Genomic DNA, 56,479 nt, shown 5'->3' with positions numbered 1-56,479 from the left:
GCTTATAGGTGGCGACGATCTCTACATCAGCCAACAAAAAAGTTGGGTCGAGTCTCGCGTTTGCGATGCGTGTTTTCACATCGCCGCCGGTGACGCCGATCTTATGCAGCACGTCGCGATGCTGTTCCACGACTAGGTTCTCCGACTTGCTGCGCAAAACGTAAATTGTGCCGCTGGCGTGGTCGCCTTCCTCGCCCTTTGCCGCGAACAATGGACCAGCCGCTGGGTCGGTGATGCGCCTACCGGCTTCATCCTTGTAAAGCGCCCGCTGCAGTGACCGACGGAGCAAGTTGCTCTGTGTTTCGTTGGAATAGACCACGCGCAGGCGCGCGTCGTATTCCCCATTCGGTGCTTTGAAGAGTTCTCCGACTTCGGCGACATAGGCAATCTGCCCGCCGATTATGAAGAACTGTCCTTTCGTGATGTCCGCTTTTAGGAAGCCGGCATCTTTTACGAACGGACGGGTCGTTCTGGCACCCGTGTCAAGTTCGCGCTGAACGTCGGCAAACAACGGTTTGAACTTAAGAAAATCCGGACATGGTTCGCGATTTGCGATTTCCTCGGCCGCGCGCTTGTCGGCGCTGGTGCGGACATGCCGAAGCTCGGTGATGTCGGCCGCGCCTGCCGCGCCTTCCAACTCTGCAAGTAACTCGTCGTCGTCCATCGCCTCTACAGGCGCGGCAGAGACAACCTCCGCTCCTGCCAGAAGTCCCTGACGGTCGAGCGGCGCAAGCAGCGAGCGGCTTTCCTCAAGCGCGCGCAACCGGTCGAGGCGCACGGCATAGAGTCGCTCGAAAATGTCGCGGTCTTCCCCATGCTGCGGAGCGTGGCCATGTTGCTCTACGAACCGCTGTATCTCGTCGAATCCTGCGAGGATGCGTTCCTCTCGCGCGGAGCGCCCGCCCTTCTTCTCCGGCTGCGCGAAGTCGTCGAGTTCGGAACGCAGTTCGTCGAGGTCAAGGTCACTCATAGCGGCCCTCGTCCTTGAAGCGGACAAAGGCCGCTGCGCCTTCGGCCATCCGCTTCTCCCAGGGGTCCGTAGAACTGATCGACGGCAGCCGTCCCCGCTCTTTCTTGAATCTGACGGCCCGCACGGCCAAGTCCTTGGCTTCCTCCGGCGTCAGGTTCGTACGTTTGGCGGCAATGGCCGCCGCCACCTGTTTCAGGCTCTCCTCGCTCATGGTCTTGGCGAGGATGGCGTAGGCTTCGCCGAACGGGTTTATCCGGTCGATAAGGTCGATGTCGAGTTCACGCACGTCCATTGCGAATTTGCGCACGCCGTCGATCAACGCCGTGTTTCCACTCTGCTCGCCGTCGCCAACTCCGACGCCGCCAAGCGAAATCTGCTTGGCCTGCTGCGTCAGCGTAAGGGCGGCAATGGCGTGCTGGCGTACCGCCTCCTGATCTTCTTCGTCGAGTTCAGGATACTTGTCCTTGATGATCTTGCCGAGGCGGACCTGGGTCAGTTCCTCGGGGATCAGTTCCTCGTCAAAGATGCCGCGTTCGATTGTCGTCTTGTCCTGAACGAAGGCTGCGATCACCTCGTTCAGGTCCTCGGTGCAGATGCGCGCGGCTTCCTTGCTCCTGGGTTCCGCAAGGCCTTTGATCTCGATCTGGAACTGGCCCGTTTCCTCATTGAAGCCGACATTGGTTCTTTTGGGGTCGTAACCACCCTCGCCATAGTTGAAGCCTTCGACCGGTCCGCTGTTCGGATTCTTCGGGGTGAAGTTAAAGCGGGGGGCTAGCACCTGCTCCATGAGAAGGCTGGCAGCGATTGCTTTTAGCGTGTCGTTCACGGCTTCGGTGACAGACTCTTCTGAAGCATCCGGCTCGGCGATCAGATTGGTGAAGCGGGCGCGTGTCTTGCCCGGCGCGTCGCGGGTGGCGCGACCGATGATTTGCACGATCTCGGTCAGGCTGGACCGATAGCCGACCGTCAGCGCATGTTCGCACCAAATCCAATCAAAGCCTTCCTTCGCCATGCCCAGCGCAATGATGATGTCCACATGGTCCCGGTTGTTCTTCTGCGCCGGGTCTTTCAGCGCGGCCGAAACGCGGTCGCGCCTGGACGCATCATCATCGACCAGATCAGCAATCCTGATCACGCGGCCGTCCGGCACTTTGACCAATTGGAATCCCGTAGTAGGGTCGATCCCCTGCCACTCGCCCAATTCCTCGATGATGTGCTCAACTTCCCTGACTTTGTCCTTGGTGCTTTCGCGCGAGTTGACGCTCGGGATATGGACGATGGTTTTTTCGGCAGGGTCCAACACCTTCAGGATGTCATCAGAATACGGCCCGGAGTAGAAGAAATATCCGATGTCGAGTTGCTTCAGATATTCATAGCCGTTTAGCTGCTCATAATAGGTGTAGGTGACAGTGTCGAACTTCGCCTCATCCTGCGGCGCTAGCACTGGCATGGCATCACCGCGAAAATAAGAGCCGGTCATGGCGACGATATGCGCGCTCTCGCGCGCAATGATCTGGCCGAGATGCTGACCGAGCTTGCTGTCGGGATCAGCCGAAACGTGGTGGAATTCGTCCACGGCAATCAGCCGGTTGTCGAACCTCTCCATGCCGAATCTCTCCACGGCGAAACGGAAAGTCGCATGGGTGCATACCAGCACCTTGTCGTTGCTTTCAAGGAAAGCGCCGACGGAATTGACCTTGCCACCATCCTCCCCCGGCGCGTTGCAGAGGTTCCATCTCGGCTGGACAGTCCAGTCAGCCCAGAAACCATACTTGGTCAGCGGCTCGTCGTTGAAACTCGCGCCGATGGATTTCTCCGGCACGACGATGATGGCCTGCTTGACCTCTTGATTATGTAGTTTGTCGAGCGCGACGAACATAAGGGCCCGGCTCTTGCCCGAGGCGGGCGGTGACTTAATGAGAAGATACTGCTCGCCGCGCCGCTCATAGACGCGTTCCTGCATCGGTCGCATGCCAAGCGCATTGGCCTTGGTCGAGTTGCCGTTATGAGCGTAGGAAACTGAGACGGAAGGAACATTGTTCATCGTCATGGGCCTAAATCTTATAGGTTTCGAGAAGATCGGCCGCCCAACCGGGAAGGCTCGACCAAGAATAATTTCCTCGCTCCGCCCAGGAAACCGTTTCGCCAAACCTTCCACGCCTTTCGGCCACAGCTAAAACATCGTCGTGCGGATAGATGTAACAAGCGTCGGCCGTCAGGAACGCGATGTGGAGCCCCCGGCCGTGGTATTTCGCATCAAGGGAAAACCGACCTTTAAGCTGAATTCTCAGGACGGCAGTGCCATCGATATGCACCGCCAGAAAGTCCGCTCCATGCCAATCGTCGTTCAAGCGAAGGCAATTGTATCCGTAGTCGGCAAGGCGTCCTGCTACCTTTTGGAAATTGTAATTTTCCTTCTGTCGCGCATTCAACTGGCTGTAGTCGATTCTATTAAACATCAGGCCGTCATCCCCGCCTTCCGCTTCTTCGCAGTTCCCACCGATGCGGTGATCTTGGTGTAAAGCTCGAACAGCTTTTCCAGCCGCTCCGTGTCATTGCGGAAGCGGCGACCGATGTAGATGCGCTCAAGCACCTCGTCGTTGCGCTCATGCGCCTCGCGCAGATCAGCCGGCATGGCGCCGGGATCGTAGAGATCGGCAATGGTCGCCGGAAAATGTGCCTCGCGTGTTATCAGGATGTCCCGAGCGCATCGAGACAGGTCGGCCTTATTCTTCTCAGTGAGTATGGGGACAGGGAAGGTATTCCAACCGAGAGTGTTCGTGTACGAATAGCGGAGCTCTAGTTTGCCGCAGACTGCTCCTACCCAAACAATATGTAATGTAGAAGCTAAAAGAGCAAAATGGTGAAGGTCACCGTCGAATATTCCGTAAGCTCGATTCGTTATCACATGGCCCGGTGGAAGCAATTCAACCGGCAAATATAGTCGTGCCTCGGACGAGACCGCCGGCATCGCAATAGTCCATCTCTGGCCATCATTCATCTCACGGAACCGATGTGGCGTCGCCGCTAGCGCCACCACGTTTTGGTCCGCGTTTCTAAATCTTAAGTCTCGGACCTGTTCGAGCCGCTCCTGGATTGCCAAGATTGAACTAGCTTCTGCCAGATCGATATCATTGATCCACAGGCAATACTTTGGCTTGCCGTCTATGATTTCAGCGGAGCCGCTTATTCGTCTCACGAATTTCTTCGCCGCCGGAGCGCGAGCGACTATAACCTCCTTATCTAATGCCGACAGCAAGAGATGACCGCCTTCGTACGGCATGTTGCCTCTAACCATTTCGGCTAGCGACGAAACCGGCCGATTGTGTTTCAGCACGAGCGTGTCGACATTGGGAACTAGGTATGGCCCGATTTTGTCAACCTTTCGGACTACTGATTTGCCATCCGGGTCTTCCGCATAGAGGGCCGCACTCGGCAGAGGCTCCGGTGCCAACCCGATAATTACCACTGTTACGCCAGCATTGTTGGACGCAAGATTCCTCCATTTAAACGGCTCGTGTGCAAAGGCAATGCGATGATGGTGCGCATATATGATCGGCCAAAAAATGGCCGCGTGCTGGCCCTGGCAGACTGTGTTGATCGCAACAAACGCGCCGCGGCATTCGCAAGCTGAGCCATACTCCGCGAGTTTTAGAAACCATCCGGAAATGTAGTTTAGCGCACGCCATGACGTTGTATGGGCTGCAAATAGAGCCTTGAGGTCTAACTTTTGTTCAGGCGTCTGGTCATTGGTCCAGACATAAGGCGGATTGCCGCAAAGATAGGTTTCCCCTCCTTCATTTTCGAACTCGATCTGCGCCTGGTCGAGCGGCGTGTGAAACAGGTCTTCCGCGCGATGATTCACGCCGGTCCCGTTCGGCGGGCAGATGCTCAGCCAGTCAAGCCGCAGGGCATTGCCGCAGGTGATCCAGTTTCGAGCGTCGAGCGGGAGAAATTCCGCCAGCGCCTCTTTCTGCCCCCGATAGAGCACGTCGCACTGAAACTCCGCAATGATGAGCGCAAGCCGCGCGACCTCGGCCGGAAAGTCGCGCAACTCGATGCCCCGAAAATTTGTAAGCGGAATTTCGCTACGCCGGTCAGGCTCGCCGCGCCGCTTGTTGATCTCGGCCTCGATTTCCCGCATCTCCTTATAGGCGATTACAAGGAAGTTGCCCGAGCCACAGGCCGGGTCAAAGACCCTGATCTTAGCCATACGCTTGCGAAGGTTGAGCAGCGACCGGGCATTGCCGCCGGCTTCGTCAAGCCGCTCCCGCAGATCATCGAGGAACAGCGGATTGAGCACTTTCAAGATGTTAGGCACGCTGGTGTAGTGCATGCCGAGCGCGCCGCGCTCTTCGTCGTCGGCGACAGCCTGAATCATCGAGCCAAAGATGTCCGGGTTGATCTTCGTCCAGTCGAGATTGCCGATATGGATTAGATAAGACCGAGCGATCTTGCTGAAACGTGGCACATCCACGCTGCCGGAGAACAACTCTCCGTTCACATAGGGAAAGGCATCAGCCCATCGCGGTAGCGACGCGCGCGTCCGGTCGGCGATCTTCGTGTTCATTGCTCGGAACAACGTACTGATGACCTCGTGCGTGTTCGACGAATCCCGCGCGCTCATCTGCTCGACGGTGTCGGTGAAGAGGCCGATGCCATTGAAGATGTCGGTGTCCTCGGCAAAAAAGCAGAAGATCAGCCGAGCCATGAAATGGTTCATTTCTGGGCGGCGTTTGGCGGCATCCCAATCAGGGTTTTCTTCCAGAAGCGTTCGATACAGCCGGTTCAGACGGCCTGTAGCCCGGATATCGAAGGAGCTCTCACGGATTTGCTTGACGGTTGTGATACCAGCAAGCTGGAGGAAGAAGCCGAAATGGTTCGGAAAGTCGGCATAAGCGCAGGCGACCGTTTCGCCGTTCGTCAGGTCCTCGGCCTCGAAAGTATCGCCATCCGTCGCAAGAACAAATTTTGCCTTGGCCCTGGCCGTCGCCGGGCTGGCTTTGAGGGCGGCGAGGGTGGCCATGACTTCGCCAGGAGCGGCGACAGCGATATGGATGTTGCTGGTCTGAAGCACGCCTCCCAGATCAGATTTGTTCGACGCGCCCGCCCGGAGCTTCTTGATCGTCGTTGCCTTGTTGCCAAACGCTTGCAGAAAAGCAAACGGGAATTCGCTGCCATCGAACGGCTGGTCGGCAAGGACCGATATGGCTTCTTCAATTTCGACGGCGTTCATGGGGCACCTCTGCCGAAAACGTTTCGGCTACGCTGCCTGGTTTCGCCTAACCGGGACCAAAGGTAAATGGCAGCGTTTTTTCATGGTCGGCTGTCCCGATGAAGTGATTCTTCAAGCGGCAGCCGGCCGGGCTATGCAGTTTGGCATGCCAGTCGCACCAGAGTTAATTGAGAACCCTGTTCCGACGGACTGCTGACGAGCAGGGCGCCGGAGGACAGTCTTGCTTTTATGACCCTTTTTGGGATCCGTGCACTCCGCCAACTGCCATCTGTGTAAGACTGATATCGCGGAGTAATTCGGCAATCTTAGCCCGGAAGTCAGGCGCGAGCCTTTCCGACAAAGCAGCATATGCGCGAGGGTTAGCAATCCACGATGAAAGGCGAGCCACGTCCGTATCCAACAATGATCCAGGGTAGGAGGCCTCCAGCGCTACCATGCGGCGCTCAAGGTCCCGTAAATGAAGGTACGCAGATGCGGGTTCCTCGGGAGGTGCTCCATAGATGATTGCCGACGAGCTCACCTGACGCGCCTTAGGTGGGAAGTGGTATTGCTTGAGCATTGCCAAGGCACGATCAATCGCCTTCAGAACCAGCCGACCGTTCTCGGCCTCACCCGCACGATACAGGCATTTGAAAAACCGCAACCTTCCGAGTTCTTGGGACGCACCTTTCGAAATGAGACGTTGGTCCTCGAGCGCGTACAATATCGCAGAGTACGAATATCGGTGGATCCCAAGCTGAGCTAGAAGGAGCACGCCGTGATTGCGAACGGCAACAAAGAGTATGTCTGCGGCGAGTAGGGCGCCACGCGATCCTGGCGAAACTTCCGCTGCTAATGCAGCAAGCCGGGCGTTTTGGATTAGCTCCGCGCCGTAGTCAGTTCGCGGCTCAAAAGACCGCAGAATTGCTGCCAGCCGGCCGTCACGGTCCGAGATTATAGTGGCCTCAATCTTGAGGTGTTGAATGAAAAGCGCACCAGCCCCAGCGATCGCTTCGAGCTTAGCGAAAGTGTAACTAGCAACCGACCATCCCTCTCGGCTGAGTATTTCCGACCGACAATGAAGTACTTGGGGATTGTCATCGACAATCAAAATGTCCCTGTCACTCAACGAATCGGTATCGCCACGCGAAGTAGAACCAAAAATTGCTTCCGCCGAAGCCTCGCCCATCAGTCTAGGTTGTTCGGTCAACGGAGAAACCTCTTCACAAGGACTGAGGTAAAGATGCCTAACCAACCGATTGCCGCCAGTGCTTCGAATACGGTTAGAATTTTTGAGAATCCGTCGATTGGCAAAACTGATGAAAAGCCGAGAACTGTCAGGACGGAAAATGTATAAAACATCGTGTCGGTGAATGATGGGAGCGGCAGAATGGAGCCGTTCACGATGAGCCCTTGCCCGATTATCTTATAGTTGATCCAAGAGACGAGCAGGAAAAGGGCTATGGTCCAGAGAAAAAAGCGAAAGGGGCGATACCCGAACCCTGCAAGTATCTCATATACGACGCTGCCGAGCCACCTTGTCCAAGCTTTGGTTCGGGTCAAACGTTTTCGCCTGAGATCGGGCCAAATTTGGTAGCGTTTCCAACGTCTGAAGCTGATGTCGGCCTTGATATAGAATTCGTCTTGTCTCTCCTCAGCGAAATTGGAGAGCAGGGCCTGGTAAACCGATATGCCGGCATTGGAAGCTTCAACCTTGAATCTCGCCTCCATCAATATGCTGTCTGGATCGAGATAAACCCGTTCAAAACGAGACTTCCAGAAATTGGAGTTCGTAAAACTGCAACCGTGAAACTCCACCTCGATGAAGCGAGTTCCTAGAAATAGGCAGTCCTCGAAGCTGCAGTCAGTGAACGTTGCCTGACCAATCGATTTGGGAAACGCGACGCCGGTGAACGTTACCTCGCGCACCGCTTTTGTTGGCGGTGCCCATTCATCAATCTTAAAAACAATATTTGCAACGACGTCACCGGGTGACATCGGGGGTGATGGATCCCCCGGACCGATAAGGGTTGGCGTTCCGTCAAGCCTGAATAGGTTTGTTAGCACATCCCCTCCGACGGCGCGGTGAAGCTCGCCCTTATCAAGACGTACCGTTGTGCGAGGCTGGTCGCAAGCGACTGGTTAGGGTTGCTTTTCGGGCAGGCTGCATCTGCTGCGCACCGGGGCGTTTCTGCGAGATACCGTATGGATCGCGTAGACGGCGTCATTTGCGCTTGCCAAACTGGGGCGCACGGCGATTGCACTTGGAGTAGTGTTGAGCTCTACCCCTACCTTCGGGCCTACCTACGATGCCGCAGACCGCCCGCCCCGATGCTTTCGGGTCACCATGCGGTTACAGTTTCTAGCGTGCACGAAAATTCGCGACAGTCCATCAGGGTTATTCCCAGTCCAAAAAGACAACTAGGAGAGGTCGCGTTCTCGCGCGCATTGGGAGGGTATAGAGCGTACTTACGTGAACCCCTTCGACACCACAATTTGTCCCTTGCCAAGGTTGGGGTCGAGCGTTCGAATCGCTTCACCCGCTCCAATTTCCTTCAGGGGATCAAGCATCGAAAAGCCGCGGTTCGCCGCGGGCTTTTTCGCGTTTTGGCACGCGCAGGCTTGCCCGATCAAGCTTCGCGCGATCCGGTCCTCGGTGCGCGGAACGCTTCCCCGCCCGACCCGTTACCTCTCCATCAACCCACATGATGGAGAAAACAATGCAGGACATTTCCGGTAAGCGCGTCGCCATCCTTGCGACCGACGGTTTCGAACAGTCCGAGCTTGAGGTTCCGCTGCAGAAACTGCGCGAAGCGGGCGCCACGGTCGAGGTGGTCTCGCTCGAAAGCGGCGAAATCAAAGGCTGGGACAAGAAGGATTGGGGCCGTTCGGTTCCGGTCGACAAGACGCTCAGCGACGCGTCGCCCGATGATTACGACGCGATCGTGCTGCCGGGCGGCGTCATCAACCCCGACAAGCTGCGTGTCGAAGGCGAGGCCCTGGACTTCATCAAGTCGTTCTGGTCGGCCAAAAAGGTGGTCGGCGCGATCTGCCACGCGCCATGGCTGCTGGTCGAGGCCGGTATCGTCAAGGGCCGCCGCGTCACATCCTACAAGTCGATCAAGACCGACGTGATCAATGCCGGCGGTCTTTGGGAAGACAGCACCGTGGTCACCGACCAGGGCCTGGTCACCAGCCGCAACCCCGGCGACTTGGACGCCTTCTGCGACAAGCTCGCCGAGGAGATCAGCGAAGGCCGGCACGACCGCAGGGCGGCGGCCTGAGCGGCACCAGGACAGCGCCTGAAATCGTCGAGCATTAGCCTCCGTCCCCTGTTTCACGACGAACCGGGGACGGACTTGCCTGTTTGCGAAATCCTGCAGGCCTCCCACAACGCTTGTGACTTGATCGATCACTCCCGCAATGCTCCTGTGCCCTAGGCATGATGGAGACCTCCATGACGGGATTTGTCGACCGGCAGCGCGCGGCGCGATTGATGCGGGAAGCCGGCATCGATGCGCTGGTGCTTTGTGCCCCGGAGGCGTTTCATTACGCCACCGGCGTATCCATGGGGCCGGCCGGACTTTTCCGGCGGGCTGGCGCTGGCTTCGTCGTCGTCCCCGCCGGGGAGGATTTGCCGCTCGGCGTCGTGGCGGCCGATTTCAATGTCGCTCAATTGCAGCATACTGCGCCCGACGCTCTTGTTCTCGGCCATCCGATCTGGATCGAAACCGCAACGCTCGACCCCTCATTGTCGGGCCAAGCGCTGCCAGACCGCATCGAGGCCGCTTTCAAAGCGTCAGGCCGGCAATCCGGCTTTTCCCGGCCGCCGACATTCGACCTCGCCCGGTCTGTCGATCCGCTGAAAAAGATCCTCGGTGAATTCCGACTTGGCCGCGCAAGGCTCGGCTTTGACCTGGACTTTGTCCCCGCTGCCGATTTCGCGGCGATGCAGGTGCTGCTGCCGGACTGCGCGATGGTCGACGGCTCGCCGGTTCTCAACCGGCTGCGGGCGGTCAAGTCGCAAGGCGAGATCGAGCTTCTGCGCCAAGGCATCATGCTCTCGGAAGCCGGCCTTGACCGGCTGCAGGCGGATGCCACGGTCGGCATGCGCCAGGCCGACCTCACTGCCCTCTATCGGCGAGGCGTCGCCGAGGCAGCAGCAGCACTGTCCCAGCCGGTCGCGACGGCGGAATATGTGACGCTCGGCGCGCGCGCCAGGAGCGCCCACGACAAGGCGATGCCCGGCGATCCGTTGAAATGCGACATGGTCTGCATCGTCGGCGGCTACGCTTCCGACATGTCGCGTAATTTCACCTTCGGACCCCCGTCCGCCGACCAGGCCGCGCTGCATGCGATGGCCGAGCGGGCTTTCGAGGATGGGCTGGCTGCGCTGGTTCCCGGAAACTCCCTTGGCCACGTCCACAGCATCGCGACGCAGAGCTTGGCCCGGCAAGGTTTGCGCTCCTTTAGCCGTGGCCATTTCGGCCATGGTGTCGGCCAGTCGGTATTTTCGGAGCAATGGCCGTTCATTGCCGCCGACAGCGATGTGCTGATCGAGGCAGGCATGGTGCTGGCCTTCGAGATCCCGCTCTACATCGATGGTCTCGCCAGCTTCAATCTCGAAGACCAGTTCCTGATTACGCCGCATGGACCCGTCGCCATGAACCGCCTGCCGAGGCGGCTGGAGCGGATTGGGTAGGCGGGCACTCTACGGCGCCCCCTATGCCCTCCTGGGCATCTTCCCACGGGGGGAGATCGGCGGTCATGACTGCCTTTGCCAATTTTCAATGTAGCAAGAAGAGGGGCTGGCGCCGAACCTGCCGATCTCCCCACCCGTGGGGGAGACGTCCGGCAGGACAGGGGCACCGTTGAGTGCCCTGCGGAGATTGATCGCCGCACCCCATGCCAAGCCGGCTAATTAAGCGCTGATCGGCGGCCGGCGATCCCGCCACGCGATCTCCTGCTCCAGTTGCGCCGAGGCGGCCAGCACCGTCGCCTCGTCGCCATAGCGGCCGACCAGTTGCACGCCGATCGGAACGCCGCCTTGCGACCAGCCGAGCGGCAGCGAGATTGCCGGCTGGCCGGAAATGTTGAACGGGAAGGCGAACACCGAATCCGCCCATTTGGCGTTATAGCGGTCGAGGTTGGTTTCCGACATGTCGTAATAGCCGAACGGCCGCGGCAACTGCGTCAGGGTCGGCGTGATGTAAAGGTCGTAGGCGTTGAGATCGCCGACAATATCGCGGCCAACCTGCCTGAGCTGCTCGACATCCGAAATATGCCGGATGCCGCTGGTGGCGCGGCCGCGCTCGATGATCGCGAAGGTCAGTGGCTCGACATCGTTAGGGGTGACAGGCCGGCCGATCACGGTCTCGAGATAGTCGAAGGTCGCGGCCGTTTGCACGCAGGTCATGTTGGTGTAGGTTCCCCACACGCCATTGGCGTCGAGGGGCATATCATGCTCCTCGACATCGTGGCCGAGACCCTCGAGCATCGCGACGGTTGCCAGCACCGCTGCCTTCACCTCCGGGTCGATATCGGTGCCGTTGGGAGGCGTGACCGAGAAGCCGATACGCAGTTTTTTCGGCGCGCGCGCCGAGAGGTCGAGCCAGGAGCCATCGGGAACCGGCGGCGTATAAGGGTCGCCGGGCAAGGCGCCGGCAACCGCGTCGAGATAGGCTGCGGTGTCGCGCACCGTGCGCGAGCAGCACAGGAAGTAGGCGCCGCCATACCAATAATCGCCGAAAGGCGCGAGGCTGACGCGGCCGCGCGAGGGCTTCAGGCCGACAATGCCGCAACAGGAGGCCGGGATGCGGATCGAGCCGGCGCCGTCGCTGGCCTCGGCAATCGGCACCATGCGCGATGCGATGGCCGCAGCCGTGCCGCCGCTGGAGCCGCCCGGCGTGATGCCCTCTTTCCACGGGTTTTTCGTCTTGCCGTAGAGCTTCGGTTCCGTCGTGATCGACCAGCCATTTTCCGGCGCGTTCGACTTGCCGACCATCACCAGCCCCGCCGCCTTCATGCGCCGAACGACCTCGGTGTCGAAATCGGCGACGACATCCTTGAGGTAGAAGGACGAATTGGTGTTCGGCGCCCCTGTCCAGGACGAGGCCAGTTCCTTGAGCAGGAATGGCACGCCGGCAAAGGGGGCAGACTTGTCGACCGTCTGCGCCTGGGCGCGCGCCATGTCGTAGAGCCGATGGACGACGGCGTTGAGCTCCGGGTTCAGCCTGTCGATCACCGTGACCGCCGCCTCGACCAGCTCGGCCGGCGACACCTGCCCGCTATGAACCAGCGCGGCCAGGTCGAGCGCGTCGGACTCGGTATAGGTTGTCAGCAGGCTGTCGGTGACCATGTCTCTCTCCCAGTTTTGTCGATGTCGCCGCCGCCCCTCACCCTTACCCTCTCCCCGTGAAGAACGGGGAGAGGGGACGCCGGCGTTGCAGCTCTTTCCTTCTCCCCGTCACTATACGGGGAGAAGGTGCCGGCAGGCGGATGAGGGGCGGCGCAAACCTGAGCCGGTGTCCTGTGGACACACCGGTCCTCGGCGATGCTCGCCCCGGACAGGATCACAACTCCACGGTCCGCCCCAGCTCGATGCTCTGTTCGGCGGCGAGCACGATGCGCAGGCTGTTGACCGCGGCATCCATCTGCTCGGTCAAATCGAGGTCCTCCCTTATGGCGCGCAGGAAGAACGCCTGTTCGCGGTCGCATAGTTCCTGGTGGCCGGGTTCATCCTCCATGCTGACGATCTCGTCGGGCTTGGAGAAGTTCTTGTCGCCATCGACAGCGGCATAGTGGATCTTCAGCGCGTCGGTCTTGGTGTGCCGGTCGATGTCGGCCGAGCTCGAGACCTCGGCGAGTTCGTTCGACGCGCTCGCCTGCTGGCCGGCGACGATCGACACCGCGCCCTTGGGGCCAATGACGTCCTTCACGAAATAGGCCGTCTCGCTCATCATCGGGCCCCAGCCGGCCTCGTACCAGCCGACCGAGCCGTCATCGAAGGTGACGTGCAGATGGCCGTAATTCTGCTTGTCGGCTTCCGCCCAGAGCTTGGCGCCGATGCCGTGCACGCGCACCGGCTTGGCGCCGGTCAGCTGGCACATGACGTCGACATAGTGCACGCCGCAATCGACGATCGGGATCAGCGAATCGATCAGGTTCTTGTGCCAGTGCCAGGCGCTGCCGCTGCTCTGCTGGTTGAGGTTGAGGCGCATGACCAGGGGCTTGCCGAGCGTCTTGCCGACCTCGATGAACTTGATCCAGGACGGGTGCACGCGAAGGATATAGCCCAGCACCAGCTTGCGGCCCTTGGCGCGAGCGGCGGCAACTACCTTCTCGGCATCCTCGATGTTGGTGGCCAGCGGCTTTTCCATGAACACATGGCAGTTGGCGGCGATCGCTTTCAGCGCATATTCGGCATGCGTGTTGGGCCAGGAGTTGATCGAAACGGCGTCCGGCTTCGTCTCCGCCAGCGCCTGGTCGAAATCCTCGTAGAGCGGATAGCTGGATAGCTCGGCCGGAATCTTCGTGTTGCTCTTGATCGAGCGGCTCATGATGCCGACGATCTCGAAACCTTCCGAGCGATGATAGGCGCTCGCATGCGACGCGCCCATATTGCCGAGACCCACCACCAGCACTTTTACCTTGTCGGCCATCTCAGCCCTCCCGATTTCTTGTTTTATACACGGCGCCAAACTCTTGCCGTCCTAGTCTTTGGCCAGGACAATCACCTCAGGGCGGCGCCGCCCCTCATTGCCCTGCCGGGCATTTCTCCCGTAAGTTACGGGGAGAAAGCCGCTGTCGCCATAGATTTCGCCAATCACCAACGTGGCAAAATGAGCGCCTCAGCCACCGCTGCCTACCTTCTCCCCGTCACCTACGGGGAGAAGGTGCCGGCAGGCGGATGAGGGGCGGCGCCGACCTCGGCAAGATTGGCGCCTACTTCAACGCCGAATCGAACAGATGCGCCTTGATCTTATCGACATCGAGCGCCGCAAAACCTTCGGAGAGCTTCACTCCGTCTGCGTCGGCCTTGACCTTGGCCTTGTCGAAATCGTTCGCCGCCGGGATCAGCTCATTGGTACAGACGTCCTCGGCCTTCACCGGATTGGTGATCTGGCCGATCTTGTGGATCTCGTCGAAGAAGCCCTGCCAGCTCGCCATGTCGTGCGAGCCCCAGCCGCCGCGCTTGTCCATGTCGCCGCGGAACACGTTGATCTGCTGCAGGATCGACGTGGTGCCGAGTTCAGGCCCGAGATTCTTGGCTAGCGTCGGGAACTGCTCGAACACCGCTTCGACGGCCGCGCGGGGATTCTGGTAGCCGAATTCGAGACCCATAGCCCAGCCGCGCAGATACTTTTCCAGGAACGCCTTGCGGTCGGGATCCTCGAGGTCGGCGGCGCGTACCACGAAAGTGTTGGCGGGCAGCTTGGAGTTCTGCACCCCCAGCCAATATTCGAAGTCGAGACCCTTGGCGATCCATTCGGCGCGCAGGCCTTCCCATGACAAGGCGGCATCTCCCTGGCCGCCGGCGAGTGCCGTGCCCCAGGTCGGCCAGCCGGCCTCGACATATTTGACCTTCTTGATGTCGACGCCCTGCGCCGCTAGCAGCGGATCGGTGATCGACTGCCAGGCGGCCGAGCCGAGCAGGATGGTCTTGCCTTCGAGTTTCTTCAGGTCGTTCGAGCCTTCGCCCTTGCGGAAGGCGATGCTGAACGTGTCGCGCGCGCCCATGTGGAACACCGACTTCAGCTTCATGCCATTCTGGATGGCGAAGGAGAACACGCCGGGCGACGGGAAGCCCATGTCGGCCTGGCCGACATCGACGAACTTGACCGTTGCCGTGCCGTCCGACGGGCCGGGCTGCATATCCGTGTCGAGCCCTTCGAAATAGCCGGCCTTCTTGGCCGCCCAATAGGGATAATCGTCGAGCACTTCCAGCGTGCCCCGCGGTGAGATCCAGGTGAATTTGCCGTAGGGCTCGGCCCTTGCCTTGAGGCCGGTGGCCCCAAGCGCGGTCGCCGTCACCAGGCCGGCGCCGGTCACCTGCAGGAAATAGCGGCGGCTGATCCCCGCCGGATTGCTCGTCTTGTCCATGGTCATCGCATTCCCCTTTTGTTGATTGTCAGTCTTTTGTCCGCTGTCGCGAACATAGTTTTACCTTGCCTGCCTCAAGCCTCCCAGCTCGCCCATTTCTTGCCAATCAGGAAGAACAGAACGTAGATCAGTATGCCGAGCGTCGACAGCAGCAGAACCACCGCGAAGAATTGCGGCATCTGGATCATCGACGAATAGGTCGTCAGCCGGTTGCCGAGGCCGAAACCGCCGCCCACCATTTCGGCGCCCACCGCCGTCAGCAGGCCGAAGATGGCGCCGATCATCAGGCCGACCAGGATCATCGGCAGCGCCATCGGCGCGCGGATCTTCCAGAAGATCTGCAAGGTGCTGGCGCCATAGGAACGCGCCAGAGCGATCTTGGCGCTGTCGACGCGGCGAAAGCCGGTGGCGGCGTTGATCATCACCATCGGCCCGGCGGCCAGCGCCACCGCGATGATGCGCGGCGTGTAGCCGAAACCGAAGCGCAGGATCAGGAGCGGCACCAGCGCCAGCATCGGCGTGGTGACCAGGAGCAGGATGTAAGGCGCGACGATCTTCTCGGCGAAGGGGAACTGGGTGATGACGGCCGCCAGCACCAGGCCGACGACGGCGCCGATGGCGAAGCCGGAAAGCAGCTCGACCAGTGTGTACCCGAGATGCGGCGCGATCAGCGGGAACTCGTCCCACAGCGCATAGACGATCGAGCTTGGCGGCGGCATGATGTAGAGCGGCACCTGGAACAGCCGCAGCGCCAGCTCTATGCCGCCGATGATGATGACGGCGACCGCGATAATGGCCGCCACTTCCTTGCCGGACTGGATGCCCGGGCCGCTGGCGAAAGCCGACAGATTGGTCAGGCCGACCTCATGCCCTTCGCCTGCCTTGGCCTTGGAGAATTCCGGGATGGCGTCGCTCACGACCTGATCCTCACGATTTCGGCGCCGGCACGCTCCGCGGCCTTCGGGGTCGCGCGCTCGCCGACAATGTCCATCTTGATCCGGTTGGTGAGGTCGAAGACCTCCTTTGTCGCCATGATCTCCAGCGAGCGGGGCCTTGGAAACGGCACGCGGTACTCCTTGGCCACGCGCCCCGGCCGCCCGCTCAGCACCACCACGCGGTCGGAAAGGAAAATCGCCTCCTCGATCGAGTGGGTGATGAAGACGATGGTGGTCTTGGTGTCGAGCCAGATTTCCTCGACCAGCCGGTTCATCTCCTCGCGGGTGAAGCTGTCGAGCGCGCCGAACGGCTCGTCCATCAGCAGCACCGACGGTTTCAGCGCCAGTGCGCGCACGATCGCCGCGCGCTGCTGCATGCCGCCGGAAAGCTCACGCGGGAACTTGCCGCCAAAACCGTCGAGGCCGACGCGGGCGAGCAGATGCGCGATCCACGCCCGATCCGGCTTCTCGCCCTTGATCTCGAAGGGGAATCGGATGTTGGCATCGAGATTGCGCCAGGGGAGAAGGTTTGCTTCCTGGAAGACGATACCGATATCGGGGTGCGGGCCGCTGATCTTGACGCCGTCGAGCCGGATCTCGCCGCTGCTCAGGCGATGCAGGCCCGACATGGACCACAACAGCGTGGTCTTGCCGCAGCCCGAAGGCCCGACGATCGAGACGATTTCGTTGGCGTTGACGTCAAGGCTGCAGCGGTCCAGCGCCAGGAGGTCGCCGGAGGCGGTATGATAGACCTTGCTCGCCGCCTGTACGCCAAGCTTTGGGGTTGGTGCATCCGCCAAATTCATCCGCCCCTCGGAGATCGCGGGATGATCCGATAGGGCTCATCCGACCGCGAAAATCAGTCTGTAACTATCCTACTTTCCTGTCAAGCGAGGAGTCGGCATCTTTATAAGGGGAGCCACGTCAGCTTAATCATCTCTATGATTTCATAGCGTTTTCTACGACTTGAAAACTGTGTTGCTTTCTTACATACTCTCCGTCAGGGTCTTTGGAGTAAAGGCTTATGACGGACGGACGGATTTGGCGTGACGCAGTCCTCAGCCGGGGGGTCGTGACACACCAAAACATGGAACGGCTCCGAGCGGCCATGTTAGAAGTCGGTTCAAAACCGGGGAAGGCCTGACTTGATGACCGACGCGGACCGCCAGGACATGCTGACCCCAAACGGCGACGCGGAGGCCCGCGAGCCCCTGCGGCGCATTCCCGATATCATCTCGCTGGTCAAGGATTCCTATGGCGAGTTGCGGCCGGCCGAACGCCGCGTCGCCGACGTCGTGCTCGACGATGTCAGGTACGCGGTCGACGCTTCCAACGCGGCGTTAGCCCAGCGCGCCGGGGTCAGCGAACCGACGGTGACCCGTTTCTGCCGCGCCATCGGCTGCGAGGGCGTGCGCGACTTCAAGCTGAAGCTGGCGCAGAGCCTAGTCGTCGGCGCGCTTTATCTCGCCAAGTCGCCGACGGTGAGCAACGACAACGGCATGCCGTTCTGGAACGCCGTGTTCGCGGAGGCGCGCCGCGCGCTTCAGGAAGCCGAGCGGCAGCTTGATCCCGACCAGCTGCGAAAAGCCGCCGAGCTGATCGCCAAGGCACGCCAGGTCACGGTGTTCGGGCTCGGCGGCAGCTCGTCGGCGCTGGCGCAGGAAACCCAGTACCGGCTGTTCCGCTATGGCATCACCGTCAGCGCTCAATGCGACCCCTATCTGATGCGCATGACCGCCTCGACCCTGAAGCCCGGCGACCTCGTCATCGCCATCTCGGCGACCGGACGCACGCGCGAGGTGATCGAGGCCGTCGAACTGGCCCAGCACTACCGCGCCAATGCCATCGCCGTGACCGCACCCGACACCGAATTGGCCCGCGCCTGCGACGTCAGGCTGACGGTTGCGGTGCCGGAATATCCCGACACGTTGAAACCGACGGCGTCGCGCTTCGCCTTCCTGGCCGCCATCGACCTGCTGGCAGTGGCGTCCGCCTACAAGCTCGACGGCTCGGCTCGCGAAACGGTGCGGCGTATCAAATACAACGCCCAGATTCACCGCACCGGCAAGGAAATGGAGCCGCTCGGGGATTAGGACAAAAGCTTGCCGGGCCTTGGCGCTGCCCCTCACCCGACCCCTCTCCGCGTGAAGAACGGGGAGAGGGGTCGCCAGCGGAGCGCCTGGATCCCTTCTCCCCGTCCTTCACGGGGAGAAGGCGCCGGCAGGCGGATGAGGGGCGGCGCCGGGTTCCACAGTTACCGTCTGGTTAGACACACGCAGCAAAAGAGGAAGACATGCTCGAAATCGCACCGACAAAACAGGCCGCCGCATGGCTCGAATCCCTTTCGAAGGCGCTCTCGGCCGGCGACGCGCAATCGGCCGCCAACCTGTTCGTCGACGATTGCTACTGGCGTGATCTCCTGTCCTTCACCTGGAATGTCACAACCATGGAAGGCCGCGACGCCATCGCCGACATGCTCCGAACGACGCTGGCGACCACCAAGCCAAGGGCTTGGCAGATCACCGGCGAAGCGACCGAGGATGAGGGCACGATCGAGGCCTGGTTCACCTTCGAGACCGAACTGGCCTGGGGCCAGGGCATCATGCGCCTGCGCGGCGGGCGCTGCCGGACCCTGTTCACGGCGATGACAGATCTCAAGGGCTTCGAGGAGCGCAAGGGCAAGGCGCGACCTCTCGGTGTCCGGCACAAGGCCGATCCCCAACGTGAGACATGGACGGAGGCTCGTGCACGCGAGACGCGCGAGCTCGGCGCCTCGGATCAGCCCTATTGCCTCGTGATCGGCGGCGGCCAGGGCGGCATCATGTTGGGCGCCCGGCTGCGGCAGCTCGGCGTGCCCACAATCATCATCGAGAAGAACGCACGCCCCGGCGATTCCTGGCGCAACCGCTACCGCTCGCTCGTGCTGCACGACCCGGTCTGGTACGATCATCTGCCCTACATCCCCTTCCCGGAAAACTGGCCGGTCTTCACGCCCAAGGACAAGATGGGCGACTGGTTGGAAATGTACACGCGGGTGATGGAGCTCAACTACTGGGTCGCCACCAAATGCCTCAGCGCCTCCTATGACGAGGCGCAAAAGGAGTGGACGGTCGTCGTCGATCGCGTCGGCCGCCACATCACGCTCAAGCCGAAACATATCGTCTTCGCTACGGGCGCCTATGGCCCGCCGCGCCAGATCGACCTGCCCGGCCTCGACCAGTTCAAGGGCGAGCTGCTCCATTCCAGCCAATATGCGAGCGGCGAGAAATTCCGCGGCAAGAAGGTAGCCGTCATCGGCGCGGCCAGCTCCGGCCATGACGTCAGCGTCGACCTCTGGGAGAGCGGCGCCGAGGTCACCATGATCCAGCGCTCGCCGACGACGGTGGTCAAGTCGGACACGTTGATGGAGGTCGGCTTCGAGATCTTCTCGGAGGATGCGGTGGCGCGCGGCATCACCACCGAGAAGGCCGACATGATCGTCGCCTCGACGCCCTTCGCACTTGTCCCCGAGGGCCAGCGGGCGCTTTACGAGGTGATCAAGGCCCGCGACGCCGCCTTCTACGACCGCCTGCGCGCCTCGGGCTTCGCCATCGATTTCGGCCACGACGAGACCGGCCTGCTGATGAAGGCCTACCGCACCGGCTCCGGCTACTACATGGATGTCGGAGCCTCGGACCTGATCATCGACGGCCAGATCGCTGTTCGCAGCGGCGTCGCCATCGCCTCGCTCACGCCGACAGGCATCCTGTTCGAGGACGGCACCGAACTTGCCGCCGACGCCATCATCGCCTGCACCGGCTACCAGTCGATGAACGAGACAGTCGCGGCGGTCGTGTCGCGCGAGGTCGCCGACAAGGTCGGCCCGTGCTGGGGACTTGGCTCCGGCGTGAAGGGCGACCCCGGCCCATGGCAGGGCGAGCTGCGCAACATGTGGCGGCCGACCGCCCAGGAGGCCCTCTGGTTCCAGGGCGGCAATCTGGCGCTGTCGCGCTTCTATTCGAAATATGTCGCACTGCAGCTCAAGGCCCGGATGGAGGGCATCGAGACACCGGTCTACGGCAAGCCGAGCAATTCTGAGGGGTGAGTTGCCAACGCCGATGCTTCGGTGAAGGTCGACCCCCACTCCCTCGAGCTTCGCTCGACACCTCTCCCCCCGATCGACGGGGGTGAGGAAAAGGCACCACGCTTTTGCGTCGACGCTCCTCGATCGAGCTCCCCACCTCTCCCTCCGGAGGGGGAAGAGGTGGCTCGGCGAAGCCGAGACGGAGTGGGGGAAGCCGCTGACCAAGCGACGCCGCCGGGAGGCAGGCGTAACCCCCGATCAGCTAACCATGCTGGTGGCCAAAATGCCTTGCGGCCACCTCGACATGCGTCTGATGCGCATGCGCCACGAAACGTTCGGTCTCGCCCAGATCGTCCGCCGTTTCGTTCGGCCACCAGGTGCCGCCGATGACGATGCCCTCCGAGACCAGCCTCTGGTCGGCGACCAGCGAGGAGCCGACCGCGTCGACGAAGGTGAAGCGGCCCGTGCGCTGCCTGAGGACGGCGACATCGCCGACCGTACCCACGGCAAGAGTGCCGAGGTCGGGCCTGGCGATCGCTTGCGCTGGCCCTTGCGTCGCGGCGCGCAGGACCTCGACCAAGGGCATGCCGAGCGCCATCAGCTTCGACATGCAGACCAGAATGTCGAAGGCAGGCCCGTCGACGCAGTAGAGATGCACGTCGCTGGAGATCACGTCCGGCGCCAAACCGTCCTCGAGCATTGCCCGCGCCACCGTGAAGTCGAAAGAGCCCATGCCGTGGCCGAGGTCGAAGATGACGCCGCGCTCGCGCGCCAGCCGCATGTCGGGCCGCACCGCGCCGGAGGCGAACACCGGCGCGTTGGGAAAGGGCCGGAAGCAATGGGTGAGGATATCGCCCCTGCGCAAGCGCGGCAGCACTTCCGAGCGGCCGGGCGGCGGCTCGTCAATATGCGCCATCAGCGGCAGGCCTGCCTGATCGGCGGCTTCGAGCGCGAGATCGACAGGCGCGATGCCGCTGGTGCCACCGGCGTGCTTGCCGGAGCGGACCTTGACGCCGACCACGACATCGCGGTGTTCGCGCACGGCCGCAACGACCTCGCGCGGTTCGCAGAGCCTCAGATCGCTGCACTCGCCGACCGACACCGTCTGCGAGAAACCGAAGATGCCGGCGAAGGAGATGTTTACATAGGCAAGGATGCGCGCTTTCGAGCGCTCCATGACATGGCGGCGAAAGCCGAGGAAATTGCCGGCACCCGCACTGCCGGCATCGATGAAGGTGGTGGTGCCGCTCTTGGCAGCGAGCCGGTCGGCATCGACGCCGAGCGAAGTGCCGCCCCAATAGACATGGCTGTGCAGGTCCACGAGGCCGGGCGTGACGATACAGCCGGTCGCATCGACAACCCGCGCGGCGCGATCTGCGGGGATATCGGCGTCGATCGCGGCGATCCGGCCATTGCCGATGGCGAGATCGCGCTGCCCGTCGAGCCCGGACGCCGGATCGATCAGCCGGCCGCCCTTGAGCAGGAGGTCGAATTGCATGGGAGACCCTCCGCTTGACAGCGTCTATCAGACCGGTCGGTAGGCGACCGCCTCGACCTCGATCTTGATGTCGATCATCAGCCGCGATTCGACAGTGGTGCGGGCCGGCGGATTCTGGGGAAAATGCCTGGCATAGACGGCGTTGAAGGCGCCGAAGTCGCGCGCGTCTTCCAGCCACACCGTCGTCTTCACGACATCGTCTAGCGTGCAGCCGGCCAGCGCCAGCGCCGCCTTCACATTGGCCAGCACCTGTTCGGTCTGTTCCGAAATGCCGCCCTTTACGACCAGGCCGTCGCTGCCCACGGGAACCTGGCCAGAGACATAGACGAAATCGCCTGCGCGCACGGCGGGCGACAAAGGCACATGGGACGTTCCAAAAGTTTGCTTCGGCAAGGGATGCTCCTCTATCATGCTGGGCGATGCCGCGCCGGCCCGCTTCCATCGACATTTACCCTGATCGCGGCCATCCTCATAGAGCACTTTGTTGGAAAGCAACATTCTGCAAGATCCATGTTGCTTTATTACAGGAGCGCTTGCATCGTGCACCAGGCGGCCTGCCTTGCAACCAACCGACACCACGAATTCCACCCCGGAGAGATCGAGCATGACTTTCGACACGAACCCCTTTCCCAGCGGCGATGCCGACCGCCACGCTTTGTGGGAGATGCTGGTGCGGCGTGACATCGATGCCTTCATCGGCCAGGATTGGGCGATGGTCGAGAATGATTTCGTGGCCGAGAGTTTCTTCGGCATGCATGCGCATTTTCTTCACAACGCCGATGCCTGGCGGCTGCAATTCCCGAAGCTCGAAATCTATCGCGACGAATGGCTGCGTCAGGCAACGGAGACCGCAGCGACCAAGTTCGCCGAGCCGCTGCGCGAGGCGCTGTTTCGGGTCACCAATCTGCGCGACATCGATGTCGCCGGCGACCGCGCCGTGCTGCACAAGAAATTTGATGGTTCCGTCGCCAAGGCCGATGGCAGCGTCGACAGGCTGAAATGGCAGACCCTGTATTTCTGCACCCGCGTCCAGGGCATCTGGAAAATCGCCGGCTTCGTCGGCTACATGCCGCATCCGCTGGGAAGCTAGCGAATTTGCAAATGATGGTCCGGCTAGCGTGGCTGCGGCGCCCTTCCTCTCCCCCGTCGATCGGGGGATGCAAGGACCGGCTTCCCCCACTCCGTCGAGCTTCGCTCGGCACCTCTCCCCCTCCGGAGGGAAGGAAGACAGCGGCACCCGCTCAGATATGCAGCGCGTGGCCCAGCGCCTTCAGCGCGGCTTCCTGAAAACCTTCGCCCTGCGTGGGGTGGGCGTGGATTGTTCCGGCGATGTCCTCCAGCCTTGCGCCCATCTCCAGCGCCAGCCCGAACGCCGCCGACAGCTCGGACACGCCCTGCCCGACCGCCTGGATGCCGAGGACAAGGTGATTGTCGGCCCGGGCGACGACACGGACGAACCCATCCTCGCCGAGCTTCGTCATCGCCCGGCCGTTGGCGGCGAACGGGAACTGGCCGATCTTGATATCGCCGCCGAGCGCCTTGGCCTCGTCGGGCGACAGCCCGGCCGCCACCAGTTCCGGATCGGTGAAGCACACGGCGGGGATCGCACGCTTGTCCCAGTCGCGTTTGTGACCGGCGACGATTTCGGCGACCATTTCGCCTTGCGCCATCGCCCGGTGCGCCAGCATCGGTTCGCCGGTGACGTCCCCTATAGCGAAGATGCCACGCATCGAGGTGCGGCACTGCCGGTCGATCTTGATGAACCGGCCGGCCATGTCGAGGTCGATCTCGTCTAGCCCCCATCCCTCGGTCACCGGCCTGCGGCCGACGGTCACCAGGATCTTGTCGGCCGCAACCCTGGCGTCCTCGCCTTCCGACGTCTCTATCAGCAGCGCATCGCCTTCCTCCGAGAGGCCCTTGGCCTTTACACCCGCCATCACCTCGACACCGAGCGCGGCGAGCCGCTTGACCACAGGCCTTGTCAGTTCCGCATCATACTGCGCCAGCACCCGCGGCAGGGCCTCGACAATCGTAACCTTGGCCCCCATCTTCGCGAAGGCCGTGCCGAGTTCAAGCCCGATATAGCCGCCACCGACGACAGCCAATCTTTGCGGCACCTCACTCAGCGAAAGCGCCTCGGTCGACGAAATCACCCGGCCGCCGAAGGGCAGGAACGGCAATTCGACCGGCGCCGAGCCGGTGGCGATAACGATCGTCTCGGCGCGGATCACCTGGGTGCCGGTCTCCGTGTCGACTTCAACCGTCTTGCCATCGCGAAATCGCGCCCAGCCGCGAACGGACTTCACTCCAGCCTTCTTGAGCAGGCTCGACACGCCACTGTTCAGCCGGCTAACGATCCCGTCTTTCCAGCTGAGCGTCCGGGCGAGATCAAGCGCCGGGGCGGTCACCGAGATGCCCAACGGACTGTTGCCGTCGGCCATCTGGACGATCTTCTCGAACTCGTCAGCTGCATGGATCAGCGCTTTCGAAGGAATGCAGCCGACATTGAGGCAGGTGCCTCCAGGCTTGCCGGCCTCGACGATCACCGTATCGATGCCAAGCTGCCCGGCGCGGATGGCGCAGACATAGCCACCCGGGCCCGCACCGATCACGAGCAGCTTACAGGAGATGTCCTTCATGATGCGACCCTTCGATCCGAGGGAATGTTTGGTCGCGATCCTTCACGCCCCCTCTGTCCTGCCAGGCATCTCCCCCACGCGGGGGGAGATTGGCCGCTTCATCGCTTCGCTCACTCCTGCAACGATAGAGATTGGCGAAACCCGGCGAGACATCCAATCTCCCCCCTCGTGGGGGAGATGCATGGCAAGGCAGAGGGGGGCGCTGTCCCGCCGTCATCTCGATCATTCCACCGCCCTCAATCCACGAAAATCAGCGCCGGCGTCTCCAGCAGCGCCTTGATCCGCTGCACGAACACCGCCGCGTCCCAGCCGTCGATGATGCGGTGGTCGAAGCTCGACGACAGGTTCATCATCTTGCGGGGCAGGAACTGGGTGCCGTCCCACATCGGCCGCACCATGATTTTGTTGACGCCGAGGATCGCTACCTCCGGATGGTTGATGACCGGCGTCGTTGCCACGCCGCCCATCGCGCCGAGCGACGTGATGGTGATGGTCGAGCCCGACAGTTCGTCGCGCGTCGCCGTGCCGGACTTGGCAGCTTCAGCCAACCGGTTGAGCTCGGCCGCGCAATCCCAGATGTCGCGCGCCTCGGCATGCCTGACGACAGGCACCACCAGGCCCGACGGCGTCTGCGCCGCAATGCCGATATGGACGCCGCCATGCTGGTGGATGATGCCTACTTCGTCATCAAACAGCGAATTGAGCTGTGGCTGGTCGGCTATCGCCTTGACCATGGCCCGCATCAGGAAGGGCAACAGCGTCAGCTTGGGCCTTTCGGCGCGCTTTTCCTTGTTGAGCGCGGCCCGCAGATCCTCCACCGCGGTGACGTCGATTTCCTCGACATAGGTGATGTGCGGGATGCGCGAGGCGGACAACGTCATCTTCTCGGCGATCTTGCGCCGCAGGCCGACCAGCTTGATGTCGTTAACGTCATCGTTGCGGGCGAGCCCGGAGGAGTTGCGGAGCTGCCGAGGCCCGCGCGCCAGGAATGCCTCGATGTCCTCATGGCCGATGCGGCCGGCAGGGCCGCTGCCCGTCACCTGCCGCAGATCGATGCCGGCCTCTTTCGCGCGCTGCCGCACGGCTGGTGACGCCAGCGGCTTTTCCCCCTCCGGACGCGGCGCGGCGGGGGGAGCCTTACCTCCGGACGACAGCGTGGTGTCCCCACCCCTGGTCCCTCCCCACAAGGGGGAGGAGGACCCCATCTCCGCTTCTCGTGCATTCTTGCTTTGGACAGCGCCGATTGTCGCGGGCGGCGTGGACTCGGTCTCGGCGATGGGAGACGAGACACGTTCCCCTCCCCCCTGTGAGGAGGGGTCAGGGGTGGGGGTCGGTGCCGCACTGGCTTCGGATGTTTGCGAGCCGCCCTCGGCAACATTCCCATCGCCGGCCACCTTGAGCCGCAAGATCGGCGAGCCGACCGCCACTGTGTCGCCGATGTCGGCGCCGAGCCACAGGATCTCGCCGTCGACAGGCGATGGTATTTCCACCGTCGCCTTGTCGGTCATGACGGCGGCGAGCACCATATCCTCGCGCACCATATCGCCGATCTTCACGTGCCATTCGACAAGTTCGGCCTCGGCGACGCCTTCGCCGACATCGGGCAGCTTGATGACGTGCTCGCCCATCTCAGGCCTCCATGGTTTCGATGAGAGCGCGGCCGACGCGGGCCGGACCGGGGAAATAATCCCACTCCTGCGCATGCGGATAGGGGGTGTCCCAGCCGGTGACCCGCGCCACCGGCGCTTCCAGATGATAAAAGCAGTGCTCTTGCACCAGCGCCGACAGTTCGGCGCCGAAGCCGGAGGTGAGCGTCGCCTCATGCACGATCACGCAGCGTCCGGTCTTGTTCACCGAGGCGACGATGGCGTCGAGGTCGAGCGGCAGCAGTGTCCTGAGATCGATGATCTCGGCGTCTATGCCGGTCTCCTCGACGGCGGCCTGCGCGACATGGACCATGGTGCCGTAGGCAAGCACGGTGACGGCCGAGCCGGCGCGGCGGATCGCCGCCTTGCCGAGCGGCACCGTATAGTGGCCGTCGGCAACCTCGCCCAGCTCATGCTTCGACCACGGCGTCACCGGCCGGTCGTGATGACCGTCGAAGGGGCCGTTATAGAGCCGTTTCGGCTCGAGGAAGATCACCGGGTCCGGGTCTTCGATCGCCGCAATTAGCAGCCCCTTGGCATCATGTGGGTTGGACGGCACGACGGTTTTCAGCCCGGACACGTGGGTGAATAGCGCCTCCGGACTCTGACTGTGCGTCTGCCCGCCGAATATGCCGCCGCCGGTCGGCATTCGCACAACGATCGGACAGGTGAAATCACCGTTCGAACGGTAACGCAGCCTGGCCGCTTCCTGGGTCAGCTGGTCGTAGGCTGGATACATGTAGTCGGCAAACTGAATTTCCACGCAAGGCTTCAGTCCGTAAGCGGCCATGCCGATGGCCGAGCCGACAATGCCGGATTCGTTGATCGGCGCATCGAAGCAGCGGCTCTTGCCATATTTGGCCTGCAGGCCCTGGGTGCAACGGAACACGCCGCCGAAGAACCCCACATCCTCGCCGAACACCACCACTTTGCCGTCGCGTTCCATCGAAACATCCATGGCGTCCCGGATCGCCTCGATCATGCTGCGTCTCGGCATCTCAGACCCCTGCCTGCTGGCGCTGGCGCCGCAGATGCGGCGGCATCTCGGCGAAGACTCCCTCGAACATCTCGCGCGTCGATGGCTTGCCGCCCGCATGCAGCGTGCCGTGGCCCTCCGCCTCCTTCTGCGCCGAGATCACCGTGTCGAGGATCTCCGCCTCGGCCTGCGCGTGCCGCTCGTCGGACCAGGCGCCCAGCCGGATGAGATGGTTTTTCAGCCGCACGACCGGGTCTCCGAGCGGCCAGGCATCGGATTCGGCCTTCGGCCGGTAGGCGGAAGGATCGTCCGAGCTGGAATGGGCGCCGGCGCGGTAGGTGACATATTCGACCAGCGTTGGACCGAGATTGCCGCGCGCCCTCTCCGCCGCCCATTTCGCCACGGCGTGGACTGCGAGATAATCGTTTCCGTCGACGCGCAGCGCAGGGATGCCGAAGCCAAGGCCCCTGGCCGCGAACGTGCCGGAGCCGCCACGCGCAATGCCCTGGAAGGTCGAGATCGCCCACTGGTTGTTGACGACGTTGAGCACGACCGGCGCCTTGTAGGTGGAAGCGAACACCAGCGCCGAATGAAAGTCGGATTCCGCCGTCGACCCGTCGCCGATCCAGGCGGCTGCGATCCGCGAATCGTTCGAGATCGCCGACGCCATCGCCCAGCCCACCGCCTGGATGTACTGCGTCGCCAGATTGCCCGAGATCGAGAAGAAGCCGTGCTCCTTCGAGGAATACATGATCGGCAGCTGCCTGCCCTTCAGCGGGTCGGCCTCGTTGGAATAGATCTGGTTCATCATCGTGACCATCGGATAGCCGCCCGCGATGAGCAGCCCTGCCTGGCGATAGGTCGGGAAATTCATGTCACCCGGCAAGAGCGCCCTGCGGAAAGCGCAGCTCACCGCCTCTTCGCCAAGATGCTGCATGTAGAACGAAGTCTTGCCTTGCCGCTGCGCCATCTGCATGCGGGCATCGAAGGCCCTGAGCGTCATCATGTGGCGCAGCCCCTCGAGCAGTTCGTCGGCGGACAGAAGCCCGGCCCATGGACCGACGGCTTCGCCATTGCGGTTCAGCACGCGGATGATCGAAAAGGCCATGTCCCGGATGGTGCGGGGATCGGCATCGATATCCGGGCGCGGCACCGAACCGGCCGCGGCGATGGGTACGTTGGAGAAGTCGGGCGCTCCGCCCGGCCGCACTTCCGGCTCCGGAACGTGAAACCGCAGCATCCCAGCATCGGCCATGACCTTCGTCCTCCAAGGTTGCCGGTTGGATATTCGCATATCCGCACCGCCGACCAGTACCGCCTGGCGCGGCCTTCGGGCTGCACTCGCCGGCGCCGGCTCCGATCACAGAATGTAAGTATGTCCGCGAAATTTCTTGTCGATGTTTCGATGCAAGGCGCAACTTAGCGCAAGTTGGATTGAGGTTTTCGGCCAGATAGCGCCGGCCACGGCAAACGCGCGCCCTTCCTATCCCGTCGACCGGGGGAGAGGTGCCGGGCGAAGCTCGACGAGGTGGGGTCGACCATCAGTCGAAGTCATCCTCCGCCTGAAATGTTCCCTCCGTCCCGGCGTCATGCTAACCACCTCGCATGGCACAGAAGAAAGCTTTCGAGGTCGACGCATGGCTGGCGAAGCCCGATCCCCGCGTCTCGATCGTCCTGCTTTACGGACCCGATCGAGGGCTGGTTTCAGAGCGGGCGAAGGCTTTTGCCGCAAAGACCGGTCTGCCGCTTGACGACCCGTTCTCCGTCGTTCGGCTGGAAGGCTCGGAGGTCGACCGCGACGAGGGTCGCCTGCTCGATGAAGCACGCACCGTGCCGATGTTTTCCGACCGGCGTCTGCTTTGGGTGCGCAATGCCAGCGGGCAGAAGGCGTTGGCCGACGATGTTAAGGCCCTGACAGCGGAGCCGGCGCGCGACGCAATCATTCTCATCGAAGCCGGCGATCTGAAGAAAGGCGTGGGGTTGCGCGCAATTGTGGAGACAGCTGACAGCGCCATGGCGCTGCCCTGTTACGCAGATGAGGCCCGCGACGTCGATGCGGTCATCGACGACGAACTGCGCAAGGCCGGCATGTCGATGACCATGGAAGCGAGACAGGCGCTGCGCCGCAATCTCGGCGGCGATCGCCTCGCCTCCCGCGGCGAGATCGAGAAGCTCGTGCTCTACGCCCATGGCCAGCAGGAGATCACGATTGAGGACGTGCGCGCCATGTCCGGCGACGTATCCGGCGCCTCCTTCGACGACGCGGTCGACGCCCTTCTCGAGGGCAATATCGGCGATTTCGACGTTGCCTTTACCCGCCATTGCCAGTCCGGGGGACAGCCTTTCCTGGTCCTGTCATCTGCGATGCGGCAATTGCAGGCAATCCAGGCCATGCGCGGCCAGATGGACTCCGGCGGGCGCAACGCTGCCTCTGTTGTCGCCTCCGCCCGACCTCCGGTCTTTTTTTCACGACGCAAGCTGGTGGAGAAGGCGTTGGAGCGCTGGAGCAGTGAAGGGCTGAGCCGCGCGCTGGTCCGCCTTCAGTCGGCCGTGCTGCAGACGCGCCGGCGGCCTGACCTATCCGTCGCCCTGGCGAGGCAAGCCTTGCTGGGCGTAGCAATTGAGAGTAGCCGGCTGGCGCAGAGGTAGATTTTCTAGGGAGAGCCTACCGGCTACGTCGCCGAGACGGATTAGGTCTTTCAGCAAGTGCGACGTCGGTTTGGGGCACCCTGTGCAATCAGAAGCTCTTGAGACAAGTTGCGGCTTCAAAAACTGCAGGGCGACCCCACCGAATACGGAAATAGCCGAGGTAGTAAGTCGACTAACTACCGCTCTTGCTTCAGCCGCCTGCACAGCTCGTCCAGTTGCTCCAGGCTCCGATAGCTCACCGTGATTTCGCCGCCCTTGCCCTTGTGGTCGATCGTCACGATCATGCCCAGCGTGTCCGTCATCAACCTTTCAAGCGCCAGCGTATCCGTATCCTTTTGCGGTGCGACCTGAGCCTGCTTTGGCTTGGCCGGCGTCTGCGCCGCTGGCAGCTGTGCCAGCGCTTCAGCCTGGCGGACAGAAAGTCCTTCCTCGACGATTCGCTTGGCAAGCCCGGCGGGATCGCCCACTGTCACCAAGGTCCTGGCATGGCCGGCGGACAAGGCGCCGTCGACCAGCATGTCGCGGATCACATCAGGCAGTTTCAAAAGACGTAGCGTGTTGGCAACATGGCTGCGGCTTTTGCCGATCACCTGACCGAGATCGGCCTGGGTGTACCCATGATCATCAATGAGTTGCTGGTAGCCAAGCGCTTCCTCGACCGCGTTGAGGTCGGCGCGCTGAACGTTCTCTATTATCGCCAGTTCCAGCGCGGTCCGGTCGTTGACCTCGCGGATAATAACGGGGATCTCGGCCAGTCCGGCCCGTTGCGCCGCCCGCCAGCGCCGTTCGCCGGCGATAATCTCGTAGCGGCCGGCTTGAGTAGGGGAGGGGCGCGCGACGACCGGCTGGACCACGCCGTGCTCACGGATGGACTGGGCAAGGTCGGTCAGTTCCGAATCGCCGAAATGCCGGCGCGGGTTTCTCGGGTTCGGCGTCAGGAACTCGATTGGCACCTTACCATCAGCGCTCATGCCTTGCTTTTCGGGCGCGGCGGGGCGGTCGATCTCACCGATCAGCGCCGCCAACCCGCGTCCAAGCCGCTTTCTTGAAGGGTCTTCGCTCATGGTTATTCCCAGTGACGTGACATCGTTTCGGTATCGAATCGCTATGTGCCTATCAGGCCGCCCGCAATTTGCGCTCGCGGCGAATCACCTCGGATGCGAGTTGCAGATAGGCCTGGCTGCCCGAGCATTTGAGATCATAGAGGATCGCCGGCTTGCCATAGGAGGGAGCCTCCGAGACACGCACATTGCGCGGAATGATGGTTTCGTAGACCTTGTCGCCCATGTGAGCCCGCACATCCTGCACCACCTGGTTGGCGAGATTGTTGCGGCCGTCATACATGGTCAGCACAATGCCCTGGATGATCAGATCCGGGTTGAGCGACTGGCGCACCTGCTCGACAGTTTCAAGAAGCTGGCTCAGGCCTTCAAGGGCGAAGAACTCGCATTGAAGCGGCACGAGAACAGAGTCTGCCGCAGCCATTGAATTCAAAGTCAAAAGGTTGAGCGAAGGTGGGCAGTCTATCAGCACATAATTGAATGGCGCACCGCGCTCGGAAGCGGCCCGCAAAGCGTTGCGCAGTTTGAGCACCCTGTCCGGCGCCGAAGCAATCTCCATCTCGATGCCAAGAAGGTCTAGCGTCGACGGCACGATCGACAGGCCGGGCACGGCGGTTGGGATCGCCGCCGCTTCAAGAGCCAACTCGCCTGTCAGGACATCATAGGAGGAGACCGTACGGTCCTTGCGATCGATGCCAAGCCCGGTACTGGCATTACCTTGCGGGTCCAGATCGACGATCAGTACCTTTTCGCCGATTGCGGCCAAAGCAGTGGCCAGGTTTATGGCGGTAGTCGTCTTGCCGACGCCGCCCTTCTGATTGGCTACTGTGATGATTCGGGGGCCATTTTTCATGATGGGTCTATGCCAGAGTGTCATGTCACCTTCGCCAGGCTGGATCAGACCGGACGCAGGTTGGACAGATCAAGAATGACGCCATGCGGGTCGGTCACACTGGGATGTTCTACCAGATCAAAGGCCCATCGGTTAACGCTTTCTTTCACCTCCGCTCGATAATCCCGACCTTTGTGGAACAGACCGCGCGCGCCTCGCATCAACCACGGCGCAGACAAATCCAGCAAGGTTGGAAGCCCCGCCAACGCCCTCGCTGTGACTATTTGCGGTGCGGAAACAAGTGCATGGCTCTCTTCAATGCGTGCGGTAAGCACCCTGGCCGGCAGGTGGAACTGTCCAATCACGGTCTGCAGGAAAGATGCTTTCTTTCGATTACTCTCCACCAAGACGATGCTGGCGCCAGTTCGTTCCGCGAGGAGGAAAGCGAGCACAAGACCCGGAAATCCTCCGCCCGACCCGATGTCGACCCAGCGTTCAGCAGCGTGTTCGATTCGTGCTAACTGCGCGCTATCAAGGATGTGCCGTTCCCAAACATCGGCAGCGGTCGACTGGGCGACGAGATTGATGCTTCGATTCCATTTCTGAAATATGTGTTCGAAGGCAATCAGACGCTCAAATGTTTCACGTGAAACTGGGCCCGCGGCGTCTTGCAAGCTCTGCCATGAACCAGCACTCACGCAACATCCTTCCGTAGGCTTTCATGCTGTCGGACGTGAGCGATGATGATTGCGAGAGCCGCAGGCGTCATGCCCTCCATTCGCTGGGCGTCTGCGATTGAGCGCGGACGCCTAGCCTGCATTTTCTGTTTAAGCTCGTTGGATAGTCCAGGAAGAGTGCCGAACACGACGGTGTCAGGAATCAGGCGGCGTTCTTCACCCCTTATATAGACCACATCCGCTCTCTGACGCTCGAGATAAACCGAATATTTCGCTTCCGTTTCGAGCTTTTCGGCAGTCTTGGCGTCGATCTCGGCAAATTTCGGTTGGACCTTTGACAGCCACGCGATGTCTACGCCAGGATAGCTGAGCAACTCATAACCAGACCTTCGCACACCATCTCGGTTGATCTCCAGCCCATGTTGGGCAGCTTCATTGGGAGTCAAGCTCAGTGAAAAGGCGAGTTCCCGCGCAGAGTCTAGCCGCTGCACCATGTCTCCATACTTTTGCAAGCGCTCCGCCGACGCAATTCCGAGCTTGGCCGCTATGGGTGTCAGCCGTTCATCAGCGTTGTCTGCGCGCAGCGACAAGCGGAACTCCGCTCTTGAGGTAAACATGCGGTAGGGCTCGCTGATGCCCCGGCTGGTCAGGTCGTCGACCATCACCCCGATATAGGCTTCGGTTCTACTCAGTAAGATCTGCTCGCTGCCTGAAGCCCGCCGGGCAGCATTCAATCCCGCAAGCAGGCCCTGGCCTGCGGCTTCCTCATAACCCGTCGTCCCGTTGATTTGCCCGGCCATGAAAAGTCCTATAACGCGCTTCGTCTCGAGCGTCGGGTGCAGCTCGCGCGGGTCGACATGATCATACTCGATCGCATAGCCAGGCTGCAGCATGACCGAGCGCTCCAAGCCCGGTATCGTCTTCAGTATGTCGAGCTGGACATCTTCGGGCAGAGAAGTCGAGATGCCGTTTGGATAGACGGTGGTATCATCGAGCCCTTCCGGCTCCAGGAAGATCTGGTGACCGTCCCTATCCCCGAACTTGACGATCTTGTCCTCGATCGAGGGGCAATAGCGCGGCCCTACGCCCTCGATTGACCCGGAATACATGGCGGAGCGGCCAAGATTGGCCCGGATCAGATCGTGGGTGGCAGTCGTCGTGCGGGTAATGCCGCACTCGATCTGCGGCGTTTTAATCCGTTCCGTCATTAGCGAGAAAGGAACCGGATACTCGTCCGCCGCTTGGCTCTCGAGTGAGGCCCAGTCGATGGTGCGCCCGTCAAGGCGCGGCGGGGTTCCCGTTTTCAGTCTGCCGAGCGCAAACCCGACACGTTTCATCGTTGCAGACAGGCCTATGCTGGCCTGCTCGTTCATGCGACCGGCGGCGATCTTCTTCTCGCCAATATGAATGAGGCCACGCAGGAAGGTTCCCGTCGTTAGCACAACCGCGCCACAGCCGAGCCTCCGGCCGTCCGCGAGAACAACAGCAGCGATTCTGCCCCCGTCGATCTCGAAATCGAACACCTCACCTTCAACCACGTCGAGATCTTTTTGCTGCCGAATTTCTTGCTGCATCGCCATGCGATAGAGTTTCCGGTCAGCTTGGGTACGCGGCCCACGCACCGCGGGGCCCTTGCGGCGGTTGAGTAACCGGAACTGGATGCCCGCAGCATCGGCCACGCGGCCCATCAGCCCATCCATGGCGTCGATCTCGCGAACCAAATGACCCTTGCCGAGACCGCCGATGGCCGGATTACAGGACATGACGCCGATTGTATCGAAACGCAACGTCACCAGAGCCGCATTGGCGCCAGCGCGAGCGGCCGCGCTGGCCGCCTCGCAGCCTGCGTGCCCGCCGCCGACAACAACCACATCATAGCGATCGATCATTCCGACAATCCCGGATTTAAAGAGTCGGCCGACACATGTCCCCGACGAGCTTGCCTGTCAAGAAACTCGCGTCGTTTCACGTGAAACGTGTAGCTAGTTCATGAGCGCCCGAGTTCACGTTGGCCAGGTATGGTGTTTCACGTGAGTCAGGAACCCTTCCCGATGATGAAAGCATGTTTCACGTGAGTCATTTGCCTATGCAAAACTCTGAGAAGATCACATCAAGCAGGTCCTCGACGTCAACCGAACCGACAATCCGTCCGAGTTGGTCCGCTGCCAATCTCAACTCCTCGGCGCGCAGTTCCTGTCCCAACCGGTCGCCTTCCATCGCGTGACGAAGATGATGATTTGCATCGCTTAGCAAGTTTACATGTCGAAGCCGAGAGGGGAGAACGTCACCCACCTGTCCAGCGGCGTCCGTCGCCCGCCGCCCGATCTCGTTCAATAGGGCGGTCAGACCGACTCCGCTCAATGTCGAGATGACCAGTTCGTATCGAGCGGCGGCTGCGCGCGCCGCCTCGGCATCCAATAGATCCACCTTGGTACCGATGCTCAACGCCGGCACCGCGGCAGGAATAGAGACATCAACCGTGTCCGTGAGGTCTCTAAGCAACAATAGAAGATCGGCCCGGTGCGCTTTTGCTTTAGCTTTCTCGATGCCCAACGCTTCGACCCTACCTGGCTCATCGCGCAAACCGGCTGTATCCGTCAGCCTGACGCGCAATCCCTGGAGTTCGAGCGTCACTTCAAGAAGATCGCGGGTCGTCCCTGGCTCATCTGTTACGATAGCGGCATCCCGTTGCGCCAAGGCGTTGAACAGACTCGACTTGCCCGCGTTCGGCGGACCGAGGATCACGACCTCGAAGCCATCGCGAATAATTTCCGCCGAGCGAAATCCCTCAATATGTTTATCGATCTCGGCGACCATCGCCCGGACATCCGACCAAACCTCATCCGAAACCGAGCCAGGAACATCGTCCTCGTCGGAAAAATCGATCTCCGCCTCAATCATGGCTCGGGCGTGGATTAATCGGCGCCTCCAGCCCTGATAGAGCTGGCTCTGAACACCCTCGGCGTTGCGGACGGCAAAGCGCCGCTGGGCTTCGGTCTCGGCGTTAACAAGATCGGCGAGGGCCTCTGTTGCAACCAAATCCATCTTGCCGTTGAGAAAGGCACGTCGCGTAAACTCGCCAGGTTCAGCCAGTCTTACCCCATCGAAGCCGGTGACGGTCTCCAGGACCTTCTGAACAACCGCGCGGCCTCCATGCGTATGGAACTCGGCCACATCTTCGCCGGTGAAACTGCCCGGGCCGGGAAAAAAGATCACAATGCCCGTGTCCAACAAGGTTCCATCTGCGGCTCGTAGCTTGCGAAGCATAGCCGTACGCTCCCGAGCGACACGGCCAGCCATCGTTTCGACCACGAATCGAGTCTGTGGGCCCGATACTCGTATTACCGCCACTCCGGCCGGTAGCCGGCCGCTCGACAGCGCAACGATCGACGTGCGTGAAGTCATCTGCCTCTTGTCGCTGTGTAGCTAGCTCCCGTTCCTACAAAGAACATCGCGCAGTGAACTAGCCTCGTTACGGTTACGAATCAGTCTGTCGAAACTCGCCTTGTTGAGCGTTGGTACGGGGCCGAATCGATTCCTTGCCGCAGCGGATACGCTCATACCATAGCAGCTACTACCATCACCTTGAACGGCACCCAAGCCGCTGGGGGCGGAGCAGACGCCTGCCCCAACAACGAAAACCCCAGCACGGTTAGCCCGGAATGGGGTCTGATCATTGACCGAAACTTCGGCCCATTCCTTAGGTGTTCATCGAATCGAAGAAGTCGGCATTGGTCTTGGTCTGCTTGAGCTTGTCGATCAGGAACTCGATGGCATCCGTCGTTCCCATCGGCGCCAGGATGCGGCGCAGCACGAAGATCTTCTGCAGGTCCGAACGCGCCACCAACAGGTCTTCCTTGCGGGTACCGGACTTCAGAATGTCCATGGCCGGGTAGATGCGCTTGTCCGCAACCTTGCGGTCGAGCACGATTTCCGAATTGCCGGTGCCCTTGAACTCTTCGAAGATGACTTCGTCCATGCGGCTGCCTGTATCGATCAGTGCGGTGGCGATGATGGTCAGCGAACCGCCTTCCTCGATATTGCGCGCCGCGCCGAAGAAACGCTTTGGCCGCTGCAAGGCGTTGGCGTCCACGCCGCCTGTCAGCACCTTGCCCGATGACGGTACCACAGTGTTGTAGGCGCGCCCGAGGCGGGTGATCGAGTCAAGCAGGATGACCACATCGCGGCCATGCTCGACCAGGCGCTTGGCCTTTTCGATGACCATCTCGGCGACCTGCACGTGGCGCACCGCCGGCTCGTCGAAAGTCGACGACACGACCTCGCCCTTCACCGAACGCTGCATGTCGGTCACTTCCTCCGGCCGCTCGTCGATGAGAAGCACGATCAGATAGCATTCCGGATGGTTGGTGGTGATCGAATGGGCGATGTTCTGCAGCAGGACGGTCTTGCCCGTGCGGGGCTGCGCCACGATCAAGGCGCGCTGGCCCTTGCCGAGCGGCGCCACCAGATCGATCACGCGGGCCGAGATGTCCTTGGAGGTCGGGACCTCCATTTCCATCTTCAGGCGCGACGTCGGATAGAGCGGCGTCAGATTGTCGAAATGGATCTTGTGGCGGATCTTCTCGGGGTCGTCGAAGTTGATCGTGTTGACCTTGAGCAGCGCGAAATAGCGCTCGCCCTCTTTCGGGCTGCGGATCGGTCCTTCGACCGTATCGCCGGTCTTCAGCGAAAAGCGCCGGATCTGCGACGGCGAAATATAGATATCGTCGGGACCCGGCAGGTAATTGGCATTGGCCGAGCGCAGGAAACCGAAACCGTCCTGCAGCACCTCGACCACGCCGTCGCCGATGATCTCGACGTCCTGTGCGGCCAGTTTCTTCAGGATCGCGAACATCAGCTCCTGCTTGCGCATGACGCTGGCATTCTCGACCTCGAGCGATTCGGCATAGGCGATCAGCTCTGGCGGCTTCTTGTTCTTGAACTCTGCGAGTTTCATTTCTTGCATAGACGGACCTTGAATAGATGGAGTCTGGGTAAGCTTTGGGAAGATATCGACGGGATGCGACAAATGCCGGGCGCGGCCGAAAGCAATGAAGGGCGGCGCATGACGGGAAGGAAGACCCGTCTTTTATCGTCGGTCAGATGAAAGAGCAAGCCGCGTTTTGGACCTCAAAGGCCTCAGAACGGCTTCACCACAACCAGGATCACGATGGCGATCATCAACAATGTGGGGATCTCGTTGACGATTCGCCAGTGTCGTGCCGGCTTTTCGTTACGGTCGTTGGCAAATTTGCGGACTGCGCCCGACAGATAGCCATGAACGGCCGACATCAGGATCACCGCGGCGATCTTGGCGTGCAGCCAGCCGCCCTGGAACGCAAAGCCTTTCCAGGCCAGCCACAGCCCGAACACCCAGGTGAGCGTCATTGCCGGATTGATGATGCCACGCAGCAGGCGCCGCTCCATCACCTTGAAGGTTTCAGACTGGACCGACCCCTTCTCGGCATCGGCATGGTAGACCAGCAGTCGCGGCAAATAGAGCATGCCCGCCATCCACGCGATGACAGCCAGCACATGGATCGCCTTTGCCCAGGGATAGAAATCGTCTGGTGCAACGAAAAAAAGCAGCGCGGCCAGGACAAGCAGGACGACGAGGCTCAGCACCATGCGCATCATCGCCTGGCCGGTACCATTGGTGTTGTTCATCTCGCTCATCCGCGTGTCGCGCTCCGCACCAGTTTCACCATGGCCTCGACATGGGCAACCGGCGTATCCTGCGTGATGCCATGCCCGAGATTGAAGATCAGCGGTCCATCGCCCAGCGCACCGAGGATCGCCTCGACGCCATCGGACAGCGCCTTGCCGCCAGCCACGAGCCGCAGGGGATCGAGATTGCCCTGCACCGCGCCGGAGCGCTGCAAATCCTTCGCCGCCTCCAGGGGCACCGTCCAGTCGATCCCCAGCCCCATCACGCCGGTCTTTTGGCGATACGACCCATAGCGGTTACCGGCCCCCTTGGGAAAACCGATGATCGGGACATCCGGATAGACAGCCCTGACCTGCCGGACGATCCGCGCCACCGGCTCGACGCAGAACCGATCGAAGCAGGCATCGTCGAGCACGCCCGACCAGGAATCGAAAATCTGCACCACGTCGGCGCCTGCCTCGATCTGGCGGATGAGATAGGCGGCCGAATGATCGGCGAGCAATGCCAGCAGGCGTTCAAAGGCCAATGGCTCGCGATAGGCGAACAGCCGCGCCGGCGCTTGGTCCGGTGTGCCATGGCCGGCGATCATGTAGGTCGCTACCGTCCACGGAGCGCCGCAGAAGCCTATCAGCGTGGTCTCGCCGGGCAATCGTGCCCGCAACCTGCGAACCGTCTCATAGACCGGTTCGAGATTCACGTGAAACACCTTGCTCTCGAGGGCCAAGATCTCGGCAGCCGTGATCGGTGTCAGGAGCGGGCCTCGCCCTTCCTCGAAACGCACGTCGCGCCCAAGCGCGTGCGGCACGACCAATATGTCCGAGAACAGGATCGACGCATCGAAGCCGAAGCGTTCGATCGGCTGCAGCGTCACTTCCACGGCAAGATCGGGATTGTAGCAGAGGTCGAGAAACGAGCCGGCGCGTTTGCGCGTCTCCCGGTACTCGGGCAGATAGCGCCCCGCCTGGCGCATCATCCAGAGCGGCGGTGGAAACACCGCCTCGCCCTTCAGCACGTCCAGCATGATCCGGCCTTGGGCCATCGAGTTCGCCTCTCCCAGCCTGCCTATAATCTTAAAGATTCTTATATCTAAGATTCTTCTGATTCTAAGAGTCTGTTGGTTGTGGTGGTTGTCACCTGTCCCGCTTCGGCCGCAAAAACGCCAGCAAGCATATTGTCGCGCACTTGTCTTACGGGATTGTAGGGTTCTGGGGACAGGCCGGAATCGGCTATTGGACTCAACGCCTTAAAATGGATCGGGAAAGATCAGGCCTGTGGATGGACCAGGGTCAGGGAAACCTGTCCCCAGACTTGTCCCCAGTGCCTCGAGGGAGCCGACAGCGCATCGAATTGTGGACAACATGCCATCTGATACAGTCGCAGCCGACCAGCCGGTTCTTTCGTCCGGCTTTATCCACACTACCCCACAGCCCCAGGTGCCTCCTGTGAACAAACCTCAGAGCTTCTTCCATCTGCATCTGATTTCAGACGCCACCGGCGAGACGTTGCTCGCCGCGGGGCGCGCCGCTTCGGCCCAATATAAGGATGCGCGGGCCATCGAACATATCTATCCGCTCATCCGCACCGAGAAGCAGGTGGCGAAGGTGTTCGAGGATATCGAGGAGGAACCGGGCATCATCCTTTACACGGTCGTCGACCAGAAGCTGGCGCGCGGCATAGACGAGCGCTGCGCCACCATGGGCCTGCCCTGTGTCTCCGTGCTCGAGCCGGTGCTGACCGTCTTCCAGTCCTATCTGGGCACGCCGGCCGGCCGGCGCGTCGGCGCGCAGCATGTCCTCGACGCCGAATATTTCCGCCGCATCGATGCGCTGAACTTCACGATGGACCATGATGACGGCCAACTGCCCCTCAACATGGAGGATGCCGACGTCGTTCTGGTCGGCATTTCGCGGACCTCGAAGACGCCGACCAGCATCTATCTCGCCAATCGCGGCATCAAGACCGCCAACATCCCGATCGTGCTCGGCGTGCCGGTGCCCGAAAGCCTGGTCAACGCCAAGACGCCGCTGGTCGTCGGGCTGATCGCCACGGCGGAGCGCATCTCGCATGTCCGGCAAAACCGCATTCTCGGCAATAGCGGCTCCTACGAGGCGTCCGACTATATCGACCGCGCCGCCATCGCCGAGGAACTCGCCTACGCCCGCCAGATCTGCACCCGCCATGGCTGGCCCATGATCGACGTCAGCCGCCGCTCGATCGAGGAAACGGCGGCGGCGATCGTTGCCCTGCGAGGGAAGACGAGATAATTGGGGCCGGGCTGCGCGGTGACGGCATCCCACCGCCGCGAAGCTCGAAGGTCACGGCATGGATCCTAGGGTCTGCGCCGCGTCGCTGCGCTCCTTGCTTCGCCCTAGGATGACGAAGAGAGGATCGTCCTGCCAATCTCTGCCGTTGGTGATTGGCGATGAACCACTATGCCTTCGTCATCCTAGGGCGGAGCAGGGGCGAAGCTCCGTCGCGGAGACCCTAGGATCCATGCCGTTACAGTGGCCGAAGAGCGCAACGGTTTCTGGTTGGGGGAACATCGCGACGGCGGTTGGAAAGGCAATCAGGCGAACCACCCATGACCGAAAAAATCATTCTCGCTTCAGGCAGTCCGTTCCGCAAGGCGATGCTCGCCAATGCCGGCATAGACGTTGAAGCAGTGCCGGCCGATGTCGACGAGCGCTCGCTCGAGGCGCCTTTGCAGGATAGTGGCGTTTCGCCCGAGGACGTCGCTCTTGTGCTGGCTGAGGCCAAGGCTACGGACGTGAGCGAGCGCAAGCCGGGTGCGCTGGTGCTGGGTTGCGACCAGACGCTGTCGCTTGGCGACGAAGTGTTCCACAAGCCGGCCGACATGGAGGGCGCCCGGCGCCACCTCCTGGCGCTGTCGGGCAAGACCCATCAGCTCAACAGCGCCGCCGTGCTGGTTCGCGACGGCAAGGTGCTGTGGCGCCATGTCGGCATCGCGTCGATGACCATGCGCAGGCTCGAGCCGGCCTTCATCGGCCGCCACCTTGCCCGTTTCGGCGCCAAGGCCTTGTCGAGTGTCGGCGCCTACCAGATCGAGGGCGAAGGCATTCAATTGTTCGACAAGATCGAGGGCGACCATTTTACGATTGTCGGCCTGCCGCTGCTGCCACTGCTGGCCGAACTGCGCATTTTGGGGGCGATCGATGGCTGAGGCGGCCAGCAAGGCGTTCGTGACCGGCCATCCGATCAAGCATTCGCGCTCGCCCAAGATCCATGGCCACTGGCTGGCCGAACACGGCATCGACGGCAGCTACGAGGCGATCGATGTCGCCCCGGCGGATTTCGCCGCATTCCTGGCCACGCTTCGCAAGAACGGGTATCGGGGCGGCAACGTCACCATTCCCCACAAGGAGGCGGCCTTCGCGCAGGCCGGCCGCCGCGATGACGCTGCCGAACAGATCGGCGCCGTCAACACGCTGTGGTTCGAGGACGGAGATCTGTGGGGCGGCAACACCGACGCCCATGGCTTCGCCGCCAATCTCGACGACCACGCGCCGGGCTGGGCCGCCAATGGCCCGGCGGTCGTGCTTGGCGCCGGCGGCGCGTCTCGCGCGGTCATCCATGCGCTGAAGCAGCGCGGCGTCAGCGATATCCGCATCGTCAACCGCACGCTCGCCCGGGCGCAGGAATTGCGCGACCGTTTCGGCGCTGGCGTAACTGCCCACGGCCTGGAGGCGATAGGCGAACTCCTGTCGGACGCCGGCCTGTTGGTCAACACAACGGCGCTTGGCATGCATGGCAATGAGGGCCTGTCCGCGGACCCGGGCCGACTGCCCAGCCACGCCATCGTCACCGATATCGTCTATGTGCCGCTGGAAACGCCGTTGCTTGCCGCCGCCCGTAGCCGCGGCCTCGCCACGGTCGACGGGCTCGGCATGTTGTTGCACCAGGCAGTGCCCGGCTTCAAGCGCTGGTTCGGCGTCAGGCCGCAGGTTACGGCCGAGCTGCGCGCGCTCATCGTCGCCGATCTGGCGCCGACGCCATGATCGTGCTTGGCCTCACCGGATCGATCGGCATGGGCAAGTCGACCACGGCCAGGATGTTCGCCGAGGCCGGCGTGCCGGTGCACGATTCCGACGAGGCCGTGCACCGCCTCTATGCCGGCGAGGCAGCACCGCTGGTCGAAGCGGCATTTCCGGGCGTGATGGATGCGGGCGTGGTCGACCGCGCCAGGCTTGGCGAGCGTGTCCTCGGCAACGCCGACGCTCTCAAGCGGCTTGAAGCCATCATTCATCCGCTGGTCCGCGCCGACGCCGACGCGTTCCTGGCCAAGCATCGAAACGCCGGCGAATCGGTCGCGGTTCTGGACATCCCGCTGCTGTTCGAAACTGGCGGTCGTGCTCGGGTGGACAAGGTCGTCGTCGTCACTGCTCCGCCCGAAATCCAGCGCCAGCGCGTGCTGGCGAGGCCGGGCATGACGGATGAAAAGCTCGCCGCGATCCTGGCCAGGCAGGTACCGGACGCCGAGAAGCGCCGTCAGGCGGATTTCGTCATCGACACCGGCCAGGGCCTAGCTGCCGCGCGTGCGGAGGTCGAGGCGATCATTGCGGAACTCACGAGCAAGCCGGCTTGCTGACACTTCTGGCTAGCTGCGCTGGTCGACCCCCACTCCGTCGAGCTTCGCTCGACACCTCTCCCCCGGTCGACGGGGTAGAGGAAAACCGCCAAGCCCTTGCCGTCAACGCTTCTCCATAAACGCACCCTTCCTTTCCCTCCGGAGGGGGGAAAGGTGGCGCTGCGAAGCAGCGACGGATTGGGGGAACCACGTGGCAATCAAGCCTCGTGCTCATCCGTCACGTCAATGCGAGCGCTCGTATAGAGGCGGCTGGGCAAGCCTGTTAGCATGGCGCAAACCTGTAGTCATTGCCCGCACACGCTTCGTTTCCCATTGCCATTTTGTTGCGGCCTCGTGATTCTGCCCTCAGGAGCACTTGATTCGATGCGTGAGATCATCTTCGACACGGAAACCACCGGGCTGGACTCGCGCGACGACCGCGTCATCGAGCTTGGCGGCGTCGAGCTGGTCAATCGATTTCCGACCGGCAGGACCTTCCACCACTATATCAATCCGCAGGGCCGCCCGATCCATGCCGAGGCGCAGTCGGTGCACGGCATCAGCGCAGCCGACCTCGTGGGCAAGCCGACCTTCGCCGAAATCGCGCAGGAGTGGCTGGATTTCACCGAAGGCGCCAAGCTGGTCGCCCACAACGCCACCTTCGATATCGGCTTCCTCAATGTCGAATTCGGCCGGCTGGGACACCCCGTCATCGACAATGGCCGCGTCGTCGACACGCTGGCGCTAGCGCGCCGCAGGCATCCGATGGGCCCCAATTCGCTCGACGCCCTCTGCCGCCGCTACGGCATCGACAACACCAGGCGCACCAAGCATGGCGCCCTGCTCGATTCCGAGCTGCTGGCCGAGGTCTATATCGAGCTGATCGGCGGCAAGCAGGCTGCGCTTGGGCTCGACAGCGCGACCGCGCCGGCCCGGGGCAGGGAGAATGTCCGCCAGATTGAAATCATCGTCATCCCTCGTCCTTCGCCCTTGCCGTCCCGCCTCAGCGAGGCCGAGCGCGAGGCCCATGCCGGCATGGTCTCCACGCTGGGCGAAAAGGCGCTCTGGCTGAAGGTCGCGGCTGGCTGACGAGCCGTATGGCCCTATTCCTTCGTCATCCTAGGGCGAAGCAAGGCGCTAAGCGACGCGCGCAGACCCAGGATCCATTCCGTGACAGGGGTGCAGTGATCTGGCGGTGCAAGAAACCGAGCGCATATTATCCTGTGTGCCAAAGAGATCGACCTACTCCGGATTGGCGTTCCCGATCGCCTCGAACTTCCATTGCCGCGGCTGGCGTTTCCAAGAAAAAACCCGGCGCTAAGGCCGGGCTTTTCAATTCATAGTGCGTAGCGGCCTTCAGCTGACCTTGGTCGCGGCCTGGTCCTCGGCCAGCTTCTGCTGGAACATCTGCGCGAAATCGATCGGGTCGAGCATCAGCGGCGGGAAACCGCCATTGCGCGTTGCCTCGGCGATGATCTGACGGGCGAAGGGGAACAAAAGGCGCGGACATTCGATGAACAGGATCGGCAGCATGTGTTCCTGTGGGAAGCCGCTGATCGCGAAGACGCCGCCATAGACCAGTTCGACATTGAACAGCACTTCCTGATCGAAGGAAGCCTTGGCGTTGAGCGTCAGGTTGACGTCGAACTGCTTGTCGGAGAGCGGATTGGCGTTGACATTGACGTTGATGGCGATGCCGGGCGCCTTGTCGCGGCCGCGCAGCGAGTTCGGCGCGCCGGGGCTTTCGAAGGAAAGATCCTTCACATACTGGGCCAGCACGTTCAGCGACGGCTGCGCCGCGCCATTGCCGTTTCCGTTGGCAGCGCCAACCGGCGCGTCATCATTGCTGGCCATGAGCCGTCGTCCTTTTGCCTGGGCAGCAGTGCTGACCGAATTGAAATCGGGCGTTCGCTACCATGGCCGGCAGGACAAGACAAGGTTCGCGCCTCGGCTCCCGCGGGGCGGGGCGAAGCGTCCCTTATTCGTCCTTGAGGCGGCGCCAGGGAGAGTTGGGGTCAGGCCCGCGCCTTGGGTCGTCGCCACGCGAATAATCGCCATCGTCGAGATCGATGGTCTTGTTTCGCCCGCGGCCGCGAAAGCCGGCGGCGCTGAAATTGGTGGCGACGACGACGCGGCTCTTCAACGACCGCCAGGCAAGGTCGCGCACCGCCGGCAGGAACAGCAGCAGGCCAAAAATGTCCGATATGAAGCCCGGGATGATCAAGAGGATCGCCGCCAGCACGATCATGACGCCATGCGCCACCTGTCGGCCGGGATCCCTCCCGGCGCCCATCTCGGCGCGCACCCGGGCCATGACGCCCAATCCCTGGTGCCTGAGCAGCATCGCGCCGACGATGCTCGAGGCCAACACCAAGCCGACTGTCGCCAGCGCGCCGATCTGGCGTCCGACGACCACGAAGCCGGCGATCTCCAACAGCGGAAGCGCGAGAAGGAGGACGGGGAGGAACGAAATGCGCAAGTCTTGCCAGCCTTTTCGAACAGGGGGCCGTTCTATTGATTTTGACGCGGCCAGCAATACACGCTGGCCCTTCGCCCGTTAGATAGGTATGCCTGCCTTTGATTTGAATGATTGCGCCTTGCGTTCTATATGCATTGAATCTTGAACGCTATGCGACCGCGCCCTCGACTGGGTGGATGGTCCGGCCACGCGCAGGGATTGATTGGCGGAAGATATGGGATTCTTCGACTTCGGCACGATTTTCTTCCTGATTGCGGCGGTGGTCATCTTTTTCCAGTTGCGCAATGTCCTGGGCCGTCGCACCGGCAACGAACGGCCTCCCTTCGATCCCTATTCCACGGCTAGAAGCGGCGACAAGGATACGGCGCAGAAACCGGAGAATGTGGTTTCGCTGCCGCGCAAGCGGGCGCCGGGCGAACCGGCGGCCGATACCTATGCCGCGATCGATGCTTTCGCCAAGCCCGACAGCGACCTCAACAAGGGCCTGCGTGCGATCAAGGACAATGACCCGTCCTTCGAACCCAAGAGCTTCGTCGACGGCGCCAAGATGGCCTATGAGATGATCGTCATGGCCTATGCCGACGGTGATCGCAAAACGCTGAAGAACCTGTTGTCGCGCGATGTCTATGAAGGCTTCGTCGCCGCCATAGGCGAACGCGAGGCCAGGGCGGAAAAGATCCAGTCATCCTTTGTCGGCATCGAAAAGGCGGACATCGTTTCTGCCGAAATGAAGGGTGGCGAGGCTCACGTCACGCTGCGCATCGTCAGCGAACTGATTTCGGCGACGCGCGACAAGGCCGGCGCCGTCATCGACGGCGATCCGGAAACCGTCGCAGAGGTCAAGGATGTCTGGACCTTCGCCCGCGACACGCGCTCGCGCGACCCGAACTGGAAGCTCGTCGCCACCGAAGAAGAAGACTGAGCCCAATGCATGTCGCCGACGAGATGCGCGTCCTATGACTCACTTCAGACACGACGCGCTTTAGGCAAGCGAGGCTCCGGTGTCGCTGTCGTCTCATCTGGTCGAAAAATCCTTCGGCGATCTGCCCGGCTGGAACGACGATGACCATGTGGGCGCCTTCGAGGCCTTTCGCCGCTCAGCCTTCCATGTTCTGAAAAAACCCTATCGCACCGGTGCGCTTGGCATAGACTTCGACGCTTTCGCGCCGGCCTATGCCGAAGCCCTTGCTGTTGCGGCGCCGGATCGGCCACAGGCCCGCCGCTTCTTCGAACACCATTTCACGCCAATGCAGGTCCGCGCCGAAAACGGAGCCGCCGGCCTCGTCACCGGGTTCTACGAGCCCGAAGTCGAAGCCTCACCGGTGCGGACACCGCATTTTTCCGTTCCCTTGCTGTCGCGTCCTGCCGATCTCATCGATATTGACGACACCAACCGGCCTGCGGGCCTCGATCCCTATCTCGCCTTCGCCCGCGCCACGCCGGCAGGGCCGGCTGAGTATCCCGACCGCGGCGCCATCGAACGCGGGGCGCTGTCCGGCAAGGGCCTGGAGATCGCCTGGCTGGCCGACAAGGTCGATGCCTTCTTCATCCACGTGCAGGGCGCGGCGCGGCTCGTCATGACCGATGGCCAGCTGCGGCGCATCACCTACGCCGCCAAGTCCGGCCAGCGTTTCACCGGCCCGGGCAAGGTCTTGAGCGAGATCGGTGAAATCCCTCTCGATGAGGTGACGATGCAATCCATCCGCGCCTGGTTCAAGGCGCACCCCGACCGCGTCGACGATATATTATGGCGCAACCGCTCCTACATCTTCTTTCGCGAGGCCGATGTCGAGGACGTAGCTCTTGGTCCGATCGCGGCCGCCAAGGTGCCGCTGACGCCCGGCCGCTCGATTGCGGTCGATCGCCTGCTGCACACATTCGGCACACCCTTCCACATCGATGCGCCGTCGCTGACGGCGTTTGACGGTAAGCCGTTTCGCCGCCTGATGATCGCGCAGGACACCGGCTCGGCCATCACCGGGCCGGCGCGGGGCGATCTGTTCGCCGGTTCGGGCGACACCGCGGGCGAGATTGCCGGCGTGGTGCGCAACGCCGCCGACTTCTACGCTCTGGTGCCGCGCTCGCTGGCGGGGGGTGCATGATGGCCAGCCGCCCGGATAAACTCAGCGAGGACGACCGGGTGTTGTGGAACCTGGTGGCGCGCACGGCCAAGCCGTTGAAGGGCAGGGATGCCGTCGACATTCCCGACATTGCTTCTGATGCCAGGCCAACGCCATCGCCGCCGCTCGGGCCCGCCGTTAACGCAGCGGGCGCGGCAAAGCCCAAGGCCCAGCACGTCACACACCACCTCGACGAGCCGACGCTGGACAGGCTGGCCAAAGGCCGGCTGCCCATCGAAGGCCGCGTCGACCTGCACGGCCTGACGCAGGACGAAGCCTATTCACTGTTGTTCTCGTTCCTGCATCGCGCCCATGCCGGCGGCATCCGCTACGTGCTGGTCATCACCGGCAAGGGATCGTCCTCCGGAGGTGACGGGGTGCTGCGGCGCGCGGTTCCGGCCTGGCTGTCGACGCCGGCCTTCCGGCCACTGGTATCCAGCCATGATCACGCCGCCCGCAATCATGGCGGCTCAGGCGCGCTCTATATTCGCCTGCGCCGGGCCCGTTCATGAGGGCGCGGGCGTGACACCATTCGGCGAAAGGCTGCGCGCACTCAGAAGCGAGCGCGGCGTCAGCCAGAAGGACATGGCCGCGGCGATCGGTGTGAGCGCCGCCTATTTGTCGGCGCTGGAGCATGGCAGGCGCGGTGCGCCGACCTGGACCCTGATCCAGAAGATCATCGGCTATTTCAACGTCATTTGGGACGATGCCGAGGACCTGGCACGGCTGGCAGAAACCTCGCATCCGCGCGTCAAGCTCGACACGTCGGGGCTCAGCCCTGCCGCCACCGAGCTTGCCAATCTTCTCGCCGACAACATCGAAAAACTCGACGAGACGGAGCTGCGACGCATCACGGCCTCGATCCGGGCGGCACTGGGCCGTCAGCCATAGGTCTGCGGCGACAGGTGCCGACGCCCGCTTTAGCGAAGTGCGCCGGCAATCCTGCGCGGCGGGGTCAAGGCTTGCCCGCGCTCCCACCATTGTTGCCGCCATTGTCGCCCCGGCCGCCATTGTCGTGGTGGTCGCCGCCAGCAGTGTTTCCGCCGCCGTTCTGGCCCGGGCGGCCATTGTCGCGATGGCGGCGGGCACCATGGCAGTCCGACGAGCTGGCGCTGCAGCACCGGCCGCTCCACAAATCCTGCAGGTTGGTGCTGGCACAGCTGGGGATGGTCTGGTCCGCCATGGCCGACCCGGCCAGGGACGACAGGGCAGCGGCGGCGAGAAGGGTGTTGCGCAGAAAAGCAGTCATTGTAAGTCTCCATGGTTGGTTTCGGTTTACGGCTGTGTGTCGCCGGGCGGACCGAAATGGTTCACGGAGAGTTCAGAATTTTTTTCAGCGTCTCGACGGACGCCGACAAAGCTAGCCTTGCAGGACGCTAAGCACTGGCGGCAAGCGGGTCCCGCTACGGCGATGGGCAGACGACAGATCGAAGCGAGCTTCGCCTCGTCAGAATAGCCAAGGCAGCCGCCTGTGAGACGGCGCCGATGCCTTAGCGAACCGCGCCCACCAGGATCTGCTGGCCACCCCGGATAGAAACCCAGCGGCCTGTATTGTCGATCGCTTGCCGCTTGAGGAAGCGGTAGCCGGTCTGATCCCATGCCTTGACCCTGTCGGTCAAATTGTCGAGCACATAGTCGCCCTTGTCGGTGCGCACGGTCAGCACGGCGTGGCCTTCTCCGTCGGGCTTGCGAACCACAGTGATCAGAAGATCGGCAAGCGAGACACCCATCCGCGATAGGTCGCGCCGCTTTTCCAGAACGTAGTCCTCGCAGTCGCCGACGCCATTGTCGGGATAGGCCCAGACTTCATCCTTGCCGTAGATATCCAGGTCGCTCATCGGCTTGACGGCGGCATTGACCTTGACGGTGACGCTGACCAGCTTGCTCATCAACCCGTCGCTCATCATTGCCGGCGCGAGATCGGCCGGGCGGATCGAGCATTCGCCGGGGTTGAGCTTGCAGAAATCATAATGGCCGATCGGCTGCGAGGTCAGGCCCCCCGTCGCCATTGCCCCTGCCGCCAAGGCCGGCGCCGCCCAGCCCGCCGCCATTACCAGCCCAGTCGCCACGCACAAGCGCAGCCGTCGCGCCACTGATGAGGATATCATTGTCCCCGCTCGCCCCTTGTTGTTAACGAAAGGTTAAGGGGGATTTACACTCCGTGTCAATTACGACGACGGACGTATTGTCGGCATGGTTACCCGAAGGGCAGGACAGCGTCTATTGTGCAACAGAATTGCCGATTATCGCATCTTTTCAAGCCAATGGCTGTCGGTCAGGCCTGCTTCTTGGCCGCGCGGACCAGTCTCGGCTTGACCGCGACACGGTTCTGACGACCGTAGCTGGTGATGAAGTCGACGATGCGCGGCACGATCTCGGAGCGAAAGCGCGAGCCGTTAAACACGCCATAGTGCCCGACCGCCGGCTGCATGTAATGGGCATGCCTGTCGGCGGGAATGTTGGGGCACAGATCATGCGCCGCCTTGGTCTGGCCCAAGCCGGAGATGTCGTCGTTCTCGCCTTCGACGGTGAAGAGGGCGACATTTCGGATTGCCGACGGATCGACCCTGGTGCCGCGATGCGTCATCTCGCCCTTGGGCAGGGCCTGGCGGACGAAGACCGTGTCGACGGTCTGCAGGTAGAATTCGGCTGTCAAATCCATCACCGCCAGATACTCGTCGTAGAAATCGCGATGCTTCTCGGCATTGTCACCGTCATGCTTCACGAGGTGAACGAAGAAATCCTTGTGGGCAGTGATGTGGCGGTCGAGGTTCATGCCCATGAAGCCCGACAGCTGCAGGAAGCCCGGATAGACCTCGCGGCCGAAGCCGGCCACCGGCCAGGGCGCCTGCATGATGACATTGTCGCGGAACCAGTCGATGCCTTTTTCCTGCGCCAATATGTTGACCGCGGTGGGGTTGCGACGCGTGTCGATCGGTCCGCCCATGAGGGTCATGGTGGAAGGAACGAATGGATCGCCGCGCGTTTCCATCAGCGCAACGGCGGCAAGCACCGGCACGGATGGCTGGCAGACCGCCATCACATGCGTGTCGGGGCCCATCGCGTGCAGGATCTCGATCACATAGTCGATATAATTGTCGAGATCGAAACCGCCTTCGGCGAGCGGCACCATGCGCGCGTCGGTCCAGTCCGTGATGTGCACGTCGGCATGGGGCAGCATCGCCTCGACCGTGCCGCGCAGCAGCGTCGCATAGTGGCCCGACATCGGCGCCACGATCAGCAGCTTCGGGTCGGGCTTGCGCCCGGGAGCGACGGCGCGTTCGAACCGGATCAGATTGCAGAACGGCTTCGACCACACCGTCTTCTCGGTGACGTCGACGCTCTTCCAGTCGACAACGGTCTTGCTCAGTCCGAAGGCAGGCTTGCCGTAACGGCGCGTCGTGCGCTCGAACAACTCGGCCGTGGCTGCGATCGAACGGCCCCAGGGCGTATGGGCAAGCGGGTTGAGCGGGTTGGAGTAGAACAGGCGAACGGCGTCGGCATAAACGCGGGCGGGCTGCAATGCGGCGTGGTTCATCTCATAGAGCTGGTAGAACATCGAGAACCCCGCTGGCGCCTGCGACGCAAGGGCAGACGACAGCGCCGGCCCTTGATGCCTCACGGGGAAGGTAACAACTAATTGCTGCGATGCAATACGTGACGTTACGCAGCCATTGGCCGGGATCGTTCAAATGCGCGGAAAATCGGCTGGGATGGGGGGCGCCGGCTCAATGTGCGAGTGCGAAGAGAGCCGCGTGCTGGTTTACCGAGAGGCTGGTCCGGACAGGCGGCACCAGCCCCGGTAAGTCCTCTCAGACGCGCGCCATGCACACGGCGGTGTGGCCGGAGCCGATGAAACCGAGCTGATTGGCGGCGCCCTTCGACAGGTCGAGCACCCGGCCGCGAATGAAGGGGCCCCGGTCGTTGATGCGGACCACGACGCTGCGACCATTGCCCTGGTTGGTGACCCGCAGCCTGGTGCCGAAGGGCAGCGTGCGGTGCGCGGCGGTCAGTGCCGATGGGTTCATACGCTCGCCCGACGCCGTCTTCGAGTGCAGGGCATACCAGGAAGCACGGCCACACTGGCCGCCAGCGGCATTGGCGGGAGTGGTGGAGGCGCCGGCCATCAGGCCAGCAGCGATCGTTACCGCGACAAGCGCGGTCTGGTTTATAATCTTCATCAGGTGGGGGTGGCTCCGTTTTTGACAGACCCAAGCCGTTTGGTGGCAAATAAGGCAGGAAATGCGGCACCCAGCTGGCAGTTCCGTGGCAGATGCACACGTTTGGAGTCGGCGGGTAACAGTGTGTCAGTGATTTTCCGGTCTGCGAGAACGAATTGCCGAGTGGAATTTCGCCCGTTCCATCAGTCCATTTGACAATATCCGGCAATCCTATCCAAGTAGAAGGCCACGTGACTGTGAGAGTTCCTTGAGCTCTTGCAGCTCCCCATTACTGCCGTGAGCGATCGACTTGGAAAGCGAGATCCGCCCGTGAGACTGACCAAAAATCTGCTGGCATTGATTGTGCTCGCCATCGGCGCCCTATGGGCTCTGCAAGGCATCGGTGTAGTTGGCGGCAGCTTCATGACCGGGCAGTCGCAATGGCTTTATATCGGCCTCTTCACCATGCTGGTCGGCCTCGCCGGTCTGGTCTGGGCGAACAGGTAGGCCAGGCGGGCCCTCGGTTTGGTGCGATGATTTCGCCTTCTGCAAAGGCGGAGTTAGTTGTATGAGGGCCGGCGTGGTCCTGCCTTCGTTCATCCCGGCATTTGCGGCGCCCCTCGTCGAGGCGCTTGCGGCGAGCTCAGCCAAGACCGGCATCTCTAAGGGACCTGGCGCGCCAGCCTCATGAAAAAGATACTGTTCGTCTGCAGCCAGAACCGATTGCGCAGCCCGACCGCCGAGCAGGTGTTTTCCCGGCGTCGAGATATCGAGGTTACATCGGCCGGGACAAACCACGATGCCGATACGCCACTCACTCATGAACTGGTGGCGTGGGCCGATATCATCTTCGTGATGGAAAAAGCGCATCGGGCGAAGATGCAGACGAAATTCAGGACAAGCCTGGGCAAGGCCCGCGTCATCTGCCTCGATATCCCGGACAATTACCGATTCATGGACCCAGCCTTGGTGCGGCTTCTCGAAACACGCGTTTCGCGATACCTGACTTGAAGTCTTTTCCGCCTCTTAGAGTCGCAATGCCACCGCGCCCTTCGAGAGGCTAAGCGTCATGCTTTTGGCGGTGTTTGGAGCGGCTCTTCTCGGCCAGCGACTCGCCGGAGCGACCCGGCTTGGCGCCGATCTTGTCGCGGCGGGCGCGGTGCTGGCCGCCCATCGGGGGGAGCGGCACGCCGTTGCGTGCTGTCTTCGTCTCGAGACGGGTGATGAAGATATCGAAGCGATTGGGCATCGTCCGGTCAGTGCTCCGTCGTGCTGTCGGGTTCGTTGTCGGAAAGGGTGACATTGGTCGGCAAGGCGCCTGCGGCCGGTCGGATCGGGCTGCAATCCACCTTCGAAGCCGTCCGCTTGTCCTTTGGGGCGGCAGCGCGGTCGCGGCCAGCATAGTAGGGTTCGAAAACGTCCTGAATCGCCAAGCTGTCCATCATCCTGTCCTCCGCGGAATCAGGGGCTAATCTGCCATCGACGGTTTCGTTCCCTACTATGGCGAAGGAATGGCGCTCGCTTCCATCTGCTTTGCAAGCCGCCGCCAGCCGTGCCAAACAGGGCCGAATGGAGAAGCCATCAGTGACCGTCGAGACGGGCAAGCGCAGCTATGTGGTCGGCCAGGCCGAAATCGCGGCGCGGCCGCTTGAGGCGGCGCTCTATCTGGTGGCGACGCCGATCGGCAATCTGGCCGATATCACGCTACGGGCCCTGGAAACGCTGGCCGCCGCCGATATCGTCGCCTGCGAGGACACGAGGGTGTCGCGCGTCCTGCTCGACCGCTACGGCATCCGCCGCCGAACCACTGCCTATCACGAGCACAATGCCGGTGAGGCCGGGCCGAAACTGATCGCGGCGCTCCAGGGCGGAAAGAGCGTCGCGTTGATCTCCGACGCCGGCACGCCGCTGGTGTCGGATCCGGGCTACCGGCTGGTCGGCGAGGCGCTTGACCAGGGCATTCGCGTCGTGCCGATCCCGGGCCCGTCGGCGCCGCTCGCCGCCCTGACCGCATCCGGCCTGCCGTCCGACGCGTTCCTGTTCGCTGGCTTCCTGCCGGTGAAGTCGGCACAGCGGCTGACAAGGCTGGAGGCGCTGAAATCCGTACCGGCGACGCTGATCTTCTTTGAATCGCCGCGCCGGCTGGCCGAAAGCCTTGGCGCCATGGTCGAGGCGCTCGGCGGCGCGCGCAAGGCCGCCATCGGCCGTGAATTGACCAAGACGTTCGAGGAGATGCGCACCGGCACGCTGCAGGCTCTGGCCGACCATTATGCCGCCGCCGACACGCCGAAGGGCGAGATCGTCGTCTGCGTCGGTCCGGCCGAGGCCAAAGCGGACGAACCCGCCGACATCGATCGTCTGCTACTGTCGCTGGCCGCGGAAATGCCGGCGTCCAAGGCAGCGGCCGAGGCGGCGAAGATGACCGGCGGCCAGAAGCAGGCGCTCTACCGGCGGCTGCTGGAGCTCAAGGACAGATCATGATCCCGAGTCGATGGTCAGCAAACGCAAGAGATCGAAACCGGGTTAGGGATGAGACCATGGTCAAACTGGATCTGGGAGAAGTTGGCAGTGGCTGAGCGCCCGAGCGCCAGCCGCCAGAAGGCCTATCGGCGCGGCCATCGCGGCGAATGGCTGGCCGCAATGGCGCTCATGCTGAAGGGCTACCGCATCCTGGCGCGCCGTCATCGCACGCGCTTCGGCGAGATCGACCTGATCGCGCGGCGCGGCGACCTCGTGCTGTTCGTCGAGGTCAAGGCCCGCCGCACGCTGATCGAGGCGATGGAGGCGATCGCCCACGAATCGGAACGCCGCATCGAAGCCGCCGGCGACCTATGGCTGTCGCGCCAGCCCGATTACGGCAGACTGTCGATGCGCTTCGACATGGTCGCGGTCCTGCCCTGGCGCTGGCCGGTGCATGTCGAGAATGCGTTTTATGGACGGAATTGAGAGGGGGTCACTGACGGGCGTTGCTCGCCCTTCGCTGGCTCGGGGCGTTCGTCATTCGGAAAGCCAAGCAATTGGCTTTCCATCCGCTTCGCGGACCGCTCCTCACCCCCAGATGAACAACGCCGCCAGCCCGACGATCCCCACCACCAGCCGCCACCAGCCGAACAGCGAGTAGCCATTGCGCGAGACGTAATCGAGCAGGTAGCGCACCACCACCAGCGCCGTGACGAAGGCGGCGACGAAGCCGATGGCGATGATCGGCAAATCGGCCGTGGTCAGCACGTTGCGGTTCTTGAACAGGTCGAAGGCGAAGGCGCCGACCATTGTCGGAATGGCGAGGAAGAAGGAAAATTCCGCCGCCGCCCGCTTGTCGACGCCCAGAAGCAGCGCTCCGACGATGGTCGAGCCGGAGCGCGAGGTGCCCGGGATCAGCGACAGGCACTGGAACAATCCGATCTGCAGGTAGAGCCGCGTCGGGAACCGTTCGACGTCGCGGTAGACCGGCTTCAGGTTCATGCGGTCCACCGCCAGCAGCACGACGCCGCCGATGATCAACATGATGCAGATCAGCCTGGGCGATTCGAACAGCACCGTCTTGATGAAATCATGCGCCAGCGCGCCGATGATCGCGGCGGGCAGGAAGGCGATGAGGATGCCAATGACGAAGTGGCGCGTCAGCCGGTCATGCGGCAGCTCGAGCAGCATCTGCCACAGGCGGCGGAAATAGACGCTGAGGATCGCCAGGATGGCGCCGAGCTGGATGAGGATCTCGAAGGCCTTGCCGGTCGAGTGGAAGCCGAGGAAATGCCCGGCGAGCAGGATATGGCCGGTCGACGAAACCGGGATGAATTCGGTCAGCCCTTCCAACAGGCCGAGCAGCAGGGCTTCGACGATGGTCTGGGATTCCATTTCTACCTCGGATTAGCGCGATGGCTGACAGAATGGCTTGCTTGTCATGGCGTTGAACTGCCCCTATAGGTCGCAACACCCTGACGGCCCGCTAACCGGGCGGCCAAGACTTACCGGTGCGCCCGGCGATTCGCCAGTGTGCTTTATCATTGCGGAACCATGCTGACGCTTTTCCACCATCCCATGTTCGCCACTTGCCGCTTCGTCCGCCTCGCCTTCGGCGAGTATGGCGAGGAGCTGGCGCTTATCGAAGAAAAGCCGTGGACCCGGCGCAAGGAGTTCCTGGCGCTCAATCCTGCCGGCACGCTGCCCATTTTGCTTGCCGAGGGCGACGTGCCCATCGTCGGCGCGACCGTGATCGCCGAATATCTCGACGAGACGCGCGGCGTCCTGAAGCGCGACAAGCGGCTGTTTGCCGAGGACCCCATGCAGCGCGCCGAAATCCGCCGGCTGACCGACTGGTATCTCAACAAGGCCGAGAGCGAGGTGACACGGCATCTGGTGCGCGAACGCGTGCTGAAGCCGATCATGCCGGAAACGGCCGGTGGCGGCTCGCCCGATTCCGGCGCCATCCGCGCGGCGCGGGCCAACATCCGCCAGCATATGAAATACACCAACTGGCTTGCCGGCACCCGCCACTGGCTTGCCGGATCGAGGGTCACCTATGCCGATCTCGCAGCGGCGGGGACCTTGTCGGTGCTCGACTATCTGGGCGAGATCGACTGGCGCGAACACGCCGCCGCGCGCGAATGGTACACGCGGGTCAAATCCCGGCCCTCCTTCCGGCCGCTCCTGACCGACCGCGTGCGCGGCCTGTCGCCGGTGTCGCATTATGCGGACCTCGATTTCTGACGCCGCGAAACTGCGCGCGCTGATCGACGCGGAGGCGCAGCGCGCCGGCTTCGACGCCATCGCGGTCACCACCCCCGATGCCATCCCGCTGGCCCCGGCCCGCCTGGCCGAATTCGTCGCCGACGGTTTTCACGGTTCGATGGGCTGGATCGCCGAGACGCTGGAAAGGCGCAGCGTCCCTTCGACGCTCTGGCCAGAGGTGCGCTCGATCGTCGTCCTGGCGATGAATTACGGCCCCGACCATGATCCGCGCGACCTGCTGGCCAGGCCCGACAGGGGCGCCGTCTCGGTTTACGCCAGGAACCGCGACTATCACGAAGTGATGAAGGGGCGGCTGAAGGAGATCGCCGGCAAGATCGTGGCGCGCGCCGGAGGCGATGTGAAAGTGTTCGTCGATACGGCGCCCGTCATGGAAAAGCCGTTGGCGGCAGCCGCCGGGCTCGGCTGGCAAGGCAAGCACACCAATCTGGTCAGCCGCGCGCACGGCTCCTGGCTGT

Annotated in this window: 55 protein-coding genes (2 of these 55 running past the window's edge); 21 read left to right on the top strand and 34 right to left on the bottom strand. The window is 62.3% G+C overall.

Annotated features, from left to right (window positions below; translation table 11 throughout):
* The 6 genes from LB513_RS05795 to LB513_RS05770 form a co-directional block, all read right to left on the bottom strand.
* Positions 1–970, bottom strand: partial view of a GIY-YIG nuclease family protein gene (locus LB513_RS05795; RefSeq protein ID WP_224662515.1) — the 5' portion only. Its footprint begins 233 nt before the window's first position; only the first 970 of its 1,203 coding nucleotides appear in the window; its start codon is at positions 968–970; its stop codon lies off the left edge, out of view.
* Positions 963–3,020 (bottom strand): DEAD/DEAH box helicase, encoded by a 2,058-nt coding sequence (locus tag LB513_RS05790; RefSeq protein ID WP_224662884.1) that lies wholly within the window; start codon positions 3,018–3,020, stop codon positions 963–965. The genes LB513_RS05795 and LB513_RS05790 overlap by 8 nt, the downstream gene beginning before the upstream one ends.
* Before the next feature lie 4 nt (positions 3,021–3,024).
* Positions 3,025–3,429, bottom strand: coding sequence for a hypothetical protein (locus LB513_RS05785; RefSeq protein WP_224662514.1), 405 nt, complete (start codon positions 3,427–3,429; stop codon positions 3,025–3,027).
* Positions 3,429–6,206 carry a class I SAM-dependent DNA methyltransferase gene (locus LB513_RS05780; RefSeq protein ID WP_224662513.1) on the bottom strand — a complete coding sequence of 926 codons (2,778 nt, stop codon included), beginning with the start codon at positions 6,204–6,206 and terminating at the stop codon, positions 3,429–3,431. The genes LB513_RS05785 and LB513_RS05780 overlap by 1 nt, the downstream gene beginning before the upstream one ends.
* Before the next feature lie 226 nt (positions 6,207–6,432).
* On the bottom strand, positions 6,433–7,395 hold the full coding sequence (locus LB513_RS05775) for a hypothetical protein (RefSeq protein ID WP_224662512.1): 963 nt from the start codon (positions 7,393–7,395) through the stop codon (positions 6,433–6,435).
* A complete protein-coding gene (locus LB513_RS05770) occupies positions 7,392–8,183 on the bottom strand; it encodes a pentapeptide repeat-containing protein (RefSeq protein ID WP_224662511.1) in 792 nt (263 codons plus the stop codon). Before LB513_RS05770 ends, LB513_RS05775 begins: the two co-directional genes overlap by 4 nt.
* Before the next feature lie 722 nt (positions 8,184–8,905).
* Here LB513_RS05770 and LB513_RS05765 point away from each other — a divergent pair.
* Both LB513_RS05765 and LB513_RS05760 read left to right on the top strand, forming a co-directional pair.
* On the top strand, positions 8,906–9,469 hold the full coding sequence (locus LB513_RS05765) for a type 1 glutamine amidotransferase domain-containing protein (RefSeq protein WP_224662510.1): 564 nt from the start codon (positions 8,906–8,908) through the stop codon (positions 9,467–9,469).
* A gap of 173 nt (positions 9,470–9,642) precedes the next feature.
* On the top strand, positions 9,643–10,887 hold the full coding sequence (locus tag LB513_RS05760; RefSeq protein WP_224662509.1) for a M24 family metallopeptidase: 1,245 nt from the start codon (positions 9,643–9,645) through the stop codon (positions 10,885–10,887).
* A gap of 219 nt (positions 10,888–11,106) precedes the next feature.
* Here LB513_RS05760 and LB513_RS05755 read toward each other — a convergent pair whose 3' ends face one another.
* The 5 genes from LB513_RS05755 to LB513_RS05735 form a co-directional block, all read right to left on the bottom strand.
* Positions 11,107–12,543: an amidase gene (locus LB513_RS05755; protein ID WP_224662508.1), complete on the bottom strand. Its 1,437-nt coding sequence runs from the start codon at positions 12,541–12,543 to the stop codon at positions 11,107–11,109.
* A gap of 214 nt (positions 12,544–12,757) precedes the next feature.
* The gene (locus LB513_RS05750) at positions 12,758–13,846 is read right to left on the bottom strand and encodes a Gfo/Idh/MocA family protein (protein WP_224662507.1); all 1,089 of its coding nucleotides are present in this window, start codon (positions 13,844–13,846) and stop codon (positions 12,758–12,760) included.
* Between the two features lie 283 nt (positions 13,847–14,129).
* Complete coding sequence (locus tag LB513_RS05745) at positions 14,130–15,293, bottom strand: ABC transporter substrate-binding protein (RefSeq protein ID WP_224662506.1); 1,164 nt, start codon at positions 15,291–15,293, stop codon at positions 14,130–14,132.
* 68 nt (positions 15,294–15,361) lie between these two features.
* Positions 15,362–16,204 carry an ABC transporter permease gene (locus tag LB513_RS05740; protein ID WP_224662505.1) on the bottom strand — a complete coding sequence of 281 codons (843 nt, stop codon included), beginning with the start codon at positions 16,202–16,204 and terminating at the stop codon, positions 15,362–15,364.
* Entirely contained in the window at positions 16,201–17,028 is an 828-nt protein-coding gene (locus LB513_RS05735) for an ABC transporter ATP-binding protein (RefSeq protein ID WP_224662504.1), read from the bottom strand. The genes LB513_RS05740 and LB513_RS05735 overlap by 4 nt, the downstream gene beginning before the upstream one ends.
* Positions 17,029–17,370: 342 nt before the next feature.
* Between LB513_RS05735 and LB513_RS05730 the strand changes: the two genes are divergently transcribed.
* Together LB513_RS05730 and LB513_RS05725 are read left to right on the top strand one after the other, a co-directional pair.
* Positions 17,371–18,315 (top strand): MurR/RpiR family transcriptional regulator, encoded by a 945-nt coding sequence (locus LB513_RS05730; RefSeq protein WP_224662503.1) that lies wholly within the window; start codon positions 17,371–17,373, stop codon positions 18,313–18,315.
* 200 nt (positions 18,316–18,515) lie between these two features.
* Positions 18,516–20,306 (top strand): NAD(P)/FAD-dependent oxidoreductase, encoded by a 1,791-nt coding sequence (locus tag LB513_RS05725; RefSeq protein WP_224662502.1) that lies wholly within the window; start codon positions 18,516–18,518, stop codon positions 20,304–20,306.
* 241 nt (positions 20,307–20,547) lie between these two features.
* Here the strand turns inward: LB513_RS05725 and LB513_RS05720 are convergent, their stop codons facing one another.
* The gene (locus tag LB513_RS05720; RefSeq protein ID WP_224662501.1) at positions 20,548–21,783 is read right to left on the bottom strand and encodes an amidohydrolase/deacetylase family metallohydrolase; all 1,236 of its coding nucleotides are present in this window, start codon (positions 21,781–21,783) and stop codon (positions 20,548–20,550) included.
* Positions 21,784–21,810: 27 nt separating this feature from the next.
* Positions 21,811–22,194, bottom strand: coding sequence for a RidA family protein (locus LB513_RS05715; protein ID WP_224662883.1), 384 nt, complete (start codon positions 22,192–22,194; stop codon positions 21,811–21,813).
* A gap of 193 nt (positions 22,195–22,387) precedes the next feature.
* Between LB513_RS05715 and LB513_RS05710 the strand changes: the two genes are divergently transcribed.
* A complete protein-coding gene (locus LB513_RS05710) occupies positions 22,388–22,873 on the top strand; it encodes a hypothetical protein (protein WP_224662500.1) in 486 nt (161 codons plus the stop codon).
* 151 nt (positions 22,874–23,024) lie between these two features.
* Here LB513_RS05710 and lpdA read toward each other — a convergent pair whose 3' ends face one another.
* The 4 genes from lpdA to LB513_RS05690 form a co-directional block, all read right to left on the bottom strand.
* Positions 23,025–24,422, bottom strand: coding sequence for a dihydrolipoyl dehydrogenase (gene lpdA, locus LB513_RS05705; protein WP_224662499.1), 1,398 nt, complete (start codon positions 24,420–24,422; stop codon positions 23,025–23,027).
* Between the two features lie 236 nt (positions 24,423–24,658).
* Positions 24,659–26,050, bottom strand: coding sequence for a dihydrolipoamide acetyltransferase family protein (locus LB513_RS05700; protein WP_224662498.1), 1,392 nt, complete (start codon positions 26,048–26,050; stop codon positions 24,659–24,661).
* Position 26,051: 1 nt separating this feature from the next.
* Positions 26,052–27,065 carry an alpha-ketoacid dehydrogenase subunit beta gene (locus LB513_RS05695; RefSeq protein ID WP_224662497.1) on the bottom strand — a complete coding sequence of 338 codons (1,014 nt, stop codon included), beginning with the start codon at positions 27,063–27,065 and terminating at the stop codon, positions 26,052–26,054.
* Position 27,066: 1 nt separating this feature from the next.
* Entirely contained in the window at positions 27,067–28,299 is a 1,233-nt protein-coding gene (locus tag LB513_RS05690) for a 3-methyl-2-oxobutanoate dehydrogenase (2-methylpropanoyl-transferring) subunit alpha (RefSeq protein WP_224662496.1), read from the bottom strand.
* 350 nt (positions 28,300–28,649) lie between these two features.
* On the opposite strand from LB513_RS05690, the gene holA reads away from it, so the two are divergent.
* Entirely contained in the window at positions 28,650–29,693 is a 1,044-nt protein-coding gene (gene holA, locus LB513_RS05685; protein ID WP_224662495.1) for a DNA polymerase III subunit delta, read from the top strand.
* 176 nt (positions 29,694–29,869) lie between these two features.
* Here holA and LB513_RS05680 read toward each other — a convergent pair whose 3' ends face one another.
* The 8 genes from LB513_RS05680 to hemE form a co-directional block, all read right to left on the bottom strand.
* Positions 29,870–30,757, bottom strand: a complete 888-nt coding sequence (locus tag LB513_RS05680; protein ID WP_224662494.1) for a ParB/RepB/Spo0J family partition protein — start codon at positions 30,755–30,757, stop codon at positions 29,870–29,872.
* Positions 30,758–30,809: 52 nt separating this feature from the next.
* Entirely contained in the window at positions 30,810–31,607 is a 798-nt protein-coding gene (locus LB513_RS05675; RefSeq protein WP_224662493.1) for a ParA family protein, read from the bottom strand.
* Between the two features lie 44 nt (positions 31,608–31,651).
* Positions 31,652–32,284, bottom strand: a complete 633-nt coding sequence (gene rsmG, locus LB513_RS05670) for a 16S rRNA (guanine(527)-N(7))-methyltransferase RsmG (RefSeq protein ID WP_224662492.1) — start codon at positions 32,282–32,284, stop codon at positions 31,652–31,654.
* Positions 32,281–34,152 (bottom strand): tRNA uridine-5-carboxymethylaminomethyl(34) synthesis enzyme MnmG, encoded by a 1,872-nt coding sequence (mnmG, locus tag LB513_RS05665; protein WP_224662491.1) that lies wholly within the window; start codon positions 34,150–34,152, stop codon positions 32,281–32,283. Before mnmG ends, rsmG begins: the two co-directional genes overlap by 4 nt.
* A 187-nt stretch (positions 34,153–34,339) precedes the next feature.
* Positions 34,340–35,668: a tRNA uridine-5-carboxymethylaminomethyl(34) synthesis GTPase MnmE gene (gene mnmE / locus LB513_RS05660; RefSeq protein WP_224662490.1), complete on the bottom strand. Its 1,329-nt coding sequence runs from the start codon at positions 35,666–35,668 to the stop codon at positions 34,340–34,342.
* A gap of 295 nt (positions 35,669–35,963) precedes the next feature.
* Positions 35,964–37,229, bottom strand: coding sequence for a transcription termination factor Rho (rho, locus tag LB513_RS05655; RefSeq protein ID WP_027032049.1), 1,266 nt, complete (start codon positions 37,227–37,229; stop codon positions 35,964–35,966).
* Positions 37,230–37,402: 173 nt separating this feature from the next.
* The gene (hemJ, locus tag LB513_RS05650) at positions 37,403–37,939 is read right to left on the bottom strand and encodes a protoporphyrinogen oxidase HemJ (RefSeq protein ID WP_224662489.1); all 537 of its coding nucleotides are present in this window, start codon (positions 37,937–37,939) and stop codon (positions 37,403–37,405) included.
* Positions 37,936–38,970 (bottom strand): uroporphyrinogen decarboxylase, encoded by a 1,035-nt coding sequence (gene hemE, locus LB513_RS05645; protein WP_224662488.1) that lies wholly within the window; start codon positions 38,968–38,970, stop codon positions 37,936–37,938. The genes hemJ and hemE overlap by 4 nt, the downstream gene beginning before the upstream one ends.
* A gap of 319 nt (positions 38,971–39,289) precedes the next feature.
* Between hemE and LB513_RS05640 the strand changes: the two genes are divergently transcribed.
* The 5 genes from LB513_RS05640 to dnaQ all read left to right on the top strand — a co-directional run bounded on the left by LB513_RS05640 (position 39,290) and on the right by dnaQ (position 43,605).
* Positions 39,290–40,195, top strand: coding sequence for a pyruvate, water dikinase regulatory protein (locus LB513_RS05640; RefSeq protein WP_263481979.1), 906 nt, complete (start codon positions 39,290–39,292; stop codon positions 40,193–40,195).
* A gap of 317 nt (positions 40,196–40,512) precedes the next feature.
* The gene (locus tag LB513_RS05635) at positions 40,513–41,112 is read left to right on the top strand and encodes a Maf-like protein (protein WP_224662486.1); all 600 of its coding nucleotides are present in this window, start codon (positions 40,513–40,515) and stop codon (positions 41,110–41,112) included.
* Complete coding sequence (locus tag LB513_RS05630; RefSeq protein ID WP_224662485.1) at positions 41,105–41,947, top strand: shikimate dehydrogenase; 843 nt, start codon at positions 41,105–41,107, stop codon at positions 41,945–41,947. Before LB513_RS05635 ends, LB513_RS05630 begins: the two co-directional genes overlap by 8 nt.
* Positions 41,944–42,537 (top strand): dephospho-CoA kinase, encoded by a 594-nt coding sequence (coaE, locus tag LB513_RS05625; protein WP_224662484.1) that lies wholly within the window; start codon positions 41,944–41,946, stop codon positions 42,535–42,537. The genes LB513_RS05630 and coaE overlap by 4 nt, the downstream gene beginning before the upstream one ends.
* A 363-nt stretch (positions 42,538–42,900) precedes the next feature.
* The gene (dnaQ, locus tag LB513_RS05620) at positions 42,901–43,605 is read left to right on the top strand and encodes a DNA polymerase III subunit epsilon (RefSeq protein ID WP_224662483.1); all 705 of its coding nucleotides are present in this window, start codon (positions 42,901–42,903) and stop codon (positions 43,603–43,605) included.
* A 267-nt stretch (positions 43,606–43,872) separates the two neighbouring features.
* Here the strand turns inward: dnaQ and secB are convergent, their stop codons facing one another.
* Entirely contained in the window at positions 43,873–44,370 is a 498-nt protein-coding gene (secB, locus tag LB513_RS05615; protein WP_224662482.1) for a protein-export chaperone SecB, read from the bottom strand.
* A gap of 124 nt (positions 44,371–44,494) precedes the next feature.
* The gene (locus tag LB513_RS05610; protein WP_224662481.1) at positions 44,495–44,995 is read right to left on the bottom strand and encodes an FxsA family protein; all 501 of its coding nucleotides are present in this window, start codon (positions 44,993–44,995) and stop codon (positions 44,495–44,497) included.
* 214 nt (positions 44,996–45,209) lie between these two features.
* Between LB513_RS05610 and LB513_RS05605 the strand changes: the two genes are divergently transcribed.
* The 4 genes from LB513_RS05605 to LB513_RS05590 all read left to right on the top strand — a co-directional run bounded on the left by LB513_RS05605 (position 45,210) and on the right by LB513_RS05590 (position 48,006).
* A complete protein-coding gene (locus LB513_RS05605; protein WP_224662480.1) occupies positions 45,210–45,917 on the top strand; it encodes a Tim44/TimA family putative adaptor protein in 708 nt (235 codons plus the stop codon).
* A gap of 79 nt (positions 45,918–45,996) precedes the next feature.
* Entirely contained in the window at positions 45,997–47,097 is a 1,101-nt protein-coding gene (locus tag LB513_RS05600) for a murein transglycosylase A (RefSeq protein ID WP_224662479.1), read from the top strand.
* On the top strand, positions 47,097–47,627 hold the full coding sequence (locus tag LB513_RS05595; RefSeq protein WP_224662882.1) for a Smr/MutS family protein: 531 nt from the start codon (positions 47,097–47,099) through the stop codon (positions 47,625–47,627). Before LB513_RS05600 ends, LB513_RS05595 begins: the two co-directional genes overlap by 1 nt.
* Before the next feature lie 10 nt (positions 47,628–47,637).
* The gene (locus tag LB513_RS05590; protein WP_224662478.1) at positions 47,638–48,006 is read left to right on the top strand and encodes a helix-turn-helix domain-containing protein; all 369 of its coding nucleotides are present in this window, start codon (positions 47,638–47,640) and stop codon (positions 48,004–48,006) included.
* 64 nt (positions 48,007–48,070) lie between these two features.
* Here LB513_RS05590 and LB513_RS05585 read toward each other — a convergent pair whose 3' ends face one another.
* The 4 genes from LB513_RS05585 to LB513_RS05570 all read right to left on the bottom strand — a co-directional run bounded on the left by LB513_RS05585 (position 48,071) and on the right by LB513_RS05570 (position 51,296).
* Positions 48,071–48,364 carry a hypothetical protein gene (locus LB513_RS05585; RefSeq protein WP_224662477.1) on the bottom strand — a complete coding sequence of 98 codons (294 nt, stop codon included), beginning with the start codon at positions 48,362–48,364 and terminating at the stop codon, positions 48,071–48,073.
* Positions 48,365–48,605: 241 nt separating this feature from the next.
* Positions 48,606–49,223 carry a transglutaminase-like cysteine peptidase gene (locus tag LB513_RS05580; RefSeq protein ID WP_224662476.1) on the bottom strand — a complete coding sequence of 206 codons (618 nt, stop codon included), beginning with the start codon at positions 49,221–49,223 and terminating at the stop codon, positions 48,606–48,608.
* Positions 49,224–49,390: 167 nt separating this feature from the next.
* Positions 49,391–50,674 (bottom strand): polyhydroxyalkanoate depolymerase, encoded by a 1,284-nt coding sequence (locus LB513_RS05575; protein ID WP_224662475.1) that lies wholly within the window; start codon positions 50,672–50,674, stop codon positions 49,391–49,393.
* 253 nt (positions 50,675–50,927) lie between these two features.
* Positions 50,928–51,296: a septal ring lytic transglycosylase RlpA family protein gene (locus tag LB513_RS05570; RefSeq protein WP_224662474.1), complete on the bottom strand. Its 369-nt coding sequence runs from the start codon at positions 51,294–51,296 to the stop codon at positions 50,928–50,930.
* Between the two features lie 309 nt (positions 51,297–51,605).
* Between LB513_RS05570 and LB513_RS05565 the strand changes: the two genes are divergently transcribed.
* Both LB513_RS05565 and LB513_RS05560 read left to right on the top strand, forming a co-directional pair.
* Positions 51,606–51,782 carry a hypothetical protein gene (locus tag LB513_RS05565; RefSeq protein ID WP_224662473.1) on the top strand — a complete coding sequence of 59 codons (177 nt, stop codon included), beginning with the start codon at positions 51,606–51,608 and terminating at the stop codon, positions 51,780–51,782.
* Positions 51,783–51,962: 180 nt separating this feature from the next.
* On the top strand, positions 51,963–52,286 hold the full coding sequence (locus LB513_RS05560) for a low molecular weight protein tyrosine phosphatase family protein (protein ID WP_224662472.1): 324 nt from the start codon (positions 51,963–51,965) through the stop codon (positions 52,284–52,286).
* Between the two features lie 49 nt (positions 52,287–52,335).
* On the opposite strand, the gene LB513_RS05555 is transcribed toward LB513_RS05560, so the two are convergent.
* Both LB513_RS05555 and LB513_RS05550 read right to left on the bottom strand, forming a co-directional pair.
* Entirely contained in the window at positions 52,336–52,524 is a 189-nt protein-coding gene (locus LB513_RS05555) for a hypothetical protein (RefSeq protein ID WP_224662471.1), read from the bottom strand.
* Positions 52,525–52,531: 7 nt separating this feature from the next.
* On the bottom strand, positions 52,532–52,717 hold the full coding sequence (locus tag LB513_RS05550; RefSeq protein WP_224662881.1) for a hypothetical protein: 186 nt from the start codon (positions 52,715–52,717) through the stop codon (positions 52,532–52,534).
* A 127-nt stretch (positions 52,718–52,844) separates the two neighbouring features.
* On the opposite strand from LB513_RS05550, the gene rsmI reads away from it, so the two are divergent.
* Together rsmI and LB513_RS05540 are read left to right on the top strand one after the other, a co-directional pair.
* Positions 52,845–53,756 (top strand): 16S rRNA (cytidine(1402)-2'-O)-methyltransferase, encoded by a 912-nt coding sequence (gene rsmI / locus LB513_RS05545; RefSeq protein ID WP_224662470.1) that lies wholly within the window; start codon positions 52,845–52,847, stop codon positions 53,754–53,756.
* A gap of 87 nt (positions 53,757–53,843) precedes the next feature.
* Positions 53,844–54,221: a YraN family protein gene (locus LB513_RS05540; RefSeq protein ID WP_224662469.1), complete on the top strand. Its 378-nt coding sequence runs from the start codon at positions 53,844–53,846 to the stop codon at positions 54,219–54,221.
* 102 nt (positions 54,222–54,323) lie between these two features.
* Here the strand turns inward: LB513_RS05540 and LB513_RS05535 are convergent, their stop codons facing one another.
* Positions 54,324–55,130 (bottom strand): undecaprenyl-diphosphate phosphatase, encoded by an 807-nt coding sequence (locus LB513_RS05535; RefSeq protein ID WP_224662468.1) that lies wholly within the window; start codon positions 55,128–55,130, stop codon positions 54,324–54,326.
* A gap of 159 nt (positions 55,131–55,289) precedes the next feature.
* On the opposite strand from LB513_RS05535, the gene LB513_RS05530 reads away from it, so the two are divergent.
* Entirely contained in the window at positions 55,290–55,982 is a 693-nt protein-coding gene (locus tag LB513_RS05530; protein WP_224662467.1) for a glutathione S-transferase family protein, read from the top strand.
* A protein-coding gene (gene queG / locus LB513_RS05525; RefSeq protein ID WP_224662466.1) for a tRNA epoxyqueuosine(34) reductase QueG crosses the window boundary here: on the top strand, positions 55,963–56,479 show its 5' end (the start). The gene runs 638 nt beyond the window's last position; 517 of the gene's 1,155 nt are visible here — the first part of the coding sequence; the start codon lies at positions 55,963–55,965; the stop codon falls past the right edge of the window. Before LB513_RS05530 ends, queG begins: the two co-directional genes overlap by 20 nt.

The organism is Mesorhizobium sp. ES1-1, assembly GCF_020164785.1.
GTDB lineage: Bacteria > Pseudomonadota > Alphaproteobacteria > Rhizobiales > Rhizobiaceae > Mesorhizobium.
Note: the sequence above shows the minus strand (reverse complement) of the source record. Positions and strands in the feature narration are given on the sequence as shown.

Excerpts from the sequence above, each read along its gene's own strand:
- LB513_RS05580 (WP_224662476.1), bottom strand. The coding sequence starts at position 49,223 with ATGATATCCTCATCAGTGGCGCGACGGCTGCGCTTGTGCGTGGCGACT.
- rho (WP_027032049.1), bottom strand. The coding sequence starts at position 37,229 with ATGCAAGAAATGAAACTCGCAGAGTTCAAGAACAAGAAGCCGCCAGAG.
- LB513_RS05750 (WP_224662507.1), bottom strand. The coding sequence starts at position 13,846 with ATGGCCGACAAGGTAAAAGTGCTGGTGGTGGGTCTCGGCAATATGGGC.
- LB513_RS05570 (WP_224662474.1), bottom strand. The coding sequence starts at position 51,296 with ATGAAGATTATAAACCAGACCGCGCTTGTCGCGGTAACGATCGCTGCT.
- LB513_RS05550 (WP_224662881.1), bottom strand. The coding sequence starts at position 52,717 with ATGGACAGCTTGGCGATTCAGGACGTTTTCGAACCCTACTATGCTGGC.
- LB513_RS05715 (WP_224662883.1), bottom strand. The coding sequence starts at position 22,194 with ATGATAGAGGAGCATCCCTTGCCGAAGCAAACTTTTGGAACGTCCCAT.
- LB513_RS05755 (WP_224662508.1), bottom strand. The coding sequence starts at position 12,543 with ATGGTCACCGACAGCCTGCTGACAACCTATACCGAGTCCGACGCGCTC.
- LB513_RS05700 (WP_224662498.1), bottom strand. The coding sequence starts at position 26,050 with ATGGGCGAGCACGTCATCAAGCTGCCCGATGTCGGCGAAGGCGTCGCC.
- LB513_RS05595 (WP_224662882.1), top strand. The coding sequence starts at position 47,097 with ATGGCCAGCCGCCCGGATAAACTCAGCGAGGACGACCGGGTGTTGTGG.
- hemE (WP_224662488.1), bottom strand. The coding sequence starts at position 38,970 with ATGGCCCAAGGCCGGATCATGCTGGACGTGCTGAAGGGCGAGGCGGTG.
- LB513_RS05770 (WP_224662511.1), bottom strand. The coding sequence starts at position 8,183 with ATGTCACCCGGTGACGTCGTTGCAAATATTGTTTTTAAGATTGATGAA.
- LB513_RS05680 (WP_224662494.1), bottom strand. The coding sequence starts at position 30,757 with ATGAGCGAAGACCCTTCAAGAAAGCGGCTTGGACGCGGGTTGGCGGCG.
- LB513_RS05575 (WP_224662475.1), bottom strand. The coding sequence starts at position 50,674 with ATGTTCTACCAGCTCTATGAGATGAACCACGCCGCATTGCAGCCCGCC.
- coaE (WP_224662484.1), top strand. The coding sequence starts at position 41,944 with ATGATCGTGCTTGGCCTCACCGGATCGATCGGCATGGGCAAGTCGACC.
- mnmE (WP_224662490.1), bottom strand. The coding sequence starts at position 35,668 with ATGACTTCACGCACGTCGATCGTTGCGCTGTCGAGCGGCCGGCTACCG.
- LB513_RS05640 (WP_263481979.1), top strand. The coding sequence starts at position 39,290 with ATGCCATCTGATACAGTCGCAGCCGACCAGCCGGTTCTTTCGTCCGGC.
- LB513_RS05585 (WP_224662477.1), bottom strand. The coding sequence starts at position 48,364 with ATGACTGCTTTTCTGCGCAACACCCTTCTCGCCGCCGCTGCCCTGTCG.
- holA (WP_224662495.1), top strand. The coding sequence starts at position 28,650 with ATGGCACAGAAGAAAGCTTTCGAGGTCGACGCATGGCTGGCGAAGCCC.
- LB513_RS05560 (WP_224662472.1), top strand. The coding sequence starts at position 51,963 with ATGAAAAAGATACTGTTCGTCTGCAGCCAGAACCGATTGCGCAGCCCG.
- LB513_RS05710 (WP_224662500.1), top strand. The coding sequence starts at position 22,388 with ATGACTTTCGACACGAACCCCTTTCCCAGCGGCGATGCCGACCGCCAC.
- rsmI (WP_224662470.1), top strand. The coding sequence starts at position 52,845 with ATGGAGAAGCCATCAGTGACCGTCGAGACGGGCAAGCGCAGCTATGTG.
- LB513_RS05780 (WP_224662513.1), bottom strand. The coding sequence starts at position 6,206 with ATGAACGCCGTCGAAATTGAAGAAGCCATATCGGTCCTTGCCGACCAG.
- LB513_RS05675 (WP_224662493.1), bottom strand. The coding sequence starts at position 31,607 with ATGAAAAATGGCCCCCGAATCATCACAGTAGCCAATCAGAAGGGCGGC.
- LB513_RS05725 (WP_224662502.1), top strand. The coding sequence starts at position 18,516 with ATGCTCGAAATCGCACCGACAAAACAGGCCGCCGCATGGCTCGAATCC.
- mnmG (WP_224662491.1), bottom strand. The coding sequence starts at position 34,152 with ATGATCGATCGCTATGATGTGGTTGTTGTCGGCGGCGGGCACGCAGGC.
- LB513_RS05535 (WP_224662468.1), bottom strand. The coding sequence starts at position 55,130 with ATGGAATCCCAGACCATCGTCGAAGCCCTGCTGCTCGGCCTGTTGGAA.
- dnaQ (WP_224662483.1), top strand. The coding sequence starts at position 42,901 with ATGCGTGAGATCATCTTCGACACGGAAACCACCGGGCTGGACTCGCGC.
- secB (WP_224662482.1), bottom strand. The coding sequence starts at position 44,370 with ATGGCCAGCAATGATGACGCGCCGGTTGGCGCTGCCAACGGAAACGGC.
- LB513_RS05690 (WP_224662496.1), bottom strand. The coding sequence starts at position 28,299 with ATGGCCGATGCTGGGATGCTGCGGTTTCACGTTCCGGAGCCGGAAGTG.
- LB513_RS05695 (WP_224662497.1), bottom strand. The coding sequence starts at position 27,065 with ATGCCGAGACGCAGCATGATCGAGGCGATCCGGGACGCCATGGATGTT.
- LB513_RS05760 (WP_224662509.1), top strand. The coding sequence starts at position 9,643 with ATGACGGGATTTGTCGACCGGCAGCGCGCGGCGCGATTGATGCGGGAA.
- LB513_RS05745 (WP_224662506.1), bottom strand. The coding sequence starts at position 15,293 with ATGACCATGGACAAGACGAGCAATCCGGCGGGGATCAGCCGCCGCTAT.
- LB513_RS05785 (WP_224662514.1), bottom strand. The coding sequence starts at position 3,429 with ATGTTTAATAGAATCGACTACAGCCAGTTGAATGCGCGACAGAAGGAA.
- LB513_RS05530 (WP_224662467.1), top strand. The coding sequence starts at position 55,290 with ATGCTGACGCTTTTCCACCATCCCATGTTCGCCACTTGCCGCTTCGTC.
- lpdA (WP_224662499.1), bottom strand. The coding sequence starts at position 24,422 with ATGAAGGACATCTCCTGTAAGCTGCTCGTGATCGGTGCGGGCCCGGGT.
- LB513_RS05720 (WP_224662501.1), bottom strand. The coding sequence starts at position 21,783 with ATGCAATTCGACCTCCTGCTCAAGGGCGGCCGGCTGATCGATCCGGCG.
- hemJ (WP_224662489.1), bottom strand. The coding sequence starts at position 37,939 with ATGAGCGAGATGAACAACACCAATGGTACCGGCCAGGCGATGATGCGC.
- LB513_RS05555 (WP_224662471.1), bottom strand. The coding sequence starts at position 52,524 with ATGCCCAATCGCTTCGATATCTTCATCACCCGTCTCGAGACGAAGACA.
- LB513_RS05730 (WP_224662503.1), top strand. The coding sequence starts at position 17,371 with ATGACCGACGCGGACCGCCAGGACATGCTGACCCCAAACGGCGACGCG.
- LB513_RS05635 (WP_224662486.1), top strand. The coding sequence starts at position 40,513 with ATGACCGAAAAAATCATTCTCGCTTCAGGCAGTCCGTTCCGCAAGGCG.
- LB513_RS05790 (WP_224662884.1), bottom strand. The coding sequence starts at position 3,020 with ATGACGATGAACAATGTTCCTTCCGTCTCAGTTTCCTACGCTCATAAC.
- LB513_RS05630 (WP_224662485.1), top strand. The coding sequence starts at position 41,105 with ATGGCTGAGGCGGCCAGCAAGGCGTTCGTGACCGGCCATCCGATCAAG.
- LB513_RS05765 (WP_224662510.1), top strand. The coding sequence starts at position 8,906 with ATGCAGGACATTTCCGGTAAGCGCGTCGCCATCCTTGCGACCGACGGT.
- LB513_RS05735 (WP_224662504.1), bottom strand. The coding sequence starts at position 17,028 with ATGAATTTGGCGGATGCACCAACCCCAAAGCTTGGCGTACAGGCGGCG.
- LB513_RS05605 (WP_224662480.1), top strand. The coding sequence starts at position 45,210 with ATGGGATTCTTCGACTTCGGCACGATTTTCTTCCTGATTGCGGCGGTG.